The organism is Aminobacter sp. 01T433 (assembly GCF_056398585.1).
Window position 1 is genome coordinate 54987 of record NZ_JBFTPR010000013.1, and the last position, 57671, is coordinate 112657.

The window sequence follows — 57671 nt, forward strand, 5'->3', positions numbered from 1 at the left end:
CGCCACCAACCCTGATCCCGATATCTTCGCCTATGCGGCGGCCACGGTTAAGGCTTGCATGGATGCCACTAAGAAGCTCGGCGGCGAGAACTATGTTCTTTGGGGCGGCCGCGAAGGCTACGAGACGCTGCTCAACACCGACTTGAAGCAGGAGCGTTTGCAGGCCGGCCGCTTCCTCTCGATGGTCGTCGACTACAAGAAGAAGATCGGTTTCAACGGAAGCATACTGATCGAGCCAAAGCCGCAGGAACCAACCAAGCACCAATACGACTATGACGTCGCGACAGTCTATGGCTTCCTTAAGGAATTCGGGCTGGAAAACGAGGTCAAGGTCAATATCGAGCAGGGACACGCAATCCTTGCCGGCCACTCGTTTGAGCACGAACTGGCATTGGCCGGGTCGCTTGGCATCCTTGGCTCGATCGACATGAACCGCAACGACTACCAGTCGGGCTGGGATACCGATCAGTTCCCGAACAACGTACCGGAAATGGCGCTGGCCTATTATTATATCCTCCAGGCCGGTGGACTGAAGTCAGGCGGCACCAATTTCGATGCAAAAATTCGCCGCCAGTCGCTCGACCCGCAAGATCTGTTGATTGCTCATATCGGCGGCATGGACGCCTGCGCTCGTGGCCTCAAGGCTGCGGCGCGAATGATCGAGGACAAGGCGCTGTCAGGCCCTCTGGCCGAGCGCTACGCTGGCTGGAGAACCGCCGAGGCGGAGGCCATGCTGTCGGGCAAGCGCACGCTTGAGGAGGTGGCCGAGCGCGTGGTCAAGGAGAAGATTGAACCGCAGCCAAAATCCGGACGGCAAGAACTGCTCGAAAACATCGTCAACCGTTACGTGTAAGGTGCGATAGGCGATTTCGATCACAGATCACTCGCGCATACGGCGAGCTGGCGGAATGGAAGGTGAACGTGGGCTGCGGTTGGCTAGATTTAGGATGACATCAAATTCACCCGCAAGGTGATCTTGAGATCTTGTCCAATCAGGAGCGACATTTCGGCGCGAACGCGCCACGGGAGGAAGTGCATGAAGACGATCAAGGGCCCCGCGATATTCCTGGCGCAATTTGCTGGCGACGCAGCACCGTTCAATTCGTTCGACTCGATCTGCAGATGGGCCTCGGACCTTGGTTACAAGGGTGTCCAGATTCCAACTTGGGACGCGCGGCTTTTCGACCTGAAGAAGGCTTCAGACTCCAAGGACTATTGCGACGAGTTCAAAGGTGTAGCCGCCTCGCATGGTCTGGAAGTGACCGAGCTCTCCACCCACTTGCAGGGTCAGCTGGTTGCTGTTCACCCAGCCTATGACACTGCGTTTGATGGTTTTGCGGCCCCGGAAGTGCGTGGCAATCCCAAGGCCCGCCAGGAATGGGCTGTTGACCAGGTCAAGCGTGCGTTGCGTGCCTCCAAGCATCTGGGCATCAAGGCCCACGCCACCTTCTCCGGCGCGCTCGCCTGGCCCTATGTTTATCCTTGGCCGCAGCGTCCGGCCGGTTTGGTTGAGGCCGCGTTTGACGAGTTGGCCAAGCGATGGACCCCGTTGCTCGACTATGCCGACGAGAACGGCGTTGATGTCTGCTACGAGATCCACCCAGGCGAAGACCTGCACGATGGCGTCTCCTACGAGATGTTCCTCGAGCGTGTGAAAAACCACGCTCGCGCCAACTTGCTCTACGACCCCTCGCACTTCGTGCTGCAGCAGCTCGACTATCTCGAATATATCGACATCTATCGCGACCGTATTCGGATGTTCCACGTCAAGGACGCTGAGTTCAATCCGACCGGCCGGCAGGGCGTCTATGGCGGCTTTCAAAGCTGGGTCAACCGCGCCGGACGGTTTCGTTCTCTGGGCGACGGCCAGGTAGATTTCGGATCGATCTTCTCCAAGCTGACCGCCAATGATTTTGACGGCTGGGCGGTGCTGGAATGGGAATGTGCGCTGAAGCACCCGGAAGACGGAGCGCGCGAAGGCGCCGAGTTCATCAAAGCGCATATCATCCGCGTCACCGAGCACGCCTTTGACGATTTCGCCAATGCCGGCACCGACGACGCCGCAAATCGCAAGATGCTCGGCCTGAGCTGACGGGGGAGGGCAGTATGGCCATTGAGGCAAGCACGAAGGAAGCCGGCGGGGGCCGCATTCGCCTGGGCATGGTTGGGGGCGGTCAGGGGGCCTTCATCGGCGCGGTCCACCGCATGGCTGCGCGGATCGACGACCATTATGAACTGGTCGCTGGAGCGCTGTCGTCCAGCCCAGAAAAAGCCAGGGCCTCCGCAGCCGAACTCGGCCTTCCCGCCGACCGATCCTACGGTTCGTTTGATGAAATGGCCAAAGCGGAGGCTGCCCGTCCAGATGGCATCGAGGCCGTCTCCATCGTGACGCCGAATCATATGCATGCGCCTGCTGCAAGAGCCTTCCTCGAGGCCGGTATCCATGTGATCTGCGACAAGCCAATCACCACGACGGTCGCGGAAGCCGAAGAACTCGCCGCGCTTGTGAACAAGTCGGGCAAGCTGTTTGTACTGACCCACAATTACACCGGCTACCCTATGATCCGACAAGCGCGCGAAATGGTCGCCAATGGCGACATCGGCGAAACCCGCGTCGTGCAGGCCGAATATCCGCAAGACTGGCTGACCGAGCCGGCGGAACGCTCCGGCTCCAAGCAGGCCGAATGGCGCACTGACCCAAAGCGCTCGGGCGCGGGTGGCGCCATCGGCGACATCGGCACCCACGCCTATAATTTGGCGGCCTTCGTTACCGGGCTGAAGACTGAGCAGGTACTGGCGCAACTGACCTCCTTCGTCGAAGGTCGCCCTCTCGATGACGATGTCCAGATCCTGCTTCGCTATTACGGCGGTGCGCGCGGCATGCTGTGGGCAAGCCAGGTGGCTGTCGGCAACGAGAACGGACTGAAGCTGCGCGTCTACGGCACAAAGGGCGGCCTGGAATGGACACAGGCCGACCCGAACTATCTCTGGTTCACTGCCTTCGGCAAGCCGAAGCAGATGTTCACCCGCGCCGGGTCCGGAGCTGGCCCCGCTGCAACCCGCGTCACGCGCGTTCCGAGCGGCCACCCCGAAGGCTATCTCGAAGGGTTCGCCACCATCTACACTGAAGCAGCCCGCGCCATCCGAGCAGCGCGCGAAGGCAAGAAGGCCGACGCAGACGTGATCTACCCAACCGTACAGGATGGCGTTGACGGCATGAAGTTCATCGAAGCCTCTGTCGCTTCATCGAAGGCTGGCAACGTGTGGACCAAGATTGGATGAACATATCCGCCGTACCTCAGCCGCAGGACCACAAGAGCTTCATGGCAGGACACGGTCTGGCCAAAGCTTTCGGCGGCGTTGAGGTACTGAAGGACATCTCGCTCGATATCCGCTCCGGTGAAGTTCATGCCATCATCGGCGAGAACGGCGCAGGCAAATCCACCTTGATGAAGATCCTTGCCGGCCATCTTGCGCCGACGCGCGGATCGACCACGATTGACGGCGAGCCCGTCGTCTTCAGCGGACCGGTCGACGCCGAACACCGCGGCATCGTGCTGGTGCATCAGGAAATCCTGCTCGCTCCCGACCTGACGGTTGCGCAGAACATCTATCTTGGTCGCGAGATAAAAAGGGGCCTGACCGTTGACGACAAGGCCATGAATGCTGGCGCGGCGAGGGCCGTGCGCGACCTTGGCGCCAACATTGATCCGAACGCCGTCGTCGGTCGCCTTTCGATCGCCCAGCGTCAATTGGTGCAGATTGCTCGCGCGCTTCTGGTGCCGCACCGTCTGGTCATTTTCGACGAGCCAACCGCTTCGCTGACGCCGATTGAAACCGACGCGTTGCTCAAGGTGATCTCCGATATCCGCAAATCAGGCGCGGCAATACTCTATATTTCCCACCGCCTTCCGGAAGTGAAGGCGGTGGCCGACCGTGTCACCGTGCTGCGCGACGGAAAGCTGGTCACGACCCGTGAGGCGGCCGGCCTTGAACCGCTCGACATGGCACAGTTGATGGTTGGCCGCGACGTGTCCAAGCTCTATCCCGATCACCTTGCTCCTAAGACCGAGGATTATGTCCTCGAAGTCGACAACATGGATGTGCCCGGTTATGCGCGCAACGCTTCGTTCAAGCTGAAGCGCGGCGAAATCCTCGGCTTCGCCGGTCTTGTCGGTGCCGGGCGCACCGAATTGATGGAGGGTATTGTCGGTCTACGGCCCGCTATGGGCATGATCCGCCTGAACGGAAAGTCGGTTTCCTTCGCCAACGCCAGGCAGAGCATGAAGGCGGGCATCGTCTATCTTTCCGAAGATCGCAAGGGCAAGGGCCTGCTGCTGAGGGAAACGCTCGGCGTGAACCTGACGCTTGCCGGCCTGAAGAATTTTGTTCGCGGCCTGATAATTGACCGCAAGGCCGAACGCGCCGCACTCGATCAGGCGATCGCCGAATTCGACATTCGTACCCGCAACAAGGACCTGCTGGCCGGCCAGCTTTCCGGCGGCAACCAACAGAAGCTGTTCATCGCTAAGATGATGATATTGAAGCCCGACATCGTCATCATCGACGAGCCGACGCGAGGCATCGACATCGGCACGAAGGAGCAGATTTACAAGTTCATCGCCGATCTCGCAGAGCAGGGCAAGTCGGTGATCGTCGTCTCTTCCGAAATGCCCGAACTGATCGGCGTCTCGGATCGCATCGTGGTGATGCGCGAGGGCGTGATCGCCGGTGAGGTGAGCGGCAAATATATGAACGAGCGAGAAATCGTCGTGCTTGCGACGGGCGTGAAAACTTCTGAGGCGGCTTGAGATATGACCGACACGACCACCACCGCCAACCCGCAAAAGCGAAGCTTCTGGCAAGATATCGACCTGCGTGCGGTGGCGCCCTTCGTCGCGCTCGGGCTGCTACTGGTGCTGGGCTCGTTTGCTCATGACAATTTCCTGACGGCCAACAATCTGCTGAACGTCATGACCCGCTCGGCGTATATCGCGATCATCGCAATTGGCGCGACCTTCGTCATCACCGCCGGTGGGCTTGATCTCTCTGTCGGCGCGATGACCGCCTTTGTCGCCTCTCTCGCCATCATGTTCATGAATGCAGGCGGTGTCACCGATCCGTTGATGATGGTTCTGGCGGCTATGGCGCTGATGCTGGCAATCGGCATGGCCTGTGGGCTGACCAACGGACTGGTCATAACCTTAGGCAAGATCGAACCCTTCATCGCCACGCTCGGCATGATGGGAATTTATCGCGGCCTCACCACCTGGCTTTCGCAAGGCGGCGCGATCACGCTGCGCGATCCTGACGTGCAGGCGGTCTATCGTCCCGTTTACTTCGGCAATCTTTTCGGCATTCCTTACCCTGTGCTCGCAATCTTCATCACGGCAGCGATCGCAGCATTCATCCTTTATCGCACCTCATTTGGCCGCCATGTGATCGCCGTCGGCTCCAATGAAGACGTCGCGCGCTATTCGGGCATCTCGGTCGCGCGCGTGCGCACCATGACCTATGTGATCCAGGGGCTATGCGTGGCGGGAGCTTGCCTGATCTATATTCCGCGCCTTTCCTCCACCACGGCCACGACAGGTACGATGTGGGAACTGAACGCAATCACGGCCGTCGTGGTGGGTGGCACCGCTTTGCGCGGCGGTGTCGGGCGCGTCTGGGGAACGGTGGCTGGCGCCTTCATTCTGGAAATCATCGGGAACATTATGCTCCTAACGACCTATGTCAGTGAGTACCTGCTCGGCGCGATCCAGGGAGCAATCGTCATTATCGCCATGTTGGTGCAGCGTTCGCTGACGCGAAAATCGTGAAGGAAAATCGGGATTGCGGGTCGCCCGGTCGGTTCAAGCCAGACCTGTAACTTTGGGAGAGAGATGAATGCGTAAAATTCTACTGGGACTGGCGGCCGTTGCGCTCGCCGCGACCATGGGCACAGCCTTGGCGCAGGATAAGAAGACCATTGGCGTCTCGATACCGGCCGCCGACCATGGCTGGACCGCCGGCGTGGTGTTTCATGCCGAACGAGTCGCCAAGAAGCTTATGGAGGAATATCCAAACCTGAACGTCATAGTGAAGACTTCGCCCGATCCGTCGTCGCAAGCCAACGCCGTGCAGGACCTCGAAACGCAGGGTATCGACGCGCTCGTTATCCTGCCAACGGATCCCGATCCACTGGTTAGCGCGATCAAGGAAGTCAAGGCAAAAGGCAAGTTCGTCGCCCTCGTCGACCGGGCGCCCTCCGCCAATGACGACTCCGTCCGCGACCTCTACGTCGCCGGCAACAACCCGGCGCTCGGCGAAGTCGCAGGCAAGTACATTGCCGCCACCACACCGAATGCTGAAGTCGTTATCGTGCGCGGCCTGCCGATCCCGATCGACCAGCAGCGCCAGGATGGTTTCGACAAAGGCATCGCCGGCTCGGGCGTCAAAATTCTTGACCGCCAGTTCGGCAACTGGAACCGCGACGACGCCTTCAAGGTCATGCAGGACTACTTGACCAAGTATCCGAAGATCGACGTGGTCTGGGCGCAGGACGACGATATGGTCGTCGGCATTCTCGAAGCTATCGAACAGGCCAAGCGCACAGACATCCAGTATGTCGTCGGTGGCGCCGGCTCGAAGGACATGGTCAAGAAGGTCATGGACGGTGACAAGATGGTCCCGGTCGACGTTCTCTATCCGCCGGCAATGGTTGGCACCGCGATGGAACTGACGGCAGCACAGCTCTTCGACCAGGTTCCGGTTCACGGCACGTACATCCTGGACGCCACGCTCGTGACCAAGGACAACGCCGCCAACTACTACTTCCCAGATTCGCCATTCTGACCAAAGGCGTCGGGATATTACTTGTGCGACGGGGAGGCTTAGCCTCCCCGTTTGCTTTTACCCATTGAGCTTGGTCTAGGGCTGGGGTTTCACCCATTGAATTGAGTTCCTCCCAGGCGGGTGGCATGGACACGGTGGCCCCGCGCGCCAGTCGGCCGTGCATTAGGTCACAACGTCACGTCACTCGATCAGGGCTTGGATGGCTTCAATTCAACTGTCGGCCGCCGGCTTCTCAAGCAACACAGCTTCGTTGCATGATGATGTGGATAGTGGTGGAAGGGGTCCTGCCGCTTTGGACGAGAGCGAGGATACGCGGGTGCGGAGAAGACGTGGCGGCGGCAAGCCTACGATTGCGGATGTCGCGCAGCGAGCAGGTGTTGGAGCGACTACGGTTTCGCGCGCCCTGAGAGAGCCTGACCGAGTGTCCGAAGACCTTCGCAACCAAATTGCTGCGGCGATCGATGAACTTGGGTATATTCCCGACCGCAACGCTCGCGCACTCGCCTCAGCGAGGGACGACATCGTCGCTGTTTTGAACGCGAACGCCGACTTGAGCTTGGTTTCGATCATGACTTCGGCGACGCGCGCGGCGTCCATCGTATCGGCACCACGGAAGCGGATATGAAGGGTTGGGACGCGGTCTCCACCTTCGCAAGCGCACTAGTGGCGCTTGGTGATATATCGACTTTGATCACCGCGGTAACGGCTACCGGCCCGGGTCAGATTACTGGCCTTGAACGGCAACAGATCCTTGTCGCCGCCGCGCAGTTTCGCCACCCGATTTGGGCGGCAAGCTTCATACTTCAGGCAATAACGCCGATACCTGCCGAATTCACGGATGATGCGTACTGGCCGGCGTAGACTCACGCACTCATCGCCCAGATGACTGCGCTGGAAGCGCTGAAGACCGCAGCAAGAAGAAACCAATCCATTGATCCCTCCCGGCTCGCTAGATGTACCTTATGTATCCCCTGGACCGCCAATTTGGCACCTTTCAGCTAGCTCGTCCCTTCAACAACGGTGTCATCACATGACGGTTTTTGAACTGGATTTCTGGCACATCCGCTTCAGCGCCCACAAATAGGCAAGCGCATCGTGGCGCGTGTCATTGTGGCCGTCTCCGATCTCCTCGATGACCTCGGCTATGGCGCCAAGGGTTTTGTTCAGCACTTCGATGCGTGTGGCCAGTTCCTTGCTGGCAGGGGTTCGAGCGGTTGCGCGCAAAACAAGCCGCCTTATGTGCGTAACCGGAAACGGGTGACCCGCTTCCTCGATTAGCTTGGCGATCGCCTCGAAGTCATCACCGCGTTGCTGCGTCATTGCCCCTCGCATGCCGGGGCGAAACTCTAAAACCCAAGCTGCCAGAAAAAAATAGCGCTCGCCGTGCCAAATGCTACGGCGACAAAAAAACCAGTCGGCCCAGTTCATTTGATTCCTCGCTAGAGGCCAACCAACCACAATATAGCACTGGCCACGGCGACTAGAGCTACGACGAAAACAGTGTCTTCGATGGTCATCGGCTTGCCGCGAACAGGGTGGCTTTCTCCATAGGCCAGTGTCCCCATAGGACGCGCGCCGGTTCCGGTTCCCACCAAAAACGAGCAAATGACAACGTTCTGAGCCTATGCGGGCCGTGCCATGGAGGCCGCTCGCAATCATCGGGCCACGATCTGATCCCAAATTTTTGGGTGTTCTGTTTTGTGGGAACCTGAATTGAACTACCGCCATTTTTGCCGAGCGGACGGAATGGGCGTGGTCTTACCTTTCAGTTGCGCCCATCAATGAGATTCATCGCCGTAAGGGTGGGTCTTCGAAAGTCCGCGAAGCGTGGTTGTTGATCCCCCTCCGACACACTTCAAAATGGCGCTGTCGACGGCGGGCCGGCAGGCCTTTTCAATCAAATAGACCTGGCAATCAGAGCTACGGTTCGCCGGCTTGGCTAGCCGCTTGTACCTCGGGCTGCCGGCGCATCGATCATTTTGTCGGAGAACACATGACCGGGCATAAATCCATGGCCATTTGAGATGCCCGATAGCGAAGCGTAGCATGAATCATGCTCTTCCGCCGCAAGTTGGCGGGAGCGCGTTTCAACACGTCAAAGTCAAGGCTGACGCGGGAACAGCTGGAACTGCGGACACTGTTTCCTCCGTTTGGGGAAAGGGTTAGGCGAATTCCTTCGTCTAAACGTCCCGGCCACTTCCGCCAGATTTCCCACCTACCATCCACGGCAGGGGTACACTGAAGTTTTCCAAAATGTTGACCGATTTCGCGAACTCGCAACAAGCCTGTCTGGCGGCGGAAAGTGGAAAGTGGAAAGTGGAAAGTGGAAAGTGGCTATCAAACGCTTGCTGACACGCGCAAGGGCCTTCTTGTAGATGGTGCCGCGGCGGTTCTTGGGCCACTCATAGAGAATTCGAGGACATCATCCAAGCGAGCTATCTCCTCGACCATGCTCTTTGCGGACTTTGCGAAAACAGTCTGACGAAACATCCGATCGCTCATCAGATCCTCCAAGTCGAACGAAAGCTGTACTCTAATCAGGCCAACTCCCGCGACGGCAGCGGCCTGAATTCAATACGTGTAGCGCAAGGGGGTTCACGCACGAACGCACCGAGCACTTGCGCTCCAGGCAATTCGATCAATTGAAAGAGGTGGCCACGTTCTTTCGTGGCAACGGTGATCTGTCCGGCCGCAAAACCGCACCTTGCCCGGGCGAGGGCCAGTTTATTGTGATACCCAACGTGGTTTTCGCCAAGCAATATTTGCGGTTCGAGGTTCCCTAAAGTGCCTCACTGAGTAATGCACCGAAGTAAGATGTCATGGGTGCTCTCAAGAGCAAGCCTCCGCTGCTCGCAAGCCTGTAGTGTCGGAAATCCTCGTTCCCAGAGCTGGTAGGTAACTTCCCCGGTGGCTTCAACAGCACCCATCAGCGAGTACCCGCTTTCCGGCACGGCAGGAGGTGCCGACGACGTACAGCCGGCACCAGTAAGGAGGATGGCCGCTCCGCCGAGCACTTGCAATCTGCCCATAATCCCCTTCACTCCCAAGACATAGAATTGCGCGGGTGGCATGTGAATGCCCGCCGTCGTCCAACGGCAAACTACCTTTCGTCGCCGGCGAATGTGACCGACTTTAGGCGAGAATTGGCGTTTTTGAAACTGAACAGCCAGCGATGGTATGTTTCGATTGCGGGTCGGGAGGGGTTCCACTATCGCAAGATTTGACTATTGACGCTCCTTCCGCCGAAGGTGGGGAACGCCGTTTTAGGGCTTCCGACAGCCGACGAGTCCCATCACCATTGCGGGGCCAAGACCCGGAAGGGGCACCCGTGCAGGGCTAGGCCAGTCGGGGGCAAGAAGGGGTGCAAGTTCCATGGGGGAATGTCGAGCAGCCCTAAATCGGTCGAGGGCAAGGCGCCCATTGCAGAGTCCCAACGGGCACGCTGGCAGGCTAGCCGGGGGACCGACAAAGACCCCATGAGGCTCGCACCGGGGTAGATTGACCAGACATCGGTGGCCGTTGAACAAACAGGTGGTCCCGAAATGCCGCCAGCGTGAACCAATGTGACGGTTGTGAGGGCAGCTATCCATGCAAGAATTATCCTAGTCATGTAAGCCTCCTTTGTTGCTTCGCAGGGATACGAAGTGTCGGTTTTCAACCTGGCCTCTAACCCTGTGGACGATAGATTGCCATGCAGGCGTGATGACAGCGTTTGACGGGCGTGAAAGGCTGATGCTCGGTCTGCAAGTGCTACGGGCGTTAGCAAACCAGATGCTCGCGAAGCTAAAATAATGGCCCGACATTCAAACAGCGACTCACCAGCGGGCGTTTGACGTCCGGGCGGTATCCGCGACTCCAAAAGCGCAGACGCCTCTCGGCGGGCAGATATGGCCGAAACAACGACTGAGGATCCGTTGAGGGTGAGGCGCAGGCTTGCAGGAGAGACCAGAAGCACCGCGACAAGGCCGATTGCGCCGGCCAGGGCGATGACGTGAATGGTCTTCGTCATCGGGCCTAAATAGGTGCCGGGTCCGCGATTTCAACAAACCGGGCTGTCTGGCGATGCTGAAAACGGCGGTAGAGCGGCGGCTATCAAGCCGGTGCGCCTCACGGCGCGTGCCCGTCCGTCCCCCCCCCCCCCAAAGCCCCCACGCTGGGGCCTGCTGGCCAGCCCCTCGACCGGCAGGCCTGTCTGTTGTAGCTGATAGGCCGAATGGAAGGCACGACCTCAACAGAATGATCAGGCGTACGTTGACCGCCTGAAACGTTCGATTGATGGGCTTCGGTCGCGTCTGCCACCAAATTGGCCACCCGCCGCGCGGATCGACAATCGTACTAGCGGCGGCGTGATGGCCAGAGTTGGGCTCCTAAGCCTTCTCAACTTCCTTCAGTGTCATTCATCTTAACGCAAGATTGATGACCGTTTACCTCATGGCATTCTCTTCCCGCAATGCCGCCAGCATAAACCAATGTTACGGTTGTGAGGGCTGCTATCCATGCAAGAATGATCCTGATCATGTAAGCCTCCTTTGTTGCTTCGCAGGCGGAGAGTAGGTCTGCAACCTGGCGCCTCTAAACCGCCTCCGAACGATAGATTGCCATGCAGGCGTGATGACAGCGTTTGACGGGCGTGAAAGGCTGATGCTCGGTCTGCAAGCGCTACGGGCGTTAGCAAACCAGATGCTCGCGAAGCTAAAATAGTGACCCGACACTCACTCAGCGACTCACCAGCGGGCTATTGTCGTCCATGTGGTATCCGCGCCGACTCCAAAACCGCAAACGCCTCTCAGCGGGCAGATACGGCCGAAAAAGCGACGGGTGATTGGTTGGGAGTGAGCCGCAGACTGGCAGTGCGTGCTCTGTCTCTGTAACTTGTTGGCGGCGCAGTTTGGGCAAGGTAATGTCGGCCTTGCCAATGTGAGTGCGGAAGGGCCCAGCTATGATGCAGCACACCAATGCACTGTTGCATGGCAACGTTTAGCTTCATCATCCTGTCCTTTTGGGTCGCCGACCATGCCGCCGTGGTTCAGCCGTAGCCGATAGGAACAGGATTTTTTGCCGGGTGCGCGGCGGTCAACATATGCATGCTGAAGCGGAACAGCAGACGAAAAAGAAAGGCTATCTCGACGCGAGGCAAACAAAAACCCCAGCATACTGCCGGGGTTCTGAGTTGTTCAGTTTCGGGCCAATGGCGAGGCCTTCAGCCCTTCAGGCGGTCGTTGCAGAGGCTGTAGTAGCCGCCGCCCTTCTGGATCCACTTGATGCCGCCCAGCGCGTTTGCGTCCTTGAGCGCATAGTACTGCTCCAAGCATGTGTGCATTCGGGCCTTGCCAGGAGTCTCACTGGAGAACTTGCCTGCGACGCTGCGAGGGAACTTCATGCCCCTGGGGGCAGCGGTCGTCGGCTTTTCAGGCTCGCTGGTGTATTGTGCCTCGGTCGGAGCCGGCACGCTGTCATCATCAGATGCGTCAGCACCGCAATTCGCCTTGCGGTAACTATTCCACTTAAGTCCACCGAGCGTCCCGGCATCCTTGGCGGCTTGATACTTCGCGCTGCATTCCTTCATGGACAGCCCTGCCGGAGCTGCCGCCGCCTTATCTGAGGCTTTCGCGGGCTTTTTTTCAGTTGCCGCCTTCTTGGCGGGCTTGGCAGGCTCGGGCGTTGCGCTGGCATCTGAGCCGCACTGATTGTGACGGAACTGGTTCCAGGTCAGGCCACCTAAGGTGCCCGCGTCTTTCGCCGCGTTATATTTGGCACCGCATTCTTTCATGGTGAGAGCGCTGGCAGGCGCCGCCATGAACACGCCGAGCGCCACTGCCCCGGCCAAGCTCAGAAACCGAACGTTCAACATGTGAATCTCCCGTTGCTTCCCCGCGCACGTAAAAGATTCCACGCATTGTGACGGCGAGCAATGGATTTCGATCTGGGGGCCTTGGCGGCGAATGAGGAGAGGGTCGAATAGCAGCGTGGCCGCAAGCGTCAAGAAGAACGCAAAGATCAAAAGGCCCGGCAATCGCGCCATCGCTTTCCGGAGCGGCCGTCTTCTACCCAATGCGGACGCCCCAGGTCGGCAATACGAATTGCCGCGGCCGAAAGGTGGCGGGCTTTTTCCGCGTTCAGGCTTCAGCGCCGGACAAATGCCTGCTCGGAAATTCTTCCAGGCAGGCAGTTGCATCGCGCACGGTTGTTTGTGTGCCTGCGGGTGGGTGGAGTACCGACGCAATGCTCTCTTGTAGGATGTAAGGCGTTGCGCCGGCGCTCTACCCCATCAGCCCGAACGCGCGGCAAGTAACTCGATCAATGGATTGACGATGCCCATTTTTGCAGCCCGTTGAGATGTGTCGGGCGATCGGAATCCTCAGGCATTTGCAAGGCAACGCGCCCGGCCTTGCCAATCGGTAAGCAGGGAAATTGCCGCCGACCTTGAGCCGGGCGCGCGATCCGGGTCGCAGGCTGTGGGGCGATGACCCGGATGGCATCAGCATGTGCCACTCACGTTAATGAGCCATGGAAACGCAAAGCCAAATATTACCTGCTTCCAATTTTTTGTTTTGGTGGCGGCAACCATCGCAGCGTCGCGCTACCTGCCGAAAGGTGGCGGCGCTTTTTCTTTTTTTATGGGAAACTGGAAGAAGCGGTTTCCTAGACAGGGCCCGAATCTGCCGTTCCTGAGTATTTTATGGGCTCAAAGCCATGGCTTTAAGTTCCTTGCGGGCCGTCCCGAACGTCCCGAGTTGGTAGACCGACGCCCCTGTGGGCGAGAAAGTGAAGACTTCAAACGGGGCAGCTACTAACTGATCGAGGTAGGCAGCGTTGCCCACACCAATGGTAACGTGCGGATTGAATTTCTCTCCAGCTGCGACCGTAGTGAAATTGGCAACGTATTCGATCAAGGACTTCTGGATATCTTTGCCGCCCTCGGTGCTCACAAAGGCTGTGGGCGTCCCAGTCTTCGCTGTGTACGGAGCAACCGCTTCGATCAGCTTGTTCTGCAGCCGGCGCAAGTCCGGTGTCGGCTCGACGACAATACCGCCAAGGCCGAACTTGCCATCGGGAATGTAGTAATATTTTACTGCCTTGAGTTTCCATGCCGTGGGATGCTCGGCCGCAATAGCACTGTTGGCAACAGCATAGACCTTGTCGAGATCAGCTGTTCGGACGAATTGCTGCAACAGGGTGACATGCGGATGGTGCGTATCGTCCAGCGCGAAGCCCTTCGGGAAATCCTTGAGTAGGAGGGCATTAGCGGCCTTCGCATGTTCGATCATCGTGGCATCGGGTTCTAGGGCAATATCGATGGCAGTTACCACGTTATCGTCAGCTCGCGATGCTTGGTCAAAGCTCAAAAAGGCCGACGCGCCGACTAGCAGCGCGACCATCAACTTCCAAGGGTCGGACATTGGGAGACTCCCATGGTGTCATAGCAAATTGCGGTGATGACGCCCCGTGCACCCAATTCCAGCTTACTGCCGAACGCGCTGAATTACTATTGTACGCCTCCATCCGCTGCACGGGTGGGGCTTCGGTGTCCGCTCGCATCTACCAGAGCCTGCCGGCCGCCTGCTGGCAGGTCGTTTGGTTTCTAGACAATCGTCGGCGGGTCTCTCAACCGCGCTGAATCATCTATGCATCAAGCCTTGCCCGCGATGGCCCATAGCGCTTGATCTGGTTGTGTTGCCAGCGACCGTATATCGAGGTGACAAACTAGATGGACAGACTTTCGCGCGCCCACTTGTGAAGCCGATTGGCCCGGGGTGAGTTGAATAACTCGTCGAGCGTGAAACAGTCAGGTACATACGGCGCCAAACCGTTCGGAACCCACTGCACCCACAGACACGGGTGGTCTATGTCGAACACGGCTTGCCAGGTGCCACGTTCGTCTCCTGCGATGTCACAAACCATAAGAGCCATGGCGGTCTCCTTTTGGGAGAGACTGCCCGAGGCCGTACGGCTTCGCTATCGCTAGATTTGGCGGTTGACCTGCAACCAATGCCAGCCGCACTAGGCAGAAATTGGCCACAATATAGAACAATCCTGACAGGTGACCGAAGACACAAAGGATTGGTCAAGTGAATCTTGCAACCCGCTCACTGCACGTGGCGTTTGTACTTGCGGCATTTGGCTGCGTTAGTGTCAGCCTGGCGTTAGTCGAAACAAAACTCGTCTACGGACCGCCAGTGTCGGACGCCAACAGGGCCTGGTACGCCTGTCTATTTGGTTCTGCTGAGGCAGCGGTGGGCAAATTGGGGCGCGATGCGGCAGCATCGTCAATAGCGGAAACGGCACTTTCCGCATGTACCGACGGCGAGGACATTGTCAGGGAAGCGATGTTGAACGACTCGGTTTATTTCGTGTCGGTCGAAACTCAGATCGAACGGATCAAGGAACAGTTCCGTGACGCAATTGAATGGGATCTGGCGCATCGGAAAAAATGAAAGCTTCGGCGCCGCCCGGCCGGCGCCCCTTTCAGATCAACGACATCTGCCCTTCTTCAGTTGCGGGAGCAGCCGGCTTGTCGACGATCGTCAGCAATTCGTCGGGCAGGGGGCGTTGCAGGGCTCTTGCTTCCGACCATGGCGTGTCAGCCAGGTCTGTATCTCGTCGGCTGTGGTGAGGATGACCGGCATCGCCTTGGGATGGATCGGCTTGACGATGCCGTTGGGGTCGGTGGTCAGGAAGCCGTAGACCTCCCAGTCAAACACGCCGTCTCGGATCGTGCGGGCGCCACGCCAAGGCGTCCATAGCCCAGCAAAGACGGCGAGAGGTCGGTTCTCGTTCAAGGCAAACCAGAAATTGCGGTGCCGGCCAGTGTCTGGGTCTTTGTCGCTCTCGTGCGGGCTGGGCTCGGCGAAGCTGGAAAACGGGACAACGCAGCGATTTTCGATGCCGAGGTACGGCGCCCAATGTTTGCTTGTCGTGGCGCGAATGTTGGTGACGCCGCTGTCGGGCTCTTTCTTGAGCAGATCGTCGAAGTCGACGGGCTTGCCCTTGGCTTGGAGTTTCTGGGCGCGTTTCTTGGTGGCCTCGAGCAACACCTTGCCCGAGGTCGGCATGCCCCAATTCAGCATCGCCAATTGCCGGCGCCCGTCGAAGTTTCGAACCACTGGCCCGTTGCGACCGGGGTAGACGTCCAGCGTCGGCTCAAGATTGCCAGCGATATCGTCGAAGGCCTTGGTCAGACCGCGCAGCTCATCTTGGGTCGAGGAGATGTTGTAGAGGTTGCACATGGGCCAAACGTGCCCTGTCACGCCGTGGGACGTCAAGCGAGAGAGGTTGTTCTGCTTTCGCCGAACAATCGGCGATGTTATGTTTTGATTGCGGGTCGGGCATTCACTGTTCTGGAGAAGGGCATGGCAAGCAATCCCAATCGCCGTCAGGTGGTGCAGATCATGGTCGGGGGCGGCGTTGCGGCAACGCTCCTTCTGCCGACCAAATGGACCAAGCCGTTAATTCAGACCTTCATCGTGCCGGCCCACGCTCAGGCCTCGCCGCCGAGAACGACCGTGGCAACGACCACGCCTGCAGGTTCAACGACCCCAGAAGAGACAACTACGACCCCAACCCCAACCACGCCTACGACTACAACCACGACTACGACACCCATATCCCCCCAGACTAGGAAGAGAGCGGTAGACAAGTCCCTTGCTGTGGGGTCCCTTGCGAGGCAATGGGGGGGTGCGCTTTATCGCCGGAAAGCTGCCCTTACGCTAGCGTGATGTGAATTGACTCCGGAAGGGGTTTGTTCCTATTTCGTTCTCATGCCCGCGCCGAACAAATCAATGCCTTTTCCGCTGTCCAACCTGAATGATGGCCGGCAACTCGTGCGCATCCGTTGCGCCTACTGCAAGCGCAACCATCACTATTTCCCGTCCGATCTCATCCAGATATTCGGCGACGTCGATGTCGACTCGCTCATCGGCCGAATGAAGTGTGAGGCGGGAGACCACGGCTTTATGAATGTCGAGGCGGTCTATCCGAGCGGCAAGGAAGCGGTCGGGCTAAAGATCAGGCGCTTGGTGTCGATCAAGATCCGACGCGTTCCGGTCTGGCGGGAGGAATGACAGCTGCCAAGGAGCGCCGCCGATGCCGTCGGAATTCCCCTCCGATGAGGTTGGTCGTCTCGTGCGACAAGTGCGGGATGCGAAAGCAATACGACAGGGACGCCGTGCTTCGAGCATGCGGAGACCGCACCCTGGCGCATCTGCTTGATGAGATTGTCGCGCGGAGCGGTTGCCCTAAGGCCAACAGCTGGAGCGTTTATGACCGATGCGGCGCGAAGTACGACGAACTGCTGGCGTTGGCGGGCGGGCGGCAAGAAGGCGGCGGGAACCCCTACCGCAAGGCAAAGGGCCTACTGCTTCGTTGTCCACCCGAATGTAGCGATTACTTCGTCGTGGGTGGCGCCATTTTCGGCGGCAAGCGTTGCTCCAGCCTTTCGAAGGCCATGCATCGTGCAGTGGTATAGATCTGCCTGGTTGTTGCCGAGGCCATCACCCGTAAATGGGCGCCCCAAGTCGTTCGCGAGGAAGGCCAGATCGCCGCACTCTGGCGCGTGCAGCTCGCGATCGCCGCCTTTGCCATCTACGGCATCAAGCGCCGGAACGATCTGTTCAAGGCGGTGAAGGGGCTCAGGGCGGAGTTCGGTGAATGAGGCCGGCCCCCGTCGCCGTAGCCGCCGCCTACGATCGCTCAATCGAACAAGCGCACTTTGCCGCACAGATCACCCAGGAGAATGACGATGCGGGCAACGCAGCTGAGAAATGGCGTGCTGAGCTTCACCGCTGCACTGGTGGCGGCGACTTCGAAACCGGCGCCTGCCAGCAGATTTTTAGCGGTCATTCATCGACACGTAGCTTGGCCGGCGCCTCCTGGCTGGTATCGCCAGCGACAATTTCGGCAAGAACAGCGTCCTTTGTGCTGATGACAGGATCGCATCACTCCATGCCTGGCACTTCGCCGTGCTGGTATAGAATCTTCGGCTCGCCATATTCGCCAATGGCCGAATTCACCTCGCGAACCCAAGCGATAACTCCGATGTGATGGTCCTCGATCATCTTGGCGAACCGGACCGCTGCTTCGCCGCTTTGCATTTCCCGTGGCTCAAATGCCCTACGAAGCTCGCCGTCGTCGTCGCGGTCGAAGGCGGCGACCACAATCAGCTTGTCGGGTGGCGGTCGGTCCTGCATGCGGCGCTCCAACTTGGCCGGCGCCTCCCGGCCGAGTCTTCCAAAGTTGCGCCGGCCTGCGGACAGACTGCCGCCGCGCAGAAATATTATCAGTGTGCCGATGTTGGCTCAAGGTTGGCTTAGCTCTCTGCCGACTGCTTTTGACCGCAATTTCGGACCTTCGCGACGAAGATCGTCGATCTCAAGAGCAGACCGTACGCTCAGGTCGAGCCTGTTGGTCGAGCGACGATCTGCGCGGGATCCTACTGTTCTGGAAGGCAGAGGATGGACCACTTTGTGAATGGTGATGCACTCGCTCATAGCGACGTACGGCCGTGTCGCTTACTCTCAGCATCTCAAGTCAAAAAGGCCAGATCGTGAGTTCAAATCGAGACGATTTCTCTGAGGCAACAAATGGGGCTCTCGCTGGGCGTTCAGGGCATCGCTGTTCGATCTGCAAGACGCCGACGATTGGGCCAAGCGATGAGTCGCCTGTTGCGTTCATGAATGTCGGCATCGCGTTTCACATCGCTGCAGCAGCGCGGGGACAGGGCACGAAACGATACGATCCTTCGCTCACGCCAGAATATCAGGTATCGACAACGGGATATGGTTGTGCCCTGATTGTGAGACCGAGGTCGGGCTGATCGCCATCGGGCTCGTCGCTGGCGGACAGGTTGTCCACTTCAGTGCGTCCGGCCTGCACTTGGCGCTCTTCTTGCAGGATTCGGCAGAGGATCTGTTCACGTTCGTCCGCCGTTTCGACACGCAGTCGCCGCTGTCCCGATACGTTCTACTGAGTGAAATCGGACTCGGCGGACTCCTTGCAGAAGCACCAGAAGTCGCGCGGGAAGGAGCGTGGAGTGTGGGCAGCGTCCAGGATGTTGTGAACCTTCACATCTAGCCGTTGGGACCGCTGTTTGCTGGAACCTTAACCTCGGGCATCGCGCCGATCAACATGCGGGCATATTCGCTTGTCGGGGAGTCGAAGATGTCGGCGCAATCGCCTTGTTCGACGATTTCACCGCGGTTGATCAGCGCCACGCGATCGCAGAGATAGCGCACTACCGCCAAGTCGTGGCTGATGAAGAAATAGGTCAGACCCAGGCGATCCTGTAACTCGCACAGGAGATTGAGAACCTGCGCCTGCACCGACACATCGAGCGCAGAGGTCGGCTCGTCGAGAAGAAGCAGCTCCGGACCTGAAGCCAGGGCACGCGCGATGCAGATGCGCTGGCGTTGGCCCCCGGAGAACTCGTGCGGATAGCGATGCAGGTGCTGCGAGCCCATGCCGACAAGCGAGAGCAGCTCGGCTGCGCGGTCGCTGCGTTGTCGGTTTGTCAGGCCCAAGGTTTCGTGGTGGATCACCAATGGCTCGGTCACGATGTCGTAAACCGACATGCGCGGATTGAGCGAGGCATAGGGATCCTGGAAGACGATCTGGACGCGTGCGCGCAACCGACGCAGCTCGGCATCGGACAATTTCCCGAGGTCCTGGCCTTGCACACGGATACTGCCCGAAGTTGGCGTTTCCAGATGGAGGATGGAGCGGGTGAGGGTCGTCTTGCCCGAACCACTTTCGCCCACAAGGCCAAAGCTCTCGCCCTTGCGTATGCTCAGCGACACGTTCTTTAGCGCCTGGACTTCTGGCGATGTGCCGAAGATGCCGCGACGCCCTGGGTAGATCTTCGAGACGTTGTCGATCTCAAGCATGATCTCAGTCATGGACGAGCGCCTCCATTTCATTCACACGAATGCAGGCGGCAGCATGGCTGTCGCCAACCGGCACTGGTGCCGGCGTGGCTGCGGTGCACGCGGGTAGCGCGAACTGGCAGCGCGGCGCAAAACGGCAGCCCGGCGGTGGGGTGAGCAGGTTCGGCACTGATCCCGCCAATCCGCGAAGCTCACCGCGCTTGGTTTCCCGGGTCGGGATCGCCGACATCAGCGCGCGTGTATAGGGATGGACGGGATTGCCGATCACAGCAGCGACCGGACCGCTTTCGACGATGTTTCCCGCATACATGACAGCAACATGGCTGCATGTCTGGGCGACGACGCCGAGATTGTGGGTGATCAACACGACGCCCATGTTGAAGTCTTTGACGCTGTTTTTGATGAGCTCGAGGATCTGGGCCTGGACGGACACGTCGAGTGCCGTCGTCGGCTCGTCAGCGATGAGAAGGTCAGGGCGTCCAATCAGCGCCATGGCGATCAACACGCGCTGGCGCATGCCGCCGGAAAACTGATGCGGATAGCTGTCGAGCCGCTCCTGCGCATTGGGGATGCCGACGCGAGCCAGCATTTCCCCGGCCATCTTGCGTGCGGCAAGGCGCCGTGCGCGCCGCCCGGCATTGGGCGGGCAACCGATAACTTCAGGATCGCGATCGGCAGCAGCCAACGCCACGTCGACGAGCTGTTCGCCGATGCGGAAGGCCGGATTGAGGTTCGTCGTCGGGTCCTGGAAGATCATGCCGATGCGCTTGCCGCGCAGGCGCTGCATTTGGGCCGGGCTGAGCTTGAGAAGATCCTGGCCTTCGAGCAGGATCTCGCCCGCCGAGTAGTACGCAGGTGGAGTTGGCTGCAGGCGCGAGACCGACAGGCCAGTTAGCGATTTGCCGCAGCCGCTTTCTCCGACGAGCCCCCAGATCTCACCCCGGTTCACGGTGAGATTGATCCCGTTCAGGACATGTGCTCGACCGTCAAAGCTGGACATCCTGAGGTGTAGGTCGCGGATGGCAAGGAGTGGTTGGGTCATCTCAGCGCCTCGCCTTTGGATCGAGGATGTCGCGCAGGCCGTCACCCAAGAGATTAAAGCCGAACACCGCCAAGAACATCGCCATGCCAGGCGCCATGGCCGTCCACCAGTAATCGGGCATGTAGGAGCGCGACACTGAAAGCAGGGTGCCCCACTCTGGAGTTGGCGGGCGAACGCCGATGCCGATGAACCCGAGGCCTGCCACGGTCAGGATGGCAAAGCCCATGTCGAGCGACATCTTGACGATGATCGGCGAGACGACGTTGGGCAGGATGTGGCGGAAGAGGATGCGTTTCGGTGTGGCACCGAGCGCACGGGCTGCCGTTACATAGACCTCCTCGCGCGCGGCAAGGACCTCGCCGCGGACCAGTCGCGCATAGCCGGGCCACCATGACAGAGCGATGGCAATGACCATGTTGCCGAAGCCCGACCCGAGTGCCGCGGCAATCGCCATGGCAAGGATCAGTCCGGGGATGGTCAGCGTAAGGTCGGTCAGCCGCATCAGCACTTCGTCGACCCAGCCGCGGGCGAAGCCAGCAATGGCCCCGACCAGCGTGCCGATTACCGAGCCAATGAGCACGACGCCGAAGCCCGCGAGTACCGAAACGGTCGTGCCGGCCATGACGAGCGACAGCACGTCTTGGCCGAGCTCGTTGGTGCCGAAGGGATGGGCCGCTGACGGCGCCAGGAAGCGGGAAGCGGTATCAACGCTGCCCGTGACATGGTTGGGGTAGGGGGCGAGCGCGGTGCCAAAGATGGTGAAGAATATGACCAGCGCGACGATGACCGCACCAAGCATCGACAGCTTGCTCTGCGAAAAGCGGAAGAAGGCGCGGCGCAGCCTGTCGCGGCGGGGTGTGGCGAGATCGTCCGCAATGTTGTGCTCGGTGGTGGTCATGAATAACGGACCTTGGGGTTGATGACGCCGTAGAGCAGGTCGATGATGAGGTTGGCGAAGACGAAGAGCAGACCGATCACAAGCGCCACGCCGATCACCGGCATCATGTCCTGCGAGACAATGGCCTTGGTGGCGTAGAGGCCGAGGCCAGGCCAGTCGAACACCGTTTCAACCAGAACGGTGCCGCCAAGCAGCCAGCCGAAATAGAGGCCGATCACCGTCAGCGTCGCCGAAACAGCGTTGCGGGCGACGTATTTGGTGATGATCTTGCGCTGGGGCAGGCCTAGCGCGCGCGCCGTCATGACATAGTCCTGCTGCATCACCTCGATCGTCGAGGCGCGCATCATGCGCATGATGGTGGCAAGCGGGGAGAGCGACATGGCTATGGCCGGCAGCGCTAGGTGGCGCAGCGACATGAAGAAGGTATTCCAATTGCCTGCGATCAATGAATCGATGGTCAGAAAGCCGGTGACGAAGCGCGGCGGGATGACGATAATCGGCAAGCGGCCACCGAGCGGCAGCCACATCAACCACATGGCAAAGCAAAGTTGCAGAAGCAAGCCTAGGAAGAAGCGCGGCATCGAAATCGCTCCGATGGCACCCACCTGGGCGAGATAATCCGGCCAGCGGTTGCGCCAAACGGCAGTCACGAGGCCAAGCGGGATGCCGACCGCCACAGCGATGAACATCGCCGCGAACACGAGTTCGAGAGTGGCGGGAAGGTAGGCCTTAATATCGGCAGCGACGGGACGGCGCGTGAGTAGTGACGTGCCGAGGTCGCCATGGACCAGGCCGGAGACATAGGTGCCGTACTGCACCCAGATCGGCTTATCCAGGCCGTACTCCACGGCAAGTGCTGCGATTTCGGCCTGCGTTGCGTTCGGCCCAGCAGCGAGCGCCACCGGATCGCCTGGAAGAAGGCGGGCGATGGCGAACATGATGACCGTCAGTCCGACGATGACCGGTATGAGCAGCAGGAGCCGCCGCAAGATGAAATGCAGCATTGCCGATGTCCTTTGGTTGGAGCTTTGGCGGGCCCGGAGGCCCGCCAAATGTTCGACTTAGCCGAGCGACAGGCCCCAGGCCTCGATGGCGTTGGAGGCGACCGGGGTGAAGTGGTAGTCCTTCACGGTGTCGCGCATGGCGAGCTTGCGACGCTCCAGCACGCCGAAGACGTCGGGGGCGTCCTCAACGACCTTCTTTTGGAATTCGCCGTAAATGGCGACGCGCTTGGCCTGGTCGATTTCCTTGCGGCCGGCCTCGATGAGAGCGTCGACTTCCGGGTTCTTGTAGACAGCGTTCTGCCAGGCGCCGTTGCGCGACGAATGGTAAGCCGCATAGGCGATGTTATCAGGGTCGCCATAGTTCGCCGTCTGGTAAACGGGGAACAGGTCCGGGAAGGTTTCGGGCGACTTGCAGGCGGTGACCATGTCGGGCCAGTTCATCGGCACGATCTCGAGCTCGATGTTGAGCTGCTTGAGGCTGTCGAGCATGATGAGTGCCCAGCGACGCTGCTGCTCAAGACCCGAGACGTGGTACATCTTGAGCTTGAAGCCGCCTTCCGGCTTGGCCGACTTCGCCATGTATTCCTTGGCCTTGGCCATGTCGGTGCCGTAAGCGGCGAGGTTGGCGTCGAAGCCGAGGATTCCCATCGGCAGAGGGCCTTTCATCAGGTCGGCATAGCCCGCGGCGTCGAGGATCGCCTGGTAGTTGGTGGCGTAGGAGATCGCCTTGCGCAGGTTGATGTCGGCGCAGGGGCCGTGTTGGGTGTTCATCTTGATCGAGAAAGTGCGGTATTCCGGCTCGATGACGCTGACGACGCCGGCTGCATCCTTCAGTGCGTCCATGTCCTCGCTGGTGAGGTCGGTGGCGATATGGGCCTCGCCACGCTGGATCATCAGCCGCTGGGTGGCCGTTTCACGCACGATCTGCCAAATCACGCCTTCGAGGTTGCCGCCTCCGGCCTGCCAGGCGTCAGGCGTACGGGCGAGCTGGTAGAGCGTGCCGACTTCGAAACGGGCGACGGTGAACGGACCGGAGCCCGCAGTATTGGTCATGAGGTAGGTTTCACCTGAATCACTGCCGAGATTGGCCTCGACCACCGCCTTCTCGACGATGAAGATCCACGGCAGCACCTGCAGGAACGGCGCGAAGGGGGCGGTGAGCTTGAACTTGACTGTACCGGCGTCGACGGCGGTGACCCCCTCGGCGGTGACGATGTCGCGGATCATCCAGGAGTTACCCTTGGCGAGCTTCAGCGCGCGGGTGAAGGAGTAGACAACGTCGTCGGCGGTGACGGGGTTGCCGGATTGGAACTTGGCGGCCTTGTTCAGGACGAAGGTGAATTCCGTGCCGTCGGGGCTGACCGTCCAGCTCTCGGCGATGCCCGGCGCGGGCACAGGCGGGTTGCCGGAGATGCGCACCAACGGGTCATAGACGTTGCGCATGAAGAACGAGGAGGAATAGCCGGCCGCGGTGTGCGGGTCAAAATTGGGGATGTCCTGGCCTGCGGCGATGATCAGGACGCCGCCCGACTGGGCGAAGAGCTGACGCGGAAAAATCGTGGTGGCGAGGCCCACGCCGGCAAGCGCCAGCAGGCCACGCCGCGAGATGTTGAACTGGTCAGAGGTCATTGCATTGCTCCTGTCGAATGTCTGGTCGTCATTGCAAATGGGCGGCGCCAGTTGGCCGGGCGCCGCCGGATCTCGATGGGGCGGTCAGGCCCAGGCCACGTTCTCCTGGGGTGCTACGGTGCCGGAGGTTCCCGGTTCGTGGCGATAGTTGAGCGCGACGTGATCGGGCGTGACGAAGCCAAGCGCGAGGTCGCGGGAGATTGCGGCCGGGGCGCGTTCGGCGGAGTTGCCGTAGCCGGAGCCGCCGGCGAGCACGAGCTCCACCACCTGGTCGGTCCGGTGCAGCGACACCAGCTCGCCGGTGCCGCAGTCGCGCAGCACGCGTCCGTCGGTGGAGAGCACGCGCCCGCGAGCGCCGCCGCCGGCCTGGCCGCCAAACAGGCCGTCGATCGGGTTGTCGACACCTTCGGGATAGACGGAGACGAGCATCTCCAGTCCGTCCTCGTCGCGCTTGCGGAAGCGTATGACCTGGCCGAGACCGCCGCGCATCTTGCCGGCGCCGCCGCTGTCGGCACGGAACGCCTTTTCCAGCACCAGCACGGGCACGCGGCTTTCCATCAGCTCAATTGACGTGTTGGCCGCAGAGGTCGGCCACAACAGCGAGGAGTGGCCGTCACCGCGCTCGGAGCCACCCTGGCCGCCGCCGCAGAAGAGCATGTCCGAATAGAACTGCCCGTCCTTGGTCTGGCCATAGACATTCGCTGCAACCGCGAGCCCGGTGAAGGACTGCACCATTTCGGGTGAAGCCGAAGCGAGTGCTGCAAAGATGTTCGGCGCAAGATACCAGCCGGTGCGGGTACGCAGGTTCACAGCCGCCGGGTAGGTCGGGTTCAGGATCGAACCTTCTGGCGCGGTCACCGTGAACGGACGATAGCAGCCGGCATTGCCGCGCACCGCCGGCGTCAGCATGCACTTCAGCGGGTAGGTCGCATGCGCCGCCGTGTAGTTCAGCGTTGAGTTGAGACCACCCTGTGGCAGCTGCGGTGGGGCGCCGTCGAAATCGACCGTGATGCTGTCGCCTTCGACCTTGACCAGGACCGGGTAGGTGATGGTCTCGCCGAGAGGGTTGTTAGTGATGACCGAGCGATACTCGCCATCGGGCAAAGCGCGGATTGCGTCGCGCATGGCCTTTTCCGACAGACCCTGCACCACTTCGGCAAGGGCGCCGAGGTCATGCATGCCGTAGTCGTGCATGAACGCGTCGAGCCGCTCCGCGCCGAGCTTGTTGGCTGCGACGAAGGAGAAAATGTCGCCCAGCACCTGCTCGCCATTGCGGACGTTCTGGCGGATGAGCTGGATCAACGTCTCGTTGGGCCTTCCCTCCTCGAAGATCTTCATTGGCGGGATCTGCAGGCCTTCCTCGTAGATCTCGCGGGCATGCAGAGAGTCCTTGGTGCCGCCGATATCCGAGACGTGACCGACAGTGCCCATCAGGCCGACGAGCTTGCCATTGCGGAAGGCCGGTGTGACGATGGCGATGTCGAACAGGTGACCGGCGCACAGCCACGGATCGTTGGTGATCAGCACGTCGCCTGGCTTCAGCGTCTCGGCCGGGTAACGGGCCAGGAGCGCCTTGACCGCGCGCGGAAGCGTAAGGTTGAACACCGGCATGGCGCGCGGGCTGTGGGCCAGCGTCTCGCCGTCCTTGTCTAGCAGTTCGCAGGCAAAATCCTGCGCCTCAGCGATGACGAGCGAGAATGCGGTCCGACAGACAGTCAGCCACATTTCCTCGACGACGTTGACGAGGCGCGACCACATGATCTCGAGGCCGATGGGGTCGGCCTTGATGCGGGCGACTGCCTCGGCTCGCGTCATGTCGTCGGTGACGAACGCGTCGGCCGCCTTCAGCGCACCGACCTGCACGCAGAGATTCTGGCTGGCGTCGATGGTCACGCTGTCGGACGGGCCGACAACGGTGGTGGACTCGCGCTCCTCGATGATCGCGGGACCGGGAATGGTGTCGCCGCTCCGCATGGCGTAGCGGTCGTAGACGGCTGTTTCGAACTTGCCTTCATCGAACCAGCAGATGCGGTGGCCCTTGATCCGGGCTGCCGTATCGCCGCCACCGGTGGCACCGGTGAGTGAAAGCTGCGGTGTGGGGCCGGCGACGCGGACGCGGAAGTTGACGGATTCGAAGCGCGCGCCTTCGAACGGCTCTGCATAGCGGGCGGAGTAGGCGCGAACGAAGGCTTCGCGAATGGTGGGCAGGTCGGCTTCGCCGAGTGTGGTCGTGGGCAGAGGCACGCTGATGTCGTGCATCTGGCCGACGAGGCGCATGTCGGCGCTGCGCTCGACCACGATGTCGCTTGCGGCGATGCCGGAGCGCGTAAGCTGGTGGCGTCCCTCGTCTTCAAGGGTATTCAGCACGCCGTTGACAGCATCCGTGTCAAAGCCTGATTTCAGCTCGACGCGCAGCGACCGCACACCTTCGAAGGACAGGGGGGCTGCAAGGAAGCCGAGGGCAGATGCAGCGCCCGATGCTGGCGGGATCAGAACGGAGCTGATGCCCATCGCGCGCGCTACGTCTACAGCGTGCGCCGGACCCGCGCCGCCGAAACCGACCATGGAATATTCGCGCGGATCCTTGCCGCGCTCGACAAGATGCACGCGTGCGGCCGAGGCCATGCTCTCGACGACCACCTTGTGAATGCCAAGTGCTGCTTCTTCGATCGTCAGGTTCAGGGGCGCAGCCACGCGCGCAATGGCGGCACGTGCGGCCTCGAGGTCGAGCTTCATGCGACCGCCGAGGAAGAAGTTGGGATCGTAGTAGCCAAGCGTGAGATTGGCGTCGGTCACAGTCGGCTGCTTGCCGCCCATGCCGTAGCAGGCCGGGCCCGGATCGGAGCTGGCGGAATGAGGGCCGACCTTCAACAGGCCGACGTCGTCAATGGCGGCGATCGAGCCGCCGCCGGCGCCGATCTCGATCATCTCGATGACCGGAGCCTTGATCGGCAGGCCAGAGCCCTTGACGAAGCGGTGGACGCGCGCTGCTTCCATCATCGGCGAGATCTCGGCGCGGCCGTCCTCGATCATGCAGGCCTTGGCGGTGGTGCCGCCCATGTCGAAGGAAATGACGTCGGACAGGCCGGCTGCCTTGCCGAACAGTGCGGTGGCGAGGCCGCCGCCCGCCGGGCCGCTTTCCAGCAGCCGGATCGGGAAGTCGCGTGCGGTTTCCAACGACATCAGGCCGCCGGCGGAATGCATCAGCCGCAGCGCGCCCGCAAAGCCTGCGCCGCGCAGCGATTTCTCGAGCTTGGTCAGGTAGCGGTGCATCAGAGGCTGTACGAAGGCATTAGCGCAGGTGGTGACAATGCGCTGATACTCGCCCATTTCGGCCACGACCTCGCTCGACATCGAGATCGACAGTTCGGGGAAGGCAGCGCGAATGATGTCGGCGGCACGGCGCTCATGCGCCGAATTGGCGTAGGAATGTATGAAGGCGATGGCCACTGCTTCGCAGCCCTGCGCGACGAGTGCCTTGGCCGCCTGCAGCACCTGTGCTTCGTCGAGCGCGGTTTCGACCTCGCCAGAGGCGTTCATGCGCTCGTCGACCTCGAGGCGCAGGTCGCGGCTGACCATCGGATCGGGGAAGGAGACAAAGAGGTCATAGATGTCGTAGCGCTGCTCGGTTCCCATTTCGAGCAGGTCGCGGAAACCGCGCGTCGTAATGAGGCCGACTGGAGCACCCTTGCGCTCGATGACGGCGTTGGTGACCAGCGTTGTGCCGTGAACGATCTCGCTGACATCGCTGTGCTTGATGCTCTGCAGATCCAGCAGTTCCTGCAGGCCGAGAAGTGCCGCCTGGGACGGATCGTGCGGCGTGGTCAGCCGCTTGTGCAGCGTGACGGAGTGGTTCTTGCTGTCGTAGAGCACGAAGTCGGTGAAGGTTCCACCAATGTCGAACCCCACGCGCCAGCGGTTGGGCAGATCACTCATTACATGATGTCCTTTTCTTCAAATCCGGGGGGCGACGAAAGCACCGTCGCCTAGGTCCTCGGCGATGCGGGCGGCCCCTTTGGCGAGCGCAGCTATCATCTCGTCGCGGCCTTTGGTGTCCACGAGTGCGTGGGGGTAAACGATGCACAGGCTGACGGCTTCGTCGGTCCGAGGATCGGCAACTGATATTGCGATGGCGTCCACCCCGGGGGTCGCCTCCTGGCTCGAATATGCGAAGCCTAGATGCCGTACTTTTGAGAGCTGCTCGCTCAAGTCGGCCAGCGCACCGTGTCCGGCGTAGAGCGCAAGCACCTCTTCTTCGCCAAGCCGCGCCAGCAGCGATCGACCAGTGGCACTGAGATGGGCGGGCAGGCGCCGGCCGATATTGCTGACGACGCGCAGTGCGTTGGTGCCTTGGAAGTCGGCCACCGCCGTCACTTCCTTGCCGTCGCGCACGGAGATGTATCCGGTATGGCCAAAGGTGGCGCTGGCTTCGGCGACCACCTCGCTGGCGCGGCCGATCAGCAGCGAGGAGCGACGGTAGGCGGCGGCCAGGTCGAGCATCAGGCGGCCCGGACGGTGCCGGTGGCTGTCGCCGATCGTCTCCAGCATGTTCGCCTCGCGCATCGCCTTCAGCAGGCGCGACGCATTGGCCTTCGGCATGCCGAGCAGTCTCACGACGTCCGAAACCGTGAGGTCGGGACAGTCGTTGCCAAAGCACCTCAATACGTCTGCGGCATTATTCAGGACCGACATTGCTCCTCCGAGCCGTTCCATAAAATGGAACCTGAGTTCCATATAATGCAACCAATGCTCTCGTCGGGTCATTTGGTCAAGTTGAAAAATGAGCCGACTTCCCGATGTCCCCAGGCGGGCGGCGTCATCGGATCGCAAAGGCAAAGCTTCGCCGGTCCCGGCAGCGATGCAGGGATCGAGCGAATTCCTCAGATCAAGAATTTGATTTTATTGGGGGCCAATGCCCTCAGGCGGCGCCGCGTACTTCGACGAGGCGTGCGAGCAAACTGGCGCCGACCGGCAGGATCGTGTCGTCGAAAATAAATCCGGGATTGTGCAGCGGAACAGTGCCGCCATGCCCAAGATTGAAGAAAGCGCCAGGAACGACGCGTAGAAGGTCGGCCATGTCCTCCGACCCCATGGTCAGTTCGGCATTCGGCTGCGCCTTGTCGCCGACGATCTCTTGCCCGACCTCGATGAGGTTGCCCACCCGCTCCGGATCGTTTGAAAGGACATCGAAGATGTTGCGGATATCGGCCGTGATCTCGATCTCATGCGCGAGCGCAAACCCTGCGCAGAGTTTACGGATGCGCGTTTCGATCAGTTCGCCGTCGGCTTCGTCGAAATAGCGGAAGGTGCCGCGAAGGACCGCAGTTTCCGGGATGACGTTGTAGGCTGAGCCGGCATGGAACTGCGTGACCGAAACGACGGCGGGATGCGTCGGGTCGGTATTGCGCGAGACGATCTCCTGCATCTCCTTCACCAGGCCCGAGCCGATGGTGATCGGATCGCGGCTGGCCTGGGGCATGGCCCCGTGGCTGCCACGGCCATGAAGGGTAATGTCGAAGAAGCTCGCGCCGGCCTGTGCCTTGCCCGGCCGGATCGTCAGCTGGGAATGCCCCTGATAGGGCGAGTTGTGCATCCCATAGAGTTCGTCGCAGGGGAAGCGGTCGAAGAGGCCGTCGCGCAGCATGGCTCTCGCGCCGCCAAGGCCTTCCTCTGCCGGCTGGAAGATCAACACGGCGCGACCTGTGAAGTCGCGATTGCCGGCGAGATAGCGCGCGGCACCGAGCAGCATGGTTGTGTGGCCGTCGTGACCGCAGCCATGAAAGACGCCGGGGTTCTTTGACGCATAGGGCAGGTTGGTCAGCTCATCCATCGGCAGGGCGTCCATATCGGCCCGCAATCCGATGCTACGCCCTGGCCGGGTTCCTTCGATGATGCCCACCACACCGGTTCCACCGATACCGCGCTCGACAGCGACACCCCAACTTTCCAGCAATTCAGCCACTCGTTGGGAGGTACGGTGTTCTTCGAAGCCAAGTTCGGGATGCTGGTGGAAATCCTGGCGTATCGCGGTGAGATCGTCGGCGAACTGAGCAATCTGTTCAATTACAGGCATGGCGAACCGTCTTTCGTGACTTTGGCCTGTCAGTGGCACTGGCGTCTTGTGAAGGCAAGCGTTTCGTCCTAGGGCGTCGAAGACGTCGAGCGCGCAAGCTCGGTGCGCATCCTTGCCGTCGGGCTACGCGGCGAACCTGAGTCAGCTGGAAGAATGAGGAATAGATGCCCACCCAAGACACGATCGAGACGATTGCCGAGGAAGCAGTCCTGTGGCGGCGCCATCTCCACCAGCATCCCGAGCTCTTGTTCGACCTGCCTATGACGTCGACCTTCGTTGCCGATAAGCTCAGGTCGTTTGGCTGCGACGAAGTCGTCACCGGAATTGCGAAATCGGGCGTTGTCGCAGTCGTAAAGGGCAGGTTGGGCGGCCGCACCATCGGTCTGCGGGCCGATATGGATGCGCTGCCGATAACCGAGCAGACAAATCTGGCTCACGCCTCGAAAAACCTCGGCAGGATGCACGCATGCGGTCACGATGGCCACACGGCGATGCTGCTTGCTGCTGCCCGTCACTTCGCCTCCACCAAGGATTTTGCCGGAACGGTCGTGCTCATTTTCCAGCCTGCAGAGGAAGGGGGCGCCGGCGGGCGCGTGATGATCGAGGAAGGGCTTCTGGAACGCTTCGGCATCGAGGAAGTCTTCGGCATGCATAACGACCCGGGCCTGCCGATAGGTTCGTTCGCAATCCGCTCCGGGCCGATGCTGGCGGCCGCCGACCGCTTCGTTGTCACTCTACGCGGTAAGGGTGCTCATGCCGCCTCGCCGCACGAATCGCGCGACCCTGTACTGGTCAGTGCGCATCTGGTGACGGCGCTCCAGTCGATCGCCTCACGCCATGTCGATCCCTTCGATCCCGTGGTCGTATCGGTCACCTATCTCGCTGGCGGCAGTGCCGATGCACTTAACGTGATCCCGGAATCGACCGTCGTTGGCGGCACAATACGGACGATTGATCCAAAAACGCGGAAAGCGGTCGAGCAGCGTTTCCGGGATATGGTAACCAACACCGCGCGGCTGTTTGAAGCGCAAGCCGAGATCGACTGGCGACCCGGCTACCCGGTTACGGTCAACAATCCTGAGATGACGCAAGCTGCAATAGCCGCTGCCTCCAGTGTCGCCGGATCAGGTAGCGTCGACGGAAACTGTCAGTGCACGATGGGTGCGGAAGACTTTTCCTACATGCTCGAGAAGCGACCCGGGGCTATTATCTGGCTGGGTAACGGCGAGTCAGCCGGGCTTCACAATCCCGCATACGATTTCAACGACGACGCGATCATTCATGGTGTTCGCTACTGGACGACGCTCGTCAGTGACAGGCTAGCGACGCCGGCTGAGCGCTGAATGTGTGGATGCCCAGGCACAACCGACCTCACTAAGCCACGGAAGTACTGGCTAAGGTTGGGTGCAAGGACATCGAGGTCAATGCGCGCGGAACGAAGCCGCGCGTGATGCTCCTGGGCGCCCGGCGGAGCAGGCATAATGCTGTGTGCCCCGGGCTCGCTTACGTCGTGCTTGCCGAAGAGATGTAAGGTTACTTCCTAACTTCGGTCATTCCAGCATCGGTAGGCAAATGGCCGATGTTGGTTGGTTGCCGAATGGCAGCTATCCGCCGAGCTCGCCACGATAGCGGACCGACCGCTTCCGGTCCGCGGAACGTCCGCTTTGGGGACGGCGAGTCAGGTCTTCGGTCGTTCGCTTACTGGTGAGATAGACCCGGTTCCTTTTCCGGGCATTTGAAGGACTGCAGTCGCAGCATAAATTGACGTGCATAGTTCGGGTGGAAATCTCAGAGCTTATAGGCACGGCGCAGCCGATCAATGACGACCTCTCTCGTCATCGCGACCCCAAACTGCTTCGGCGTGAAATCGTCCTGCCCGGCAAGAGCGTCAACGAACGCTTGCATATCGGCCTTGATCGTCTCGGGCAGGTCGAACGTCGCCGCCGCGCTTAGGAGCTGCAACAGACGCGCAACATCGTTGCGGTGCTTCTTCACGTCCTTTTCGTCGACCTTCTCGCCCTCCGCACGACGGCGGCTGAGATCGACCCTGGCACGCGCCTTGAAGGGGATGCCTCGACAAAGGCCATGAACGTTTCGGAGAACGCCGGGTCGAGCGCCTCGACGATGAGGACAATATCGAGATCCTTGGTCGCGCGGAAATCGAGACCGACTTCCTCCATGATCAACTCGCATGCCGCGTCGCCGATCAGCACATACTGGTGCTCATGGCCGGAAAAATGCGCGCGAAAGCGGTCGACGCCAGCTACCATCCAAAGGGCTCCAAAAGGTAATCGGCTGCCTGTGCGACTCGTTCGTTCGCGTCATGCCGTGTGCTCAGATAGAGCGAAAGTCGGTCGGCAACCTCGTTGTCGGTGAGGACCTGAGGATCATAGGCCCATGTCTGGATCTCGATCCGACGTTCGTCATAGGCCCAGGCAGGTTCCAATCCGTGTTGCCGTGCCATCCGCTTCCAAGCGGCTGCCGGCGCTGCACGGCATTCGATTCGCGGTTCGGTGAGCATCGTATATTGAGCTAGGGCGCTTTCGCCCGCCAACACCGCCTCGTTCAAGGGTAGCTCGCCCGTGACAGAGCGAATCTTGCGCACCGGCGATTGCAAGCGCCCCTCGACCGCGCGCCAGAGGTCGCCGCCACCAAAGCGCAGGCTCAGGCGCCGCTGCCGGCCGACGCGGTGCGGCCGCGCCAGTTCGAGTGCCTCCAGTTCGTCGAACGCCCGGCTCATGCTCATGATCGCGACCTTGTAGCGCTCGGCGAGCTGGGTCAGGCTTGCATCGTTCACTTCGTGCCCAAGCAGGGCGGCAAGAATCACCACTTGTGAGGTTGGGGACATGTGCTCGGGCGATGGTCCCAGCTCGCTGGAATAGGTTTCTCGCAGGTCCACAAACGCTTCAGGCACATAGAATTGCGCCCCCGGAGAAATAAACGCGACGCGCTTTTCCACGAGGCGCCGACGCAATGCCGCTGGTACGCTTTCGAGCAACAGCACGAACAGGCGGGCATCGATATGGCGCCGCATCTGGTCCCGATGCTTCAGGAACTCGTCAACGCCGCCAATGGCACCGCTTTGCGGAACTATGAATACGGCCGGGCCGTCGAGCAGCTCCCCGCGCCACATGCTATAGCGGTCATACAGAAAGTGCGGGTGTCCGAGCGGCTTGATGGGATCGAGAAGGAGGTGCGCCCCGAAGGCCTCGCGTGCATAGGTTTCCGTCGCGCTCGCAAGCGCACGCAATCGCATGTCTGGAAACTCGTCTAACATCACGCGATCTATTTAACAGCAGTGGAGTTAAATATCCACTTTAATGTTAGATAACGTGGGTTGCCGCCAGCTTGGCTAAGATCTGCCGCTCTAGTTCATAGGCTTCGGCCGCGTTCCAGGATATTTGCAACCTAGCGGGAGGCAGCAACAACAACGCTGGCCACCATCACGCCGCCGGCCGCACGGTATCCAGAACGGGAAATCGTTCTCTAGCCCAAGCCTCACAGCACCAATGACAGGGTCGGGGTCATGAGCTGCGCAGCAGAAACTGCGCTGTGAACCTTCGAGGCATAGAAACTCGCAGTCGAATAGACCAATGGCAGAATTGGGTCGGTAGTTGCCGCTAGCAACCTCGAAGCGGACACGTTCACCATTCAGCACCTTCGCCTTCGGAAAATCGACTGGAACTTCAGCAGTACTCGCCCAATGCGAGCCTCGCGTTACCTTCCTACTCGGCCATTGCAGTGCTTGGCCCTATTGTTCACGAACCTTACTCTGCAGACAATATGACAGCGCCATGGCCTTACACAGCGAGCTGCGGGACGGCTGCGAGCAGCATCTTCGTGTAGGCGTGGACAGGTTCATCAAACAGTGTGCTCACCTCCGCCTCTTCGACGATCTCACCGCGCCGCATCACCACGACCCGGTCACAAAGGTGGCGGACTACGGACAAGTCATGGCTGATGAACAGCAGCGTCAGGTTCAGGCTGCGCCGCAGCGTAATCAACAGGTTGATAACCTGCGCCTGGATTGAAACGTCGAGCGAGGCCACCGGCTCGTCACAGACAATCAGTTCGGGCTGCATGGCCAGCGCGCGGGCAATGGCGATGCGCTGGCGCTGTCCACCGGAGAACTGGTGCGGGTAGCGGTCAGCAAGCGCAGGGTCGAGCGCCACAGCCTTCAGCCAGCGGTTCACATAGGCGCGTGCTTCGGCGCGGGTACACAGGCCGTGCGCGATCGGACCTTCGGCCATGGATTGGAAGATCGTACGGCGTGGATCCAACGAGGCGTAGGGATCCTGGAAGATCATCTGCACATTCGTGCCGAGCTTGCTGCCATAGGCGCGCACCGCACGCCCGTTGACACGCACGACGCCATTGGTCGGGCTATACATGCCGCAGACGATGCGGCCGAGCGTCGACTTGCCGGAACCGGATTCGCCCACCAGACCAAGCACTTCGCCGCGTGCGATAGTCAAATTTGCGCCGATGACCGCGTGCACGACCGGCAACGGCCTAGCGAGCCCCAGCCGCTCTGCCAGACGGAAGCGGCCCACTGGTTGTTGGAAGATCATGTCGACATTGTCGACCTGCACGAACGACTCATCCGATCCGAAGGGCTCGACGGTTGCGGGCGCGGTTGTAGTCGGCGCCTCTATTGGCCCTGCCGCCTCGGTCGTGGTCGAGTTCAGCAACTGGCCGGGCTTGGCGCGCGACGGCAGCGCGTCGAGAAGTTCGCGCGTATAAGCGTGTTGCGGTGCGCCGAGCACCTGATCCATCGGCCCGGACTCGACGATGCGGCCATGGCGCATGACAGCGACTTTCTGCGAGATCGACGAAACGACTGCCAGATCGTGGCTGATCCAGATCATCGAGATGCCGAGCTCGGCAACGAGCGCCTTGATCTCCTTCAAGATGTCGGCCTGCACCGATACGTCGAGCGCGGTCGTCGGTTCGTCGGCGATTACTAGCTTCGGGTTGTGCAGCAGCGCGATTGCGATGGCGACGCGCTGGCGCATGCCGCCGGAGAACTGATGCGGATACTGGTCGACCTTATGCTCCGGGTCGACGATGCGCACCCTTGCCAGCGCTTCGATGGCGCGTCGCCTGACCTCGGCGTCAGAGGCCTTGTCATGGGCGCGGATCGCCATGCCGATCTGGTCGATGATTTTCAACACCGGGTTGAGGGTCATCATCGGGTCCTGGAAGACCATCGAGATTTCGCGACCGCGGATCTTGCGCAGCTCCGCCTGCGGCAGGCCGACCAGCTCTCGTCCATTGAGCCGGATGGAGCTGCCGTCCTGTATCTTGCCCGGCTGATCGATCAGCCCGATGATGGAAAAGCCGGTGATCGATTTGCCGGAACCGGACTCGCCCACCAGCCCCATGATCTCGCCCTTGGCGAGCGAAAAGGAAATGCCGTCGACCGACTTCACCACACCACGCTCGGTGTGGAAATAGGTCTTCAGATTGTCGACCTGGAGCAGTTCGGTCATTTGCGCAGCCTCGGGTTCAGCTGGTCGCGGACCTGATCGCCCACGAGGTTGATCGCCATGATGAGGATGATCAGGGCCAGGCCGGGATAGATCGCGATCCAGTAGCGGCCGGAGAGCAGATACTGAAAACCGTTGGCGATCAGCATGCCTAGTGACGGTTCGGTCGGCGGCAGGCCGACACCGAGGAAGGACAGGGTTGCCTCAAGCGAAATGGCGGAAGCGACCTGAACCGTGGCCACCACAATCAGCGGCGGCAGCGAATTCGGCAATATGTGTCGAGTGACCACGAACCAGCCGCTCATCGGTACCGACAGCGCCGCCTGGACATAGTCCTTTTGCCGTTCTGCCGCGGCCGCGCCATGGGCGGTGCGCACGAAATAGGCGTATTGGGCGAAGACCAGAGCCAGGATCAACTGGGCTTTGCCCTGGCCGAGCAGTGCTGCGATGACAAAAGCCAGTAGGATCGCTGGGAAGGAAAGCTGGACGTCCACGAGCCGCATGACCAGGGTTTCGGTACGGCCCCCGACATAGGCTGCGGAACAACCGACGATCGCCCCGATGACGAAGGCGATCGCGCCGGCGATCAGCCCCATCTCGAGCGAGATGCGCAGGCCGTAGATGATCGCCGACAAAAGGTCACGGCCCTGGCTGTCGGTGCCCAGAAGGTAGTGCATGCCGGTAGCGCCGACATGGCCCGGCGCCTTGCGCGCGTCGCGCAGCACCAGGGATTTCAGGTCGTAGGGATCCTGCGGCACGACCAGTGGCGCAAAGATCGCGAGCAGCGCGATGACGACGACCACGAGCAAGGCGACGACCGCCACCTTGTTGCGGGAGAAGATGCGCCAGAATTCGCGCAGCGCCGATGGCGCGACGGGGGCTGTGTTGACCTGCGGCTGGACGGTGGACATGTCAACGCCCCTTGTGACGCAGGCGTGGATCGATGACCGCATAGGCCAGATCGACGCTCAGGTTGATGACCACGAACAGGACGGAGACCATCATCAGGTAGGTCACCATCACCGGCCGATCGAGCGAGGCGATGCTGTCGATGATCAGCTTGCCTAGCCCCGGCCAGCTGAAGATCGTTTCGGTCACCAGCGCGAAGGCGAGCGTCGAGCCGAGCTCGAGGCCAAAGACCGTGACCAGCGGGATGGAGATCAGCTTCAGGACATGGCGGCGCAGGATAGTGCGCTCAGGGATGCCGGCGGCGCGCGCGAACTTGATGGTGTCCAGCATCATCACCTCGCGCGTTCCCGCCGCAGCAAGCCGGCACATCATCGACATCTTGAACAGCGACAGGTTGATGACGGGCAACAGCAGATGCGCCCAGCCATCACGCGTCAGGAAGGAGAACGGGATGCCGAACAGTTCGGCAGTCTGGCCGCGGCCGCCAGCTGGTAATGCGCCGAACTGCACCGCAAAGACCATGATGAGCATCAGTCCGATCCAGAAGGTCGGGACCGAAAAGCCGAGGATCGAGCCGGCCATGATGACCTTCGACGCCAGACTGTCAGGCCGGTAGCCGGCATAGATGCCGAGTGGCACGCCGACGACCGTCGCCAAAAGGACCGCGATGATGGCAAGCTCGAGGGTGGCTGGAAGCCGCTGCAGGATCAGTTCGCCTACCGGCATGTTGAACACGAAGGAGCGGCCGAAATCGCCGCTCAGCATGTTGCCGACAAAGTCGGCATATTGTTTCCACAGCGGCTGGTTGAGCCCGTATTCCTCGATCACGCGCTGCCTTATCTCCTGCGTCGCGTCGGGCGAAATCAGTACATCGATAGGGTTGCCGATGACAAAGACGCCGACGAAGACGAGGATCGACATGACGATGAGTACGATCAGCGCCTGTGCCAGCCTGCGAAGAACGAAGCTGGTCATCTGAACGCCTTCCGGGCCGTGGGTCGAAAATACATGACGGGCCGCCTCTTCTGTCGCCGCTTGGCGCACCGAGCCCAAAGGCTAAACGATGCGTTGATCCAGTATTCAGAGCGTCCTTTTGCGTCCTTGCGGACGCAAGGCGCGCCTTAGTGCCAGTCGTGCTCGATTTCGTGCCGGGTCTCTTCGACGCCGACCTGCCAGATCGCCATCATGTCGGCGTCCGGCCGCTGGAATACGCCGTGATAATTACCTTCGCCGATGCGCTCGCGCTTGCGGCCGGCATCGACGCGTGCGGACGCGGCGAAGTCGATACGCGCCTTTTTGAAGTTCGGGATCGGTGCGCCTTCCAGCCGGGTCCAGGGGAAGTTCTCCATCCAGCTGGCATGGCTGGCGGCAGGGTCGATCTCGACCACTTTCCCCATCGTCTTGGGCGCGCGCCACCAGTCGTGGAGCTTGACCGAGGTGTCGCGGTGGCTGTTCATCCACTCTGACAGCAAGGGGTTGATTGGCGTGTTTCCGCCATGGCCATTGACGATCAATATGCGGCGGAAGCCCGACCGATAGATGCTTTCCAAAATGTCTTCGATGACGTTGATGTAGGTCCGCAAGGACAGCGTGATCGTGCCGGGGAAATCGGCAAAGCCTGAGGCCATGCCATAGGGCAGGCAGGGGAACACCGGCACGCCGAGCGGCTCGGCTGCCTCTACCGAAATGCGCTCCGCCAAGATCATGTCGGTCGCCAGGCTGAGATAGGCGTGCTGCTCGATCGAGCCGATCGGCAGGACGCAGCGGTCGTCCTCTTTGGCTCTCGCCTCGACCATCGCCCAATGCATGTCTTGAATGCGCATTCTCGTCTCTCCGTGTGCCATCGCCAGCGTGGATGGCAAGCCGCTTCGCCTGCTTTTGGCGATCCTGTCCCCCGCCAAAGCTGAAGCGGCCCTATATCAAACAAGTTCCATTAGGAACAAAAAATCGCGGTTGACGCAACATTATTTTACGATACGGTTCCGATTGGAACTAATTGGAGGGAGGGGGAGATGGATCAGTCGCTGCACCCAGCCTTGTATGAGGCACGCGCTGGCCGGACGAAGTCCGAGCTGGCAGATCTTTCGCCGGACGATCCGCTGTTTCCCAAGCTCTGGGAAAACCCTTGCTGGTTTTCGTTCCGGCTGAATTTCCTGGCCTTGCAGTTCAACACCCCAGTCTATGGCCGCATCCAGCAGCAGCTGGGTCTTCTCAGGCCTGAATTCGTGGTGCTGTGGTCGCTCTATCTGAGCGACAAGCTGACCCTGACCGAGGTCGTCCGCTCCTCCGGCTTTCCCAAGAACACGCTCAGCCGCGCCGTCAACAAGCTGGCGACGCTCGGCATGATCGACCGCGAAACCGATCTCGCCGACCTACGGCGCGCCACCTTGCTCCTGACGCCAAAGGGGCGCGCGGCGGTGATGGAGGTGGAGCAGCTGATGATCAACCAAGAACGCATGATGCTGGAAAAGCTGTCGCCGGCGGAGCGGCTCAGCCTGTCCGAAATTCTCACCAAACTCGTCGTGGCCTCGGAAGGTTGGCCGCGCGAGATCGAAGATGATGCGGAAAGCTCTGGCAGCCAGCTGACGTAGCGTCCGTCCGATTTCAAGCAAAGACCATGAGGAAATCTATGAAACTCGCATCTCTTCTGCGCGCCACACTGCTGGCGACGACACTGCTGACGCCGATGGTGGCGCTGGCCGACGACCTCGTCATCGCCACCAAGTCCGGCCCGGCCTCCATGGACCCGCACTTCACCGCGACTTCGGCCAACGCCGAGGCGACCAAGCACATCTTCGACACGCTGCTGAGGTCCGGCAACAATCTCGAAATCAAGCCCGGCCTGGCGCTGAGCTGGACAGTGGTCGACGACGCAACTTGGGAGTTCAAGTTGCGCGACGGCGTGAAATTCCATGATGGCTCGGACTTCACCGCCGAGGACGTGAAATTTTCGATCGAGCGCATCCCCAATGTGACTGGCCCCAACCCGTCGACCATCTTCGTGCGCCGGGTTAAGAGCGTCGAGGTCGTCGACAAGCTGACCGTGCGCATCAAGACGGAAGGCGCAGCCCCGACGCTGCCCAACGATTTCGTGCGCCTGTTCATCGTCTCGCACAAGGCTGCTGCAGCCTATTCGACTAAGGAGACGGCCGCCGAAGGCTTCAATTCCGGCAAGGCGACGATCGGTACCGGCCCCTACAAATTCGTCAGCTGGGCGCCCACGCAGGATATGGTAATCGAGAAGTTCGACGGCTACTGGGACGGCGCCCAGCCTTGGGACAAGGTGACCCGCAAGGAAATCCCCAATGACGCAGCGCGCGTCGCGCAGCTGAAAGCCGGTCAGGTCGACCTGGTCTCTAAGGTTCCAGCGACCGATCTGGCCAACCTCGAGGCCGACAGCAACATTCAGGTCATCAAGGACGAGTCGGTCTATATTCCCTACCTCGAGTTCGACTTCCGCGAGAGCTCGCCGATGGTTTGGGATAATGCCGGCAAGAAGCTCGACAAGAACCCCTTCCTCGATCCGCGTGTTCGTGAAGCCTTCGATCTAGCGCTCGACCGCCTGACGATCTCGGAGGTTGCGCTCGAAGGCATGGGCGTGGTGCCCACGCAAATGGTGTCGTCGAACATCTTCGGCTACAACAAGGACATCCAGCCAGCCGCCTTTGACGTGGAGAAGGCGAAGCAGCTGATGGCCGACGCCGGCTATGCTGATGGCTTCAAGGTGTCGCTCAACTACGCCAACGACCGCATGCCATCCGAGCTCGGACCGACCGTTGCGCAGCTAATGGCCGCTATCAATGTGAACATGGAAGTCAACGGCGTTCCGGCCGCCGTGTTCAACCCGGCCAAGACGCGCGGCGAATATTCGCTGTACATGGCTTCCTGGGGCACGTTGACCGGCGAGGCGAACTACATGCTGTCGTCGCTGATGCACACCAACGATCCCTCCAAGTCGCTGGGCGCCTTCAACGTGCGTGGCTACTCCAACGCCGAAATGGATAAGCTGATCCAGGATGCCGGCGCCGAGATGGACGAAGCCAAGCGCCGCGAACTGCTGGAAAAGGCCAATCTGCTTGTTTCGACTGACCGCCCCGACCTGCCGCTGGCCGTCAACGTGTCGGCCTGGGGCGCAAAGGCCGGCAAGATCGTCTACACGCCGCGCTCTGATGAAGACACGCTGGCGATGGACGTGAAGCCGAAGCAGTAACCCGACCAAGTCTCCCGAGGCGGCCCTACCCAGGGCCGCCTTCCTCTTTTTTTGCAGGATTAAATCGAATGAGCACTTTTGCCCTGGCTATCCACGGCGGCTGCGGCGTCATGGCCAAGCTCGACCTCACCGAGGACGAGTGGATTGCAGCCCGGCACGATCTCGGGCGCGCGCTGGAGAGCGGATACGCCATCCTCAAGGGTGGCGGGACGGCACTTGACGCCGTGCAGGCTGCGGTCGTCGTGATGGAGGACAGCCCGCATTTCAATGCCGGACATGGCGCAGCTCTGAACACCGAGGGCGTCCATGAGCTCGACGCTTCCATCATGGATGGCGCGACGCTGGCTGCAGGTGCAGTCAGCGCCGCCCGCAACGTCCGCAACCCGGTCCTTGCCGCCCGTGCCGTCATGGAAAATGGCGATGCGCTGTTGCTGACCGGCCCCGCTGCGGACCGTTTCGCCGACGACCAGGGCTTGGCGATCGTCGAACAGGCCTACTTCACCACCGAGCGGCGCAAGGCAGCACTGGAGGCCCTGAAGGCACATGCCCTGGCCGGCACGGCTGCGAAGGCAAGCGAATCCGAAAAGCACGGCACGGTGGGCGCGGTCGCGCTTGACAGCCATGGCCACCTGGCCGCGGCGACCTCGACCGGCGGCTACAACAATAAGCCCGACGGCCGCGTCGGCGACAGCCCGATCATCGGCGCCGGCACCTATGCGCGCGATGGCGTCTGCGCCGTCTCAGGAACCGGCAAGGGCGAATTCTTCATCCGCCATGTCGTCGGCCACGAAGTGGCGTCGCGCATGGCCTATCTGGGCGAAAGCTTAGAGGCTGCCGCGACCAAGGTGATCATGCATGACATGAAACCGCACGACATCGGTGCCGGTCTGGTGGCTGTCAGTGCCGACGGCGCAATCTCAGCCCCCTACAACACCGACGGCATGTTCCGCGGGTGGGTAGGCGAAGACGGTAAGATATTCGTCGCGTCCCACAGCGAGGTCTTCGCCCACAATTGACGGCTAGGGACAGGCCGGAAGCAGCACAGGGATCCGGCTTGATTCCGCTGGACCGCATTGAGCCGAGGTCGGCAACGCTACGAAGTCTGCGAGCTCATACACGTAGAACTGGTTCAGGCTAGCGCCCTGCCTGGGTTGCGCTTAGATCGACGAGGTATTCGGCGACGAAGCGCTCTGCTTGTCAGTTAGCGCCACGTCTGGTTTACCTGGTATACGGCCGGCGGGTTGAGGGGAGATTCATTTGTCAGGTTTTCTAAATAGACGATCCCTGATTGTGGGAGGGTTGTCATTCCTAGCCCTATTCGGACGTGCCGAAGCCTCCCAGAAGCGTTGGTATATTGGGAGAATTCCAGATCAGCCGTTTGATATTCCTCTGGTCGACAAGGCGCTTGTTCCCAGGCAGTTCCACCGGCAGTCTGTAGCTTATTTAGGCAAGGAAGCTGTCGGAACGATCCTTATCAACAAGCAAGAGCGCTTCCTGTACTACATCGAAGGCCCTGGTAGGGCGATCCGCTTCGGGATTGCAGTCGGTCGGGACGGACAGAAATGGAGTGGTGAGGCAACAGTTCAACGAAGGGCCAAATGGCCAACGTGGACACCTACCGCCAATATGCGACGCCGTAATCCGAACTTGCCAGTGCGCGTTCCCGGAGGCCCGCAAAATCCGCTCGGAGCAAGGGCTCTGTATCTCTATCGTGATGGCCGGGATACCCTATACCGTATTCATGGGACCAATGAGCCGTGGTCTATTGGCACTGCTGCATCGTCCGGTTGCATTCGGATGTTGAACGAGCACGTTTTTGAGCTCTTTGGGACAGTGCGCAACGGCGCCCGAGTTATCGTTGTCTAGTCACTTTGCGCCAAGGTCAGGGGATCAGAAGCCTTGTCCGTCCGAAGTTCTGATTTCGTATCGATCGACAGGCCACTTGAGCGGTTGGGATGGTAGCCGCCCTCGACCGATTAGAAGCGCTCGTTGCGGGAGGGATGCGCCATTTGCAGCAATGGGGTCGCAAGCGGTCGGGCGGCAAGAAACTGGCGAACGGCGGCTCTACCCGCATTAGCAGCCAAAAGCTGCCCAACTGGGTTCGAGCATGCGCCGCCAAAGAAGCCTTTGCGGCTACCTTGCGACGGCAGCTGAGGGACTTCCGGTACTCTACAAGACATGTTACCCCAACTGTAGGCGAAATACACATACGGATTTCTACCTAATGTCTCTGTGGCAACCTCGATTGGAACGCGATGCCCGTTTGAAGTATCTGGCAATCGTCGAGGCGCTGGAGGCAGATGTTCGCGCTGGCCGAGTACATCCGGGAGATCGCTTGCCGGCCCAGCGCTCGATAGCCGAAGTGCTCGATGTGGACCTGACGACTGTTACGCGTGCTTTGAACGAAGCCCGTCGCAGAGGGCTGGTCGATGCGCACGCCGGGCGCGGGACATTCATTCGAGAGGGCGTTGGGAACCAGCAGTCCGCAGGCAACTTTAGCGGGACACCACTGCTTGACCTCAGCATGAATATCCCGCCGCAGCCGGTCGCCGCCGACCTTCGGCGCAGGATACCGGCCGGAATTGCCGATCTCCTCTCCAGCCCTCGAGGCATGCTTCACCTCCACTACCAAGAAAGCACCGGCAGCGATCCGGATAGGGCGGCAGCGGCGGACTGGCTAGAGCAGCGGGTCGGGGCTGTTGCCCCCGGTAGAATCCTTGTCGCGGGCGGCGCACAAAGCGCACTCTTTGCGATCTGCGAGTATCTGACCAAACCAGGCGATGCGATCGCTGCCGGGGCACTGACCTATCCCGGCTTGAAGGCCGTGGCCCAGCAGCGTGGGCTGGTGCTCGAGCCCATCTCAATGGATGCTGAAGGCATCGTGCCGGATTCATTTGAAGAATGCTGCCGCAAAGCGCCACCCAAGGCGATTTACATCGTGCCGGCAATGGACAATCCGACGACGGCGACGCTCAACGAAGTCCGCCGGCACCAGATCGTCGACATCGCGCGCAACCATGGCGTGGCGATCATCGAAGACGATCCCTATTCACCGCTAAGCGCCACAGGGGTCACGGCCCTTGCCGATATGGCAAGCGACCTGACCTGGCATATCGCAACACTATCCAAGTGCGTGACGCCGGCGCTGCGGGTGGCGTATGTCGTTGCGCCGGGCAATACGCAGGCTAGGCGGCTTGCAGGGATCTTGCGGGCCACCAACCTTATGGCGCCGCCTCTCAATGCCGCATTGGCATCGAGGTGGATCGCAGACGGCACATTGGCTTCGATAACCACGGCAATCCGGGATGAAAATGTCGAGCGCCAGAAACTGGCGGCGTCGATATTACGCGGATCGAGTTTTTCGGCTGACCCTTTCGGACATCATATTTGGCTCAGGCTGCCGCAGCATTGGCGAGCGACGGATTTTGCAGAGCACGCCGATCGGTCTGGTGTTGCTATCGTTCCAAGTTCCACGTTCTCGATTGCCGTACAGCCACCGGAAGCCGTTCGCATTTCACTTGGTGTGGCGCCCGACAGAGCGGCTCTTGAAGACGCCTTGACCCTGCTTGCTTCGCTTGTCGATCAGCCTTCGCTCGCAACAAGAGCCGTCGTCTAGCTCCCGCATATTGCGGTCGCGCAGCACGCTATCGCAACAAATATCCATACAAACTTGGCGAGGCACTTCAGTCAATCTGATGCAGTTCTGGAGCAAAGCTATGTTTGCTTCACCTCGCTAGTTGTCTGGCGGCCAAGGGAAACTTGCATTGATTTGGGTATTGCGAGTCGCGTGGTGCCTACTGGCAATCATGACGATTGCCCTGCAGAACCAACTCTGCTACGGGTAAATGTCCGTACAATTAGGAGCTGCCATGCCAAGTCCTTCATTTTCTCGCCGCGGTGTCATAGGTGCAGCGGCCTTCATTGCAACATCGTCGAATATTGGGTTAGCAAAAGCGTCGTCTGAGGCGCGGCCCGACAGTTCATCAGGCGCTACCTGGACGCGGTTTTCCATTGGCGAGATCCAGGCAACAATTGTCAGCGATGGGAGCCTTGGCATGGGAGACCCAAAGCAGTGGTTTGTCGGATTGAAGCCGGGTGAAATGGAAACTGTCTTTCAGGACAATTTTCTCAGCGAGACCAACCTTACGCTCGCCGAGAACATTCTGGTCCTGAACACTGGCAAACGAAAGGTCCTCTTCGATACTGGAACAGGAGGGTCGCCGCGGCTTGGCAAGGCGGCTGGAAATCTCATGGAGAACCTTTTGGCCGCCGGAATCGATCCGACCACAATAGACGATGTCATCCTCACGCACGCACATCCCGATCACGTCTTCGGCCTGGCTGACGCTGACGGTACCCAAAATTTTCCAAACGCCCAGATCCATCTCAGCGAGACAGACTTCGATTTCTTTACCGATACCGCAAACTCAAATGATCCTAAAAATGGTGCCTTCATTCCTGAATTGCACACCAAGCTCATGGGCGTAAGAGACAGGCTCTCAATGATCGCACCGGGGCAAGAGGTGCTTCCGGGGATTACTGCCATCGCTGCCCCGGGCCACACAATGGGCCACACTGCCTTCGTAATTTCGTCGGGCAACGCGGCACTGCTCAACGCTGGTGACCTGGCGCATCATCACGCGCTTTTCACCAAGCATCCAGAGGTCAATTTTGCCGCGGATCAAGACCCGCAGCTAATGGCCGAAACGCGCAGGAAAATGTTCGACATGATAGCAACCGATCGACTCAAAATGGTCGGCTATCATTTTCCCTTCCCCGGCGCGGGTCACCTTGTCAAAGCAAGTGCAGGATACGACTTCATCCCTGTCAGCCTTGATACTATCTGAGAATGCCTGAATGTCCGAACGATTGGCGTAAGACGTCAGTTCAGGGCAGCTCCGGCTCAGTGATTTGTATGATTTTTCAACGCACTGGCAGAAGATACTTCAAGCCCTGCGTGAAGCCACGCGGTGCGACGCGTGACATGATCCTCGTCGTTCAGTACCGTCGATTTCAATAGCAGGTTTGGATACTTTCGGCTTTGTAACGCTGTTTCCAGAGCCTTGTTGTCGACCACCATGTCCACTGATTGATTGTAGCGCCGATCGCCTTTGCGCAGGGCCTCATAGGCACCAACGTAAAGATAGACCTTCGCCGGAAGGTCCTGACGCTGAGTGGCGTAGTTTGCTTCGAGCTTTAAGGCGTGGCGCTTGTCGTACCAAAGAGAGGGACTTCCAAGGATATAGCCGCTGAACAGATCGGGTTCAGTGAAAAGGATCTGCACACCGAGCAATGCCCCGTAGGAGTGTCCAAGAAAGAGTGATCTTTTAGGATCGGTCCGATAGCGGGCGGCGATGAATGGCTTCACCTGGTCGCGCAGATATCTCTGATAGGCCTCCGCCTGACCATGGACTGCATGGGCTGGGGCGGTGCTTGGGCCGTTAACCGTCGGAGTGTAATCGCGCTGACGGCTTATCATGCTGTCCTCACCTTTTGCGTAAGACAAGCCGACAAGGATGAATTCCTCAATCTTTGGCCCTTCGACGTTCAAGCGGCGGCCGATCTGCCGGATGATCGGGAAAGCGTAGTCAGCGTCAGTGACGTAAAGCACGGGGTAACGGCGCTGTGGCTGCTTCGCATATGACGGTGGTAACGCGACGAAAACCTGGTAGTCGCGACCTGAAGCTGGGTCGGGTACGTCCCAGACTTCACTATCGATGATTTCGTATGCGCGCCCCTCTCCAGACTGCACTTTTGGAGCCGACTGGGCGTTCGTCGGAGTGCTAGAGACGCTCAAGCTGGTCACGGCTGCAATCAGCAGAGTGGTCAGAAATCGTTTTCGCATGTGGAGTCTCCGCCGTTTCGCACCGGCTTCAGAGCACCGGATTGGTGTGATTTCGATCATTGGCGGCGCATATGCATGGCAACAAGATTAAGATGTTATTGATTGAATCCATTTTCAGCAAACGTGACGGCTGAGCTTGGAGGTGTCAGCATATAGTTTTGCAACGCACAGTTTACGCGCTGAGTGTCACGCTGCGACGGACGGTACCTTCTCGCTCTACATCCGTGCATATTGGGGCAAGGAACCGATCCTGGACGGCTCATGGCAGCCACTGAAGATCGAACGAGCTTAGCCGTCGAAGAGTGGCGCAGGGTGCGCGCTGGCTAGTAAGATGCCCGAGAGCCGCTCAAACGCGGGCGGCTCTATCGACGAGGACAGCTGATTCCCAGACAGGGAAGCTTGTGCAGGGGATAAACTCCCGATCTAGTGACCGGGAGCGTCGTCCTCTTCACCGGAATCGTCTGTCCCTTCCAAGGCATTGCGCCAGCGGCCGATGAGGGCCAGCAGTTCAGCTTGAGCGCTAGATAGGGCGACATGCTCCTGCTGCCGAAGCGCCATGCGCACCGACGTCCTCGACAGCCTCGTCGCCGGCAACTCGGTCTCGTCCGGCTCCTTGCCGTTCCGTAGAACCTCTTCGACCAGCGACTTTACCGCCACTGCCTCTGCGATCCCGAAGTCCTTTAGCAGGGATTGGAAAGCTGAATGCAGCCGTTGGTCGAAGGGCCTGTCTTGTCCCATCTCGTCGCTGACGGGATTTCCGGGATGCAGTGAGCCCACAGGCAATAGCCCAACAGGAATTGGCGTGTTGGCAGAGTGGGTTCGCCCACCTTTCAGAAGTTTTGGCAGAACATGAGTGTGCGGCCCCGCCGGCGAGACCCCGCCCGTGTCTGGGCCACCGATCTTCTGGTAGACCTCGACGCGGCCGATATTGGTCAGCGCAACCCGATGAGGATGCGCCGAGAGGATCGCGGCCATCGCGTGGTTTGCGGGGTCCATCACCGAGAGGCCGAGATTGGCTCTCAACACGCCCAACAGCTTCGGATCGCTGGTGCGAACGCAGAAGTCGCATTGCGGCAGCGACAGGCCCATGTCGAACAGGATACCCGTGCGGTCGATGCCGCGGATGGCATTGTCATCTGGGCCAATTTCGGTCAACACTTGGCGCGCAGGTCTGCGCGCCAGGTGTTCAGGCAGGCAGAGCGCCAGTGCCTGGCTCCAGCGATGTCGTTTCGGGCTGAGAGTCTCGTACGCAACGGGAACAATGTTCGCGAGAGCTGTAGGCTCGATACGGACTCCGCCCCTTCGCGTCGCTCGCGTGAGGCGAGCTGGATCGTCAATCACCGGAATTTCGCCGAGGTCCTGATGAAACTCGGCAATGGCCCCAAAGGTGCCCATGCTCCAGCCGCTCTGCCAATTGGCAAGGTGCTGGCCAAGAAGGTCCTGAAGTCGGCTCATGGGATCATTCCTTTGTGGGGGCTGGTTGCCAGATCTAGCGGTTGCACCAGCATTCCGCCTCTCGCTTCGCCGAAATGAGCTTCCACCCCATAGACGGAGCGGAGCGTATCGGGTGTGAGCACTTCGGAAGGCGGTCCGTCAGCGACGATCCGGCCTGCGTCTATGAGCAAGAGTCTGGAGCACCACCGCGCCGCAAGCCCTAGGTCGTGCATCGAGGCGATGACGCTTCCTCCCCTGCGCGCCTGATCGGTGAAGAGGCGCATCAGGGCGATCTGGTGCGAAGGATCGAGGCCTGCAGTGGGTTCGTCGGCAAACAGCAGGGGCGTGTCCTGCGCGAGCGCTCGCGCGATGAGCACGCGCGCCTTTTCGCCGCCAGACAGATCTGTCGCCGGGCGTTCACGAAATGGCTGCACCTCCATCCGTGCCATCGCTTCTTCGACGATCTGCCTGTCCTTGTCCGACAAAGGCGCGAAGCTTGGGCGATGCGGGGCTCGTCCGAGGCTGACGAGCATTTCAACCGAAACCGACCAGGCAATCTCCCTGTCCTGGGCGACATAGGCGGCATGGCGGGCCCGTTCGCGTGCTGAGAGCCGGGCAGCATCGAGAGAACCGAAAGCGACGCTTCCCACTGCAGGAAGCAGCCCAAGCAGCGCACGCAGCAACGTCGACTTGCCTGCACCATTGGGGCCAATCAGGCCTATGAACTCGCCCTCGGCGACATCGAAGGAGATCCCATTGATGACCGGGCGGGTTCCAAGCGAGACCTTGAAGTTCTGGACATCTAGCAGCATCAGGCGAGCTTCCTTCTCGTGCGCCAGACCAGCCATAGGAAGAACGGCGCGCCGACGATGGCGGTAAGGACTCCGAGCTTGAGGTCCTTACCGGGCGCGATGATGCGCACCAGGATATCGGCCGCCAGCAGCATGGCAGCACCGCCAAGCGCGCTCGCTGGAAGAAGCCGGGAAGGGCGCGATCCGACGAGGGGGCGCAACAGGTGGGGCACGATGAGCCCGACGAAGCCGATCGCGCCGGACACCGCGGTCGCGGCGCCGACCGATGCTGCGGTTCCAAACACGGCCAGAAACTGGACCCGACGAAGATCGACCCCCATGGTGGCAGCGGTATCGTTGCCGAGGGTCAGCGCATCTAGGGCCTGCCCCAACGCCGCGAGCATCAACCAGCCGATGAGCATGAATGGCAACGCAAGCCAGACGTGGGTCATCGACCGGTCGGTCAAGGAGCCCAGCATCCAGAACATGATCTCGAGCGCGGCAAATGGGTTCGGAGAGAGATTGAGCGCAAGAGATGTCATCGCGCCTGCGAAACTCGATACGGCGACACCTGCCAGAATGATGGTCAGCGTGCTGCCGCGGAGACCTGCCAAAGCCTGGACGACCACGACTGCGACGGCGGCAGCAGCGAGCGCTGAAAGCGGCAGTGCCAGGGCAAACACTGATGTGAGCCCGGAGTAGATGGCGACCACCGCACCAAGCGATGCCGATGCACTCACGCCGATCAGCCCGGGTTCAGCCAGCGGATTGCGCAGGTATCCCTGGAGTGCGGCACCCGACAGGCCAAGGGTAGCTCCTACCATCAGGCCGAGCAGGGCACGGGGCAGGCGGATTTCCTGCATGACCAGAGCGATCGCATCAGCCTTTGGAGAGAACAATGCGGCGAGGCTGTCAGAAAACGCTATCGCCGCCGGGCCTACGGTCAGCGACAGCAGAAATAGGCAGGCAGTAACTAGCGCCAAGGCCGCGAGGACCGCATAGTAGGTCATTGGGGCTCTCATGGATTTCCCCTGTTGTTGCTGGCTGCAGCCTGGAGGATCCGAGCCGCTTCGAGCGTGAAGGGAGCACCACAGATCGTGTAGCCGGAGGGAACGGTGACCGATCTTCCTGAGGCAGCGATGGCGCGATAGGCCGGGTGGACAAAGTTATCTTGCGCAAGCGCAGGAGCCCCGTAGGACGTGTTTCCGTCGGCGATCAGGTCAGGCTGGGCGAGGACGAGCATTTCCAGCGGCAACCGCGAGGTTCCAGACAGGCCGAGCTTGTCCGCGAGGTTGGCGAGGCCCGAAAGCTTGACGACCTCGTCGACCAGCGTGCCGGCGCCTGACGTGTAGCTATTGGCATAGTAGGTGGCTACCGTCTTGCCTGAGGGTGGTTCCTTCTCGAGCTGGGTGATGCCCTTGTCGAGTTCGCCGACAAGTTCGGCTGCCCGATCCTCCCTGGCGAGGATCTTACCCATTCGAAGGATGTTCGCACGGATGTCGGCGATCGAATTGTCGGGTGCGAATTCCTCGACTCGGATGCCCAGGCGCCGAAGCAGTTCCACCGTCGTTCTCGTGGTGTAGGTGCCTGCCAGCACGAGGTCGGGTTGCATCAGGAAGACCTCCTCCGCAAGACCGTGATTGACGGCAATCCCAGCCGCCTTCTCGAAAAGAGCGGAGGTGCTGGGATCGCTTGCCATGTAGGAGACCGAGTGCAGCTGTTCCTTGTCTGCAATCAGCATGGCCAACTGATCGGTGCACACGTTCATCGAAACCACGCGGCTGGGGCCGTCGGTTGCTTCTGCCGCGGGTGCAAAGGCCGCCAGAACGAGCGCGCCAGCGAACGAGCACCGCCATTGATGAAGGCTTGCTCTTGAAAGGCAGCTTAGAGACATCCGCATCATCTCAGAACTGGCGCGTGAAGCTGAGGTTGATGGTCCGACCTGGCGCTCGATAGTCGGTAACGGTTGGGTACTGCTCATCGAATAGATTCTCGACCGAAAATTTCAGGCTCGATCTGTCATCAAAGGCATAGTCGGCCGTGAAGTCCACGGTGACATATTCCGGCAGCTTGACCGTATTTGCGGCATTGGCATAGCGCGGGGAGGCGTAAAGCAGCTTGGCCGTGAGGTTGAGCTGCTCGTTCGCTAGGTAGCCTATCTCCGCCGTGGCCTTGAACCGGTCGCGGTAGGGAATGTAGAGCCCGTTGTCTTGGTTCTTTGGCTCGCGATAGTCGATCGTAGCCTTTCCGCTCCAACTGTCGCTGAATTGGTGAGACACCGAAGCCTCTATGCCCGAAACCTTGGCTCTGGCGACGTTGAAGGGGAGGTAAGTTGGGGGATTGGACGCAATCGCGTCGGTGAGCCAAGTCTGGTAGACGGCTACGTCAACCGTCGTGTCGACCGTCGGCCGCCAGTTCAGGCCGATCTCGTAGGAACGAGACTTTTCCGGCTTGAGGTTTGGATTCGAGTAGCCCGGATAATAGAGGTCGTTGAAGGTCGGGGCACGGAAGCCTGTGCCGTAGGACGCTCGCGCGATGAGATCCGGAACGATTTCCCAGCTGGCACCGAGATTGTAAGTCGTCGCATCGCCGAACTGTTCATTGTGGTCGTAGCGCAGGCCGCTATCGATGGTGAGTGCGCCATACTCGACCGAATATTGCCCGAAGACCGCACCCAGATTGCGGGAGTCGACACCGAAGTCGACGGTCGACTCCACACCTTCGCGATAGGCTTCAGCTCCGCCAGCCACGACATGCGTTGCGTCGCCAATCTCCAAGGATTTCTCGGTTGAGGCGAAGATTCCAATGCGCTGAGTGTCAAACTCACTGTTGCCAACAACACCATCACGGAAGTTGGTCGAACGGTCTAGGCCGCTGGAAACCTCGACGGTCGAATTCCAGCTGTCCGAATGCTTCAACGTGGCGCCGATCTTTCCGGCGAATGTATCGGTGTCGACCTCGTTGAACGACGGAAACGAATTATCATACTCCGTCCGGCCACGGGCAAAGAGGCCGTCGGCGTAAAGCCGACCCCAGTCGTAGGATTTGGCGACAGAGAAATTCATTGAGCCCTGCAGGAAACCGTCATCGTCGGGTTCATGGCCCCATGCCAAGGGTGTGGTGAAGTCATAACCTTGGGTGCCGAGGAGACTGCCGCCCAGAGCGTATTCAACGCCGCCTGCCGTCTGGCCACGCACGTTGCCGGATACATGTGCTCCCCAGGGATATGTTACCCCCGTGGTAATCGATCCGCAGCGATCGCGTCCGTCGTCGCACTTGCCGCCCTGCCTGGTGATGATGTTGATCACCCCTCCAATGGCATCAGCGCCGTATTGGGCTGAATGCGGACCCTTCGCTATTTCGATACGCTCGATCGCGGAGAGCGGGATGTTGAAGATCGAGCTTGTTCCGCTGGTGGCTGAGGCCGTACGCACCCCATTGACGAGCACGAGTGTCTGTCCCGAGGACATGCCCCGAAGATAGACATTTGATGCGGAGCCTTGGCCGCCATAACCGATGATCGAAACGCCGGGATAGCGCTTGAGGAGCGAGGGCAGATCGGGCGCAGCCGATCCCTTGATCTCGTCTTCATCGATGACCGTGACGGAGGAGGTAGCCCGCACAAGCGAGCTTGCGCGGCGAAGAGGCGTGGTGATCACCAGCCTGTCGAGCAGGGTCGGCCCTGATGAAGGCGCCTCTTGCGCGTAGGTGTGACCGGGAAGTGCCAGCGACAGTGCGCCGGCGGCAATGAGTAGTCTCTGCAATTTTGCCCCCAAATGGTTCGGGTGGCGCGGTTAAGGCGCGCCAGTTTCTCCAAACCGCAGGCAGGCTGGTGCAGGGAATGCAATTCACACTGCGGCCCTCCGCATGCGGCAACACTTTTCAATGTCACCGCCACGAGCGACCGCGCCTGTCCGCACCCCGTGGACAAAGCATGGGTGACTGGAACGGGCAGGTCTCCTGACTTCCGTGTCTCAGCCTTTCTCCGCCTTCCCGACCGCATAACGTGCGCTCAGTGGCATGTTGGAGAAGGCTCAACGGTTACAGTTGCGGGGGCAGTCGCGGATTCGGCCAGTGGCCTCACCGTGTTCCCTTTTCATCCACCTCTCGGCGGAACCAATTCCGAGTCGGAAAATAGCCAGCGCCCCGAAGCGTTGTCAATTGCAGGGGTATCGGAATTATTGCAGCGAGAGCAGCTCATCTGGGCGTAGACAAATTGAAGGATGTCAAATGCAGGTCGAATCCAGTGATTGCTACCTAGATGGGAATTGTTTTCTGTATTATTTGTCAGGCGTGTGCCTTCATGCCGCAGGTATATTATTCTGTATTTGCGAAGAATTATGACAGCGACCGATGCGATGCGCCCGCCGCGACGCACGTTCAGATAAGTGGCGTAGATCCACAGATACGGCCAGTCGCCTTCGATTGGCCGGGCCAGGAAGGCCTGACCTTGTCGTGGTCTCTTCGCACAGGCAGGTGACTTGGCTATCGGAAATACCGCTCATGCACATCGCCTTGACCGGATCGTGGACCGAGCGCGTCGAGATGCGGCTGCCCCGGGGCCCATCAGTGTTCTAGCTCCAAAACTGCATGATTGGCGTCCGCAGGCGCTCGTAGTCACGTGCATGATGGCTGGGCGCGGTTCGGATTGGTCGGCTGGCGCGGCAGAAGAAATAGCAAAATCAGATGGTTACGCAGCTATTTTAATTTTCTATCCGATGCCTAATAGGCATTTCACATGAAGTCTAATACGAATTTTACGGGTGGTTTGCGGGCTCGTGCCAAACGTACCAAAGCCCGCACTCGAACCCACCCAACTTCCCGGCGAGTATTCCTAACCACTGTGCTCGGTCATTGCGACTCGCACGGAGATCAGAGGGTTTTCGAAGAGAGGGGCAGCAAAGAGCCTCGGGTTTCAACGGCATAACGTTCACCGAACAGTTTCGAAATTCTTGCCGCACAATTGGCCTCGGATCAGGCGCTCTCTGCGCCTCCACTCAGCCTTTGCAGCAGACCTTTCTCGACGCCATGCTGAGTCTTTTGAAACCCTCCACGCCGCGCGATCAAGCCTTAACAGTACGCGTACTCGACCGTGGTGATCTGAAACGTTCTGGCTCTTTCCCCAGCACGACAAAAAATCGACTTCATCCGCCAGCTATGTATCGAGCCAACCGGGCATCGGTTCAGGCAAAGGAATGGCGTCGAGCAATGACCGTGTGTAGTCGGATTGCGGTGCGTTGAAAACGCGGCTGCATGGGCCTTCCTCCGCGACTCTGCCTCCCTCCAGTACCATCACCCGGTCGCAAATGGCGCGGATGACCGACAGGTCGTGGCTGATGAAGGCAACCGCGAGACCCATTTCGCGGCTGAGCTCGGCGATAAGGGCGAGCACCTGCGCCTGCGTTGACACATCCAGGCCCGATACGACTTCATCGGCAAGCACGAAATCCGGCTGCATCACTACCGCGCGCGCGATGCCTACCCGTTGACGCTGTCCACCCGATAGTTCGTGCGGGTTCCTGTCGAGCGCTGAAACGGGAAGGCCGACACGTTCGACGATACGCGCCGCTTGCCTGAGGGCATCCTTGGCGTTCGGCGCGAGACCGTGCAGGAGGAGGGGGCCTGTCAAAATCCTGCGAATGGTATGCCGCGGATTAAGGGAGGACATGGGGTCCTGGAAAATCATTTGCATGCGCCGCCTGAGCGGCCGCATGGCGGCTTCATCGAAATTCGTTATGTCCTTGCCATCGAACGTGATGGTGCCGGCGGTTACGTTGATGAGGCGCAACAGAGCGCGCCCCAGCGTCGTCTTGCCCGAACCAGATTCGCCAACGATACCCAGCGTCTCGCCTCTCGCGATCGAAAGGTCGATCCCATGCAGCACCTTCAGGTTGCGGGTTGCGCCATAAGCGACTTCGATATTTTTGGCCGCCAGAAGAACGTCACCCATGACGCGTCGTTCCGCGATCGAAGGCAGCGAGTTCCTCGCGCAGGCCGGTGAAAACAGTCTCCGGCACAGGCGCCAGCGTGCGATCGGGACGATCATAGCGTGGTCCCGCCGCGAGAAGCGCACGCATGTAAGGGTGGCGCGGGTTGGTCAGAATATCCCCGGTGTTGCCGGTTTCCACCACCATGCCGCCATAGAGCAGCATCACACGGTCGCAAATCTGCGCGACCACCCCAAGGTCATGCGTCACGAAGATGACGCTCGTTCCATGTTTTGCCTGCATAGCGCGGATCAGCCGCAGGATTTGCTTTTGCACGGTCACGTCGAGCGCCGTCGTTGGTTCGTCGGCGATCACCAGTTTCGGGTTCATGGCGAAGGCGGCGGCAATGAGGACGCGCTGGCGCATGCCGCCCGACAACTCATGCGGATAGGCCTTCAAGACGCGCTCTGGCTCACGAATGTGAACCTCGTCAAGCAAAGTGAGGGCGCGCTCGCGGGCTGCAGCCGATTTCATTCCTAGCTTGAGCCGCAAACCATCGGTCAACTGGCTTTCTATGCGCCGACCGGGATTGAGGCCTGTCATTGGATCCTGCGGGATCAGCGTTATTTCCGATCCGTGGATTTCCCTGAGTTCACGGGGAGGCAGGCGAAGAAGGTCGCGGCCACCAAAAAGAACTGTGCCGGTGGTGATCCGCACGGTACGCGGCAATACGCCGAGCACCGCCTTGGCTATGGTCGACTTGCCGGCGCCACTTTCGCCGACCAGGCCAAGTACCTCACCAGCCTGCAACTCCAGGGAAACCCCGCGCAGGATCGCCGCGCCGGCATCCCGGTCGCTGACTGCGCCGAGATCTGCGATGGAAAGCACTGGGGCGCTCATCGGCGCATTACCGGATCGAGCACGCGGCGCAACCCATCGCCGAGCTGGTTGAAGGCCAGCACCGTGGCAAAAAGCAAGAGGAGTGGAAACGCCAGTACCCACCAGCCATGGTGAACGATCTGGCGGCCCTGTGCGATCATTCCGCCCCAAGTGGGGGTGTCGGAAGAAACCGAAAGGCCGACAAAGGAAAGAATGGCTTCGACGATCACCGCGATACCCATTTCCAGACTGACAAGTGCAACGAGTACCGGCGCCACATTGGGCAGGATCTCCCGCATCAAAATCGTGAACCGTGGAAAGCCGATTGTTCGGGCGGCCGTCACATAGTCCATAGTTGCCTGCGCGACGGTTTCGGCGCGTACGACGCGGCAAAAACGTGTCCAGTCGATGATGACGATGGCCGCAATGACCGAGTGGACGCCTGACCCGAGGATGGCCACCAGAAGGATCGACAACAGAACGGGCGGGAACGCCATCCAGATGTCGACCAGGCGAGAGACGACCACGTCTATCCAACCGCCGTACCAGCCGGCGACGAGCCCGAGCAAAGTGCCGATGATGGCGGCGAGGCTGGCTGCGACGAAAGCAACCGTAAGGGCGATGCGGCAGCCATAGATGAGGCGGGACAGGACATCACGGCCAAGATCGTCCGTGCCCAGATAGTAACCCGGTTCCGCGCCGGAAAATCCTGCCGGCGGCAATGAGCCGAGCATGAGATCCTGCTCCAGCGGGTCTCTGGGGGCGATCCATGGCGCGAAGAGCGCCATCACGATGAGAAGCAGGATGAAACCGCCGCCAAAGACAACCTTCGGTTCGCGGAGCAAAGCACCAAAATGTTGGCGGCGTTGTCTCGGCTGTTCAGCCGCAGAAACCTCAACCATGCCGAAGCCGCGGATTGAGAGCGACCACGGCGAGGTCGACGAGAATGTTTATGAGGATGAAGATCAGCCCGAAGGCAAGTACCAGACCCTGGATCAGCGGCAGGTCGCGGTTGATCACGGCATCAATCGCCATGTTTCCAACTCCAGGATAAGAGAAGATGCGCTCGACGATAACTGTGCCGCCGATCAGAAAGGTTAGTTGCACGCCGGTCAGCGCAAGCGTGGGACCAACGGCATTGCGCAGCGCCTCCTGCAGGATAAGCCGCCACTCGGACATGCCCTTCAGTCTTGCAAGCAGGACATAGTCCTGCACCATCGCCTCCGACAATGCATCCTTGAGAACCCGTGCGATGATGGCAGCGAGCGGCAGCGCCAGGGCAAGCGTCGGCATGACCATATGAGAAGCCACCTCTGCGAATTTGTCGAAGCGCAGCGTGACAACGCTCTCCAGTAGATAAAACCGCGTAGCAAAATCGGAGGCCGATTGTGGATCAACGCGGCCCGAAAGCGGAAAGACCGGGTAGAGGACACCCAACACGAGAACCAGCGCCAACGCCCAGACAAAATCCGGGACCGCCAGGAAGAGTCCATTGGCCGCGTCGATCACCGATTCACCGACGGTTCGGCGCAGACGCACCCCAATCACCGCGACCGCACCGCCAAGCAAGACGGCGACCAGAAAAGCGGCCATTGCAAGTTCCAAAGTCGCCGGCAGTCTTTCAGCCAGCAGTTCGAGAACGTCGCGGCGCAGCGAGATTGAAGTGCCGAAATCGCCGGATAGAATGCCTTTCAGCCAAATGAAGAACTGGACAGCAATGCTGTCGTCAAGGCCGTAACGGGCACGCAAGGCAACGATGTCGGCCGGGCTGGCGCCCGGCGCGATCATCATGGAGATCGGATCTCCCGGCACCACGCGCAGCAACA

49 protein-coding genes, 3 pseudogenes and 1 riboswitch (2 of these 53 cut by a window edge) are annotated in these 57671 nt (G+C 60.3%); of the genes and pseudogenes, 19 read left to right on the forward strand and 33 right to left on the reverse strand.

Annotated features, from left to right (window positions below):
* The 8 genes from xylA to AC1DLV_RS21260 form a co-directional block, all read left to right on the forward strand.
* Positions 1-853: the 3' portion of a xylose isomerase gene (gene xylA, locus AC1DLV_RS21225; protein WP_476801943.1), read on the forward strand. 458 nt of this gene lie to the left of the window's left edge; 853 of the gene's 1311 nt are visible here — the last part of the coding sequence; its start codon lies off the left edge, out of view; its stop codon occupies positions 851-853.
* A 183-nt stretch (positions 854-1036) separates the two neighbouring features.
* Positions 1037-2092: a sugar phosphate isomerase/epimerase family protein gene (locus AC1DLV_RS21230; RefSeq protein ID WP_476801942.1), complete on the forward strand. Its 1056-nt coding sequence runs from the start codon at positions 1037-1039 to the stop codon at positions 2090-2092.
* 14 nt (positions 2093-2106) lie between these two features.
* Positions 2107-3282 carry a Gfo/Idh/MocA family protein gene (locus AC1DLV_RS21235; RefSeq protein WP_476801941.1) on the forward strand — a complete coding sequence of 392 codons (1176 nt, stop codon included), beginning with the start codon at positions 2107-2109 and terminating at the stop codon, positions 3280-3282.
* Positions 3279-4811, forward strand: a complete 1533-nt coding sequence (locus tag AC1DLV_RS21240) for a sugar ABC transporter ATP-binding protein (RefSeq protein ID WP_476801940.1) — start codon at positions 3279-3281, stop codon at positions 4809-4811. Before AC1DLV_RS21235 ends, AC1DLV_RS21240 begins: the two co-directional genes overlap by 4 nt.
* A gap of 3 nt (positions 4812-4814) precedes the next feature.
* A complete protein-coding gene (locus AC1DLV_RS21245; RefSeq protein WP_476801939.1) occupies positions 4815-5822 on the forward strand; it encodes an ABC transporter permease in 1008 nt (335 codons plus the stop codon).
* Between the two features lie 67 nt (positions 5823-5889).
* Entirely contained in the window at positions 5890-6837 is a 948-nt protein-coding gene (locus tag AC1DLV_RS21250) for a substrate-binding domain-containing protein (RefSeq protein WP_476801938.1), read from the forward strand.
* A 199-nt stretch (positions 6838-7036) separates the two neighbouring features.
* Positions 7037-7462, forward strand: a complete 426-nt coding sequence (locus AC1DLV_RS21255) for a LacI family DNA-binding transcriptional regulator (RefSeq protein WP_476801937.1) — start codon at positions 7037-7039, stop codon at positions 7460-7462.
* Positions 7459-7698, forward strand: coding sequence for a hypothetical protein (locus tag AC1DLV_RS21260; protein WP_476801936.1), 240 nt, complete (start codon positions 7459-7461; stop codon positions 7696-7698). Before AC1DLV_RS21255 ends, AC1DLV_RS21260 begins: the two co-directional genes overlap by 4 nt.
* Positions 7699-7863: 165 nt before the next feature.
* Here the strand turns inward: AC1DLV_RS21260 and AC1DLV_RS21265 are convergent, their stop codons facing one another.
* The gene (locus AC1DLV_RS21265; protein ID WP_476801935.1) at positions 7864-8265 is read right to left on the reverse strand and encodes a hypothetical protein; all 402 of its coding nucleotides are present in this window, start codon (positions 8263-8265) and stop codon (positions 7864-7866) included.
* Between the two features lie 1820 nt (positions 8266-10085).
* Between AC1DLV_RS21265 and AC1DLV_RS21270 the strand changes: the two genes are divergently transcribed.
* Positions 10086-10334: an HGGxSTG domain-containing protein gene (locus AC1DLV_RS21270; RefSeq protein WP_476802001.1), complete on the forward strand. Its 249-nt coding sequence runs from the start codon at positions 10086-10088 to the stop codon at positions 10332-10334.
* 1703 nt (positions 10335-12037) lie between these two features.
* Here the strand turns inward: AC1DLV_RS21270 and AC1DLV_RS21275 are convergent.
* The gene (locus tag AC1DLV_RS21275; RefSeq protein ID WP_476801933.1) at positions 12038-12688 is read right to left on the reverse strand and encodes an antifreeze protein; all 651 of its coding nucleotides are present in this window, start codon (positions 12686-12688) and stop codon (positions 12038-12040) included.
* 826 nt (positions 12689-13514) lie between these two features.
* On the reverse strand, positions 13515-14237 hold the full coding sequence (locus AC1DLV_RS21280; protein ID WP_476801932.1) for a 2'-5' RNA ligase family protein: 723 nt from the start codon (positions 14235-14237) through the stop codon (positions 13515-13517).
* 669 nt (positions 14238-14906) lie between these two features.
* Here AC1DLV_RS21280 and AC1DLV_RS21285 point away from each other — a divergent pair.
* Positions 14907-15272, forward strand: coding sequence for a hypothetical protein (locus AC1DLV_RS21285; protein WP_476801931.1), 366 nt, complete (start codon positions 14907-14909; stop codon positions 15270-15272).
* Between the two features lie 31 nt (positions 15273-15303).
* Here AC1DLV_RS21285 and AC1DLV_RS21290 read toward each other — a convergent pair.
* Positions 15304-16064: pseudogene (locus tag AC1DLV_RS21290) on the reverse strand (SOS response-associated peptidase).
* A gap of 206 nt (positions 16065-16270) precedes the next feature.
* On the opposite strand from AC1DLV_RS21290, the gene AC1DLV_RS21295 reads away from it, so the two are divergent.
* Together AC1DLV_RS21295 and AC1DLV_RS21300 are read left to right on the forward strand one after the other, a co-directional pair.
* Complete coding sequence (locus tag AC1DLV_RS21295; protein WP_476801930.1) at positions 16271-16456, forward strand: hypothetical protein; 186 nt, start codon at positions 16271-16273, stop codon at positions 16454-16456.
* A 160-nt stretch (positions 16457-16616) separates the two neighbouring features.
* A complete protein-coding gene (locus AC1DLV_RS21300; protein WP_476801929.1) occupies positions 16617-16898 on the forward strand; it encodes a hypothetical protein in 282 nt (93 codons plus the stop codon).
* 628 nt (positions 16899-17526) lie between these two features.
* On the opposite strand, the gene AC1DLV_RS21305 is transcribed toward AC1DLV_RS21300, so the two are convergent.
* The 10 genes from AC1DLV_RS21305 to AC1DLV_RS21350 all read right to left on the reverse strand — a co-directional run bounded on the left by AC1DLV_RS21305 (position 17527) and on the right by AC1DLV_RS21350 (position 30361).
* Positions 17527-17676: a hypothetical protein gene (locus AC1DLV_RS21305; protein ID WP_476801928.1), complete on the reverse strand. Its 150-nt coding sequence runs from the start codon at positions 17674-17676 to the stop codon at positions 17527-17529.
* A gap of 95 nt (positions 17677-17771) precedes the next feature.
* Complete coding sequence (locus AC1DLV_RS21310; protein WP_476801927.1) at positions 17772-18023, reverse strand: hypothetical protein; 252 nt, start codon at positions 18021-18023, stop codon at positions 17772-17774.
* An 879-nt stretch (positions 18024-18902) separates the two neighbouring features.
* Positions 18903-19727, reverse strand: a complete 825-nt coding sequence (locus AC1DLV_RS21315) for an ATP-binding cassette domain-containing protein (RefSeq protein ID WP_476801926.1) — start codon at positions 19725-19727, stop codon at positions 18903-18905.
* Positions 19720-20757 (reverse strand): ABC transporter ATP-binding protein, encoded by a 1038-nt coding sequence (locus tag AC1DLV_RS21320; protein ID WP_476801925.1) that lies wholly within the window; start codon positions 20755-20757, stop codon positions 19720-19722. Before AC1DLV_RS21320 ends, AC1DLV_RS21315 begins: the two co-directional genes overlap by 8 nt.
* A 1-nt stretch (position 20758) precedes the next feature.
* Complete coding sequence (locus tag AC1DLV_RS21325; RefSeq protein WP_476801924.1) at positions 20759-21655, reverse strand: ABC transporter permease; 897 nt, start codon at positions 21653-21655, stop codon at positions 20759-20761.
* Complete coding sequence (locus tag AC1DLV_RS21330; protein ID WP_476801923.1) at positions 21652-22659, reverse strand: ABC transporter permease; 1008 nt, start codon at positions 22657-22659, stop codon at positions 21652-21654. The genes AC1DLV_RS21325 and AC1DLV_RS21330 overlap by 4 nt, the downstream gene beginning before the upstream one ends.
* Positions 22660-22716: 57 nt before the next feature.
* Complete coding sequence (locus AC1DLV_RS21335; protein WP_476801922.1) at positions 22717-24288, reverse strand: ABC transporter substrate-binding protein; 1572 nt, start codon at positions 24286-24288, stop codon at positions 22717-22719.
* 84 nt (positions 24289-24372) lie between these two features.
* A complete protein-coding gene (locus tag AC1DLV_RS21340) occupies positions 24373-28224 on the reverse strand; it encodes a hydantoinase B/oxoprolinase family protein (protein ID WP_476801921.1) in 3852 nt (1283 codons plus the stop codon).
* An 18-nt stretch (positions 28225-28242) separates the two neighbouring features.
* A complete protein-coding gene (locus AC1DLV_RS21345) occupies positions 28243-28980 on the reverse strand; it encodes an IclR family transcriptional regulator (RefSeq protein ID WP_476801920.1) in 738 nt (245 codons plus the stop codon).
* 226 nt (positions 28981-29206) lie between these two features.
* Positions 29207-30361: a M20 aminoacylase family protein gene (locus tag AC1DLV_RS21350; RefSeq protein ID WP_476801919.1), complete on the reverse strand. Its 1155-nt coding sequence runs from the start codon at positions 30359-30361 to the stop codon at positions 29207-29209.
* A gap of 164 nt (positions 30362-30525) precedes the next feature.
* Between AC1DLV_RS21350 and AC1DLV_RS21355 the strand changes: the two genes are divergently transcribed.
* Positions 30526-31704 (forward strand): M20 aminoacylase family protein, encoded by a 1179-nt coding sequence (locus AC1DLV_RS21355; protein WP_476801918.1) that lies wholly within the window; start codon positions 30526-30528, stop codon positions 31702-31704.
* A gap of 445 nt (positions 31705-32149) precedes the next feature.
* On the opposite strand, the gene AC1DLV_RS21360 is transcribed toward AC1DLV_RS21355, so the two are convergent.
* The 8 genes and pseudogenes from AC1DLV_RS21360 to AC1DLV_RS21395 form a co-directional block, all read right to left on the reverse strand.
* Positions 32150-32356, reverse strand: a complete 207-nt coding sequence (locus AC1DLV_RS21360; protein ID WP_476801917.1) for a hypothetical protein — start codon at positions 32354-32356, stop codon at positions 32150-32152.
* On the reverse strand, positions 32353-32631 hold the full coding sequence (locus tag AC1DLV_RS21365) for a hypothetical protein (protein ID WP_476801916.1): 279 nt from the start codon (positions 32629-32631) through the stop codon (positions 32353-32355). The genes AC1DLV_RS21360 and AC1DLV_RS21365 overlap by 4 nt, the downstream gene beginning before the upstream one ends.
* Complete coding sequence (locus AC1DLV_RS21370) at positions 32625-33638, reverse strand: hypothetical protein (protein WP_476801915.1); 1014 nt, start codon at positions 33636-33638, stop codon at positions 32625-32627. Before AC1DLV_RS21370 ends, AC1DLV_RS21365 begins: the two co-directional genes overlap by 7 nt.
* Positions 33639-33833: 195 nt before the next feature.
* Positions 33834-33956, reverse strand: a pseudogene (locus AC1DLV_RS21375) (exonuclease); the annotation flags it as partial.
* A 205-nt stretch (positions 33957-34161) separates the two neighbouring features.
* Positions 34162-35853, reverse strand: coding sequence for a dipeptide ABC transporter ATP-binding protein (locus AC1DLV_RS21380; protein ID WP_476801914.1), 1692 nt, complete (start codon positions 35851-35853; stop codon positions 34162-34164).
* On the reverse strand, positions 35850-36761 hold the full coding sequence (locus AC1DLV_RS21385; RefSeq protein ID WP_476801913.1) for an ABC transporter permease: 912 nt from the start codon (positions 36759-36761) through the stop codon (positions 35850-35852). The genes AC1DLV_RS21380 and AC1DLV_RS21385 overlap by 4 nt, the downstream gene beginning before the upstream one ends.
* Position 36762: 1 nt before the next feature.
* Complete coding sequence (locus tag AC1DLV_RS21390) at positions 36763-37734, reverse strand: ABC transporter permease (RefSeq protein ID WP_476801912.1); 972 nt, start codon at positions 37732-37734, stop codon at positions 36763-36765.
* A 146-nt stretch (positions 37735-37880) separates the two neighbouring features.
* On the reverse strand, positions 37881-38582 hold the full coding sequence (locus AC1DLV_RS21395) for a creatininase family protein (protein WP_476801911.1): 702 nt from the start codon (positions 38580-38582) through the stop codon (positions 37881-37883).
* A 189-nt stretch (positions 38583-38771) separates the two neighbouring features.
* Here AC1DLV_RS21395 and AC1DLV_RS21400 point away from each other — a divergent pair, with 189 nt between their 5' ends.
* The 6 genes from AC1DLV_RS21400 to AC1DLV_RS21425 all read left to right on the forward strand — a co-directional run bounded on the left by AC1DLV_RS21400 (position 38772) and on the right by AC1DLV_RS21425 (position 45816).
* Positions 38772-39350 (forward strand): MarR family winged helix-turn-helix transcriptional regulator, encoded by a 579-nt coding sequence (locus AC1DLV_RS21400; protein ID WP_476801910.1) that lies wholly within the window; start codon positions 38772-38774, stop codon positions 39348-39350.
* 38 nt (positions 39351-39388) lie between these two features.
* On the forward strand, positions 39389-40969 hold the full coding sequence (locus AC1DLV_RS21405; protein WP_476801909.1) for an ABC transporter substrate-binding protein: 1581 nt from the start codon (positions 39389-39391) through the stop codon (positions 40967-40969).
* A gap of 68 nt (positions 40970-41037) precedes the next feature.
* Entirely contained in the window at positions 41038-41985 is a 948-nt protein-coding gene (locus AC1DLV_RS21410) for an isoaspartyl peptidase/L-asparaginase family protein (RefSeq protein WP_476801908.1), read from the forward strand.
* 241 nt (positions 41986-42226) lie between these two features.
* The gene (locus AC1DLV_RS21415) at positions 42227-42835 is read left to right on the forward strand and encodes a L,D-transpeptidase (RefSeq protein WP_476836233.1); all 609 of its coding nucleotides are present in this window, start codon (positions 42227-42229) and stop codon (positions 42833-42835) included.
* 379 nt (positions 42836-43214) lie between these two features.
* The gene (locus AC1DLV_RS21420; protein WP_476801907.1) at positions 43215-44585 is read left to right on the forward strand and encodes an aminotransferase-like domain-containing protein; all 1371 of its coding nucleotides are present in this window, start codon (positions 43215-43217) and stop codon (positions 44583-44585) included.
* 253 nt (positions 44586-44838) lie between these two features.
* Positions 44839-45816, forward strand: coding sequence for an MBL fold metallo-hydrolase (locus tag AC1DLV_RS21425; protein ID WP_476801906.1), 978 nt, complete (start codon positions 44839-44841; stop codon positions 45814-45816).
* Between the two features lie 56 nt (positions 45817-45872).
* Here AC1DLV_RS21425 and AC1DLV_RS21430 read toward each other — a convergent pair whose 3' ends face one another.
* The 11 genes and pseudogenes from AC1DLV_RS21430 to AC1DLV_RS21480 form a co-directional block, all read right to left on the reverse strand.
* Complete coding sequence (locus AC1DLV_RS21430) at positions 45873-46814, reverse strand: alpha/beta hydrolase (protein ID WP_476801905.1); 942 nt, start codon at positions 46812-46814, stop codon at positions 45873-45875.
* A 423-nt stretch (positions 46815-47237) separates the two neighbouring features.
* On the reverse strand, positions 47238-48269 hold the full coding sequence (locus AC1DLV_RS21435; protein ID WP_476801904.1) for a DUF6925 family protein: 1032 nt from the start codon (positions 48267-48269) through the stop codon (positions 47238-47240).
* Positions 48266-49063: an ABC transporter ATP-binding protein gene (locus AC1DLV_RS21440; RefSeq protein ID WP_476801999.1), complete on the reverse strand. Its 798-nt coding sequence runs from the start codon at positions 49061-49063 to the stop codon at positions 48266-48268. Before AC1DLV_RS21440 ends, AC1DLV_RS21435 begins: the two co-directional genes overlap by 4 nt.
* Positions 49060-50049 carry a FecCD family ABC transporter permease gene (locus AC1DLV_RS21445; RefSeq protein WP_476801903.1) on the reverse strand — a complete coding sequence of 330 codons (990 nt, stop codon included), beginning with the start codon at positions 50047-50049 and terminating at the stop codon, positions 49060-49062. Before AC1DLV_RS21445 ends, AC1DLV_RS21440 begins: the two co-directional genes overlap by 4 nt.
* 8 nt (positions 50050-50057) lie before the next feature.
* On the reverse strand, positions 50058-50942 hold the full coding sequence (locus tag AC1DLV_RS21450) for an ABC transporter substrate-binding protein (RefSeq protein WP_476836234.1): 885 nt from the start codon (positions 50940-50942) through the stop codon (positions 50058-50060).
* Between the two features lies 1 nt (position 50943).
* Positions 50944-52803, reverse strand: coding sequence for a TonB-dependent receptor domain-containing protein (locus AC1DLV_RS21455; protein ID WP_476801901.1), 1860 nt, complete (start codon positions 52801-52803; stop codon positions 50944-50946).
* Positions 52804-52972: 169 nt separating this feature from the next.
* Positions 52973-53175, reverse strand: a riboswitch (cobalamin riboswitch).
* A gap of 200 nt (positions 53176-53375) precedes the next feature.
* Positions 53376-53586 (reverse strand): annotated as a pseudogene (locus AC1DLV_RS21460) (transposase); the annotation flags it as partial.
* A 608-nt stretch (positions 53587-54194) separates the two neighbouring features.
* On the reverse strand, positions 54195-54989 hold the full coding sequence (locus tag AC1DLV_RS21465) for an ATP-binding cassette domain-containing protein (RefSeq protein WP_476801900.1): 795 nt from the start codon (positions 54987-54989) through the stop codon (positions 54195-54197).
* Complete coding sequence (locus tag AC1DLV_RS21470; protein ID WP_476801899.1) at positions 54982-55866, reverse strand: ABC transporter ATP-binding protein; 885 nt, start codon at positions 55864-55866, stop codon at positions 54982-54984. Before AC1DLV_RS21470 ends, AC1DLV_RS21465 begins: the two co-directional genes overlap by 8 nt.
* Positions 55863-56747 carry an ABC transporter permease gene (locus AC1DLV_RS21475; RefSeq protein ID WP_476801898.1) on the reverse strand — a complete coding sequence of 295 codons (885 nt, stop codon included), beginning with the start codon at positions 56745-56747 and terminating at the stop codon, positions 55863-55865. The genes AC1DLV_RS21470 and AC1DLV_RS21475 overlap by 4 nt, the downstream gene beginning before the upstream one ends.
* A protein-coding gene (locus tag AC1DLV_RS21480; protein WP_476801897.1) for an ABC transporter permease crosses the window boundary here: on the reverse strand, positions 56740-57671 show its 3' portion. 76 nt of this gene lie beyond the right edge of the window; 932 of the gene's 1008 nt are visible here — the last part of the coding sequence; its start codon lies off the right edge, out of view; its stop codon occupies positions 56740-56742. Before AC1DLV_RS21480 ends, AC1DLV_RS21475 begins: the two co-directional genes overlap by 8 nt.

Coding starts and splice junctions, on each gene's coding strand:
- AC1DLV_RS21230 (WP_476801942.1), top strand. CDS start 1,037: ATGAAGACGATCAAGGGCCCCGCGATATTCCTGGCGCAATTTGCTGGC.
- AC1DLV_RS21235 (WP_476801941.1), top strand. CDS start 2,107: ATGGCCATTGAGGCAAGCACGAAGGAAGCCGGCGGGGGCCGCATTCGC.
- AC1DLV_RS21240 (WP_476801940.1), top strand. CDS start 3,279: ATGAACATATCCGCCGTACCTCAGCCGCAGGACCACAAGAGCTTCATG.
- AC1DLV_RS21245 (WP_476801939.1), top strand. CDS start 4,815: ATGACCGACACGACCACCACCGCCAACCCGCAAAAGCGAAGCTTCTGG.
- AC1DLV_RS21250 (WP_476801938.1), top strand. CDS start 5,890: ATGCGTAAAATTCTACTGGGACTGGCGGCCGTTGCGCTCGCCGCGACC.
- AC1DLV_RS21255 (WP_476801937.1), top strand. CDS start 7,037: ATGGCTTCAATTCAACTGTCGGCCGCCGGCTTCTCAAGCAACACAGCT.
- AC1DLV_RS21260 (WP_476801936.1), top strand. CDS start 7,459: ATGAAGGGTTGGGACGCGGTCTCCACCTTCGCAAGCGCACTAGTGGCG.
- AC1DLV_RS21265 (WP_476801935.1), bottom strand. CDS start 8,265: ATGAACTGGGCCGACTGGTTTTTTTGTCGCCGTAGCATTTGGCACGGC.
- AC1DLV_RS21275 (WP_476801933.1), bottom strand. CDS start 12,688: ATGTTGAACGTTCGGTTTCTGAGCTTGGCCGGGGCAGTGGCGCTCGGC.
- AC1DLV_RS21280 (WP_476801932.1), bottom strand. CDS start 14,237: ATGTCCGACCCTTGGAAGTTGATGGTCGCGCTGCTAGTCGGCGCGTCG.
- AC1DLV_RS21295 (WP_476801930.1), top strand. CDS start 16,271: ATGGACCAAGCCGTTAATTCAGACCTTCATCGTGCCGGCCCACGCTCA.
- AC1DLV_RS21300 (WP_476801929.1), top strand. CDS start 16,617: ATGCCTTTTCCGCTGTCCAACCTGAATGATGGCCGGCAACTCGTGCGC.
- AC1DLV_RS21305 (WP_476801928.1), bottom strand. CDS start 17,676: ATGACCGCTAAAAATCTGCTGGCAGGCGCCGGTTTCGAAGTCGCCGCC.
- AC1DLV_RS21310 (WP_476801927.1), bottom strand. CDS start 18,023: ATGCAGGACCGACCGCCACCCGACAAGCTGATTGTGGTCGCCGCCTTC.
- AC1DLV_RS21315 (WP_476801926.1), bottom strand. CDS start 19,727: ATGACTGAGATCATGCTTGAGATCGACAACGTCTCGAAGATCTACCCA.
- AC1DLV_RS21320 (WP_476801925.1), bottom strand. CDS start 20,757: ATGACCCAACCACTCCTTGCCATCCGCGACCTACACCTCAGGATGTCC.
- AC1DLV_RS21325 (WP_476801924.1), bottom strand. CDS start 21,655: ATGACCACCACCGAGCACAACATTGCGGACGATCTCGCCACACCCCGC.
- AC1DLV_RS21330 (WP_476801923.1), bottom strand. CDS start 22,659: ATGCTGCATTTCATCTTGCGGCGGCTCCTGCTGCTCATACCGGTCATC.
- AC1DLV_RS21335 (WP_476801922.1), bottom strand. CDS start 24,288: ATGACCTCTGACCAGTTCAACATCTCGCGGCGTGGCCTGCTGGCGCTT.
- AC1DLV_RS21340 (WP_476801921.1), bottom strand. CDS start 28,224: ATGAGTGATCTGCCCAACCGCTGGCGCGTGGGGTTCGACATTGGTGGA.
- AC1DLV_RS21345 (WP_476801920.1), bottom strand. CDS start 28,980: ATGTCGGTCCTGAATAATGCCGCAGACGTATTGAGGTGCTTTGGCAAC.
- AC1DLV_RS21350 (WP_476801919.1), bottom strand. CDS start 30,361: ATGCCTGTAATTGAACAGATTGCTCAGTTCGCCGACGATCTCACCGCG.
- AC1DLV_RS21355 (WP_476801918.1), top strand. CDS start 30,526: ATGCCCACCCAAGACACGATCGAGACGATTGCCGAGGAAGCAGTCCTG.
- AC1DLV_RS21365 (WP_476801916.1), bottom strand. CDS start 32,631: ATGGTAGCTGGCGTCGACCGCTTTCGCGCGCATTTTTCCGGCCATGAG.
- AC1DLV_RS21370 (WP_476801915.1), bottom strand. CDS start 33,638: ATGTTAGACGAGTTTCCAGACATGCGATTGCGTGCGCTTGCGAGCGCG.
- AC1DLV_RS21380 (WP_476801914.1), bottom strand. CDS start 35,853: ATGACCGAACTGCTCCAGGTCGACAATCTGAAGACCTATTTCCACACC.
- AC1DLV_RS21385 (WP_476801913.1), bottom strand. CDS start 36,761: ATGTCCACCGTCCAGCCGCAGGTCAACACAGCCCCCGTCGCGCCATCG.
- AC1DLV_RS21390 (WP_476801912.1), bottom strand. CDS start 37,734: ATGACCAGCTTCGTTCTTCGCAGGCTGGCACAGGCGCTGATCGTACTC.
- AC1DLV_RS21395 (WP_476801911.1), bottom strand. CDS start 38,582: ATGCGCATTCAAGACATGCATTGGGCGATGGTCGAGGCGAGAGCCAAA.
- AC1DLV_RS21400 (WP_476801910.1), top strand. CDS start 38,772: ATGGATCAGTCGCTGCACCCAGCCTTGTATGAGGCACGCGCTGGCCGG.
- AC1DLV_RS21405 (WP_476801909.1), top strand. CDS start 39,389: ATGAAACTCGCATCTCTTCTGCGCGCCACACTGCTGGCGACGACACTG.
- AC1DLV_RS21410 (WP_476801908.1), top strand. CDS start 41,038: ATGAGCACTTTTGCCCTGGCTATCCACGGCGGCTGCGGCGTCATGGCC.
- AC1DLV_RS21425 (WP_476801906.1), top strand. CDS start 44,839: ATGCCAAGTCCTTCATTTTCTCGCCGCGGTGTCATAGGTGCAGCGGCC.
- AC1DLV_RS21430 (WP_476801905.1), bottom strand. CDS start 46,814: ATGCGAAAACGATTTCTGACCACTCTGCTGATTGCAGCCGTGACCAGC.
- AC1DLV_RS21435 (WP_476801904.1), bottom strand. CDS start 48,269: ATGAGCCGACTTCAGGACCTTCTTGGCCAGCACCTTGCCAATTGGCAG.
- AC1DLV_RS21445 (WP_476801903.1), bottom strand. CDS start 50,049: ATGACCTACTATGCGGTCCTCGCGGCCTTGGCGCTAGTTACTGCCTGC.
- AC1DLV_RS21450 (WP_476836234.1), bottom strand. CDS start 50,942: ATGATGCGGATGTCTCTAAGCTGCCTTTCAAGAGCAAGCCTTCATCAA.
- AC1DLV_RS21465 (WP_476801900.1), bottom strand. CDS start 54,989: ATGGGTGACGTTCTTCTGGCGGCCAAAAATATCGAAGTCGCTTATGGC.
- AC1DLV_RS21470 (WP_476801899.1), bottom strand. CDS start 55,866: ATGAGCGCCCCAGTGCTTTCCATCGCAGATCTCGGCGCAGTCAGCGAC.
- AC1DLV_RS21475 (WP_476801898.1), bottom strand. CDS start 56,747: ATGGTTGAGGTTTCTGCGGCTGAACAGCCGAGACAACGCCGCCAACAT.